Annotated in this window: 75 protein-coding genes (1 of these 75 running past the window's edge); 2 read left to right on the top strand and 73 right to left on the bottom strand. The window is 41.6% G+C overall.

Annotation, left to right across the window (positions count from 1 at the left end; genetic code table 11):
• From INF29_RS03570 to INF29_RS03260, 65 genes are all read right to left on the bottom strand, one after another.
• A protein-coding gene (locus INF29_RS03570) for a spondin (RefSeq protein WP_193484678.1) crosses the window boundary here: on the bottom strand, positions 1-821 show its 5' portion. It extends 55 nt beyond the left edge of the window; the window shows 821 of its 876 coding nt (coding positions 1-821); its start codon is at positions 819-821; its stop codon lies beyond the left edge, outside the window.
• A 23-nt stretch (positions 822-844) separates the two neighbouring features.
• Positions 845-1,624 carry a hypothetical protein gene (locus tag INF29_RS03565; RefSeq protein WP_193484676.1) on the bottom strand — a complete coding sequence of 260 codons (780 nt, stop codon included), beginning with the start codon at positions 1,622-1,624 and terminating at the stop codon, positions 845-847.
• A 72-nt stretch (positions 1,625-1,696) separates the two neighbouring features.
• Positions 1,697-1,996: a barstar family protein gene (locus INF29_RS03560; protein ID WP_330608260.1), complete on the bottom strand. Its 300-nt coding sequence runs from the start codon at positions 1,994-1,996 to the stop codon at positions 1,697-1,699.
• Positions 1,997-2,012: 16 nt separating this feature from the next.
• Positions 2,013-2,372, bottom strand: a complete 360-nt coding sequence (locus INF29_RS03555; protein WP_193484674.1) for a hypothetical protein — start codon at positions 2,370-2,372, stop codon at positions 2,013-2,015.
• 12 nt (positions 2,373-2,384) lie between these two features.
• Positions 2,385-2,735: a hypothetical protein gene (locus INF29_RS03550; protein ID WP_193484672.1), complete on the bottom strand. Its 351-nt coding sequence runs from the start codon at positions 2,733-2,735 to the stop codon at positions 2,385-2,387.
• A gap of 116 nt (positions 2,736-2,851) precedes the next feature.
• Complete coding sequence (locus tag INF29_RS03545; RefSeq protein WP_193484670.1) at positions 2,852-3,211, bottom strand: hypothetical protein; 360 nt, start codon at positions 3,209-3,211, stop codon at positions 2,852-2,854.
• Between the two features lie 20 nt (positions 3,212-3,231).
• Positions 3,232-3,810: a hypothetical protein gene (locus INF29_RS03540; protein ID WP_193484668.1), complete on the bottom strand. Its 579-nt coding sequence runs from the start codon at positions 3,808-3,810 to the stop codon at positions 3,232-3,234.
• 13 nt (positions 3,811-3,823) lie between these two features.
• Positions 3,824-4,030, bottom strand: coding sequence for a hypothetical protein (locus INF29_RS15470; protein WP_456298263.1), 207 nt, complete (start codon positions 4,028-4,030; stop codon positions 3,824-3,826).
• A complete protein-coding gene (locus INF29_RS03535; protein WP_330608259.1) occupies positions 3,936-4,337 on the bottom strand; it encodes an SF0329 family protein in 402 nt (133 codons plus the stop codon). Before INF29_RS03535 ends, INF29_RS15470 begins: the two co-directional genes overlap by 95 nt.
• A gap of 74 nt (positions 4,338-4,411) precedes the next feature.
• Complete coding sequence (locus INF29_RS03530) at positions 4,412-4,897, bottom strand: DUF2262 domain-containing protein (protein WP_207728111.1); 486 nt, start codon at positions 4,895-4,897, stop codon at positions 4,412-4,414.
• 125 nt (positions 4,898-5,022) lie between these two features.
• Positions 5,023-5,640: a DNA alkylation repair protein gene (locus INF29_RS03525; protein WP_193484666.1), complete on the bottom strand. Its 618-nt coding sequence runs from the start codon at positions 5,638-5,640 to the stop codon at positions 5,023-5,025.
• A 54-nt stretch (positions 5,641-5,694) separates the two neighbouring features.
• Positions 5,695-6,249: a DUF4304 domain-containing protein gene (locus INF29_RS03520; RefSeq protein WP_193484664.1), complete on the bottom strand. Its 555-nt coding sequence runs from the start codon at positions 6,247-6,249 to the stop codon at positions 5,695-5,697.
• 22 nt (positions 6,250-6,271) lie between these two features.
• Positions 6,272-6,973, bottom strand: coding sequence for a hypothetical protein (locus INF29_RS03515; protein WP_193484662.1), 702 nt, complete (start codon positions 6,971-6,973; stop codon positions 6,272-6,274).
• Positions 6,963-7,712, bottom strand: a complete 750-nt coding sequence (locus tag INF29_RS03510; protein ID WP_193484660.1) for an SMI1/KNR4 family protein — start codon at positions 7,710-7,712, stop codon at positions 6,963-6,965. Before INF29_RS03510 ends, INF29_RS03515 begins: the two co-directional genes overlap by 11 nt.
• Before the next feature lie 17 nt (positions 7,713-7,729).
• A complete protein-coding gene (locus INF29_RS03505; RefSeq protein ID WP_193484658.1) occupies positions 7,730-8,173 on the bottom strand; it encodes a hypothetical protein in 444 nt (147 codons plus the stop codon).
• A gap of 28 nt (positions 8,174-8,201) precedes the next feature.
• Positions 8,202-8,705 (bottom strand): glutathione reductase, encoded by a 504-nt coding sequence (locus INF29_RS03500; RefSeq protein WP_193484656.1) that lies wholly within the window; start codon positions 8,703-8,705, stop codon positions 8,202-8,204.
• A gap of 36 nt (positions 8,706-8,741) precedes the next feature.
• The gene (locus tag INF29_RS03495; protein WP_193484654.1) at positions 8,742-9,854 is read right to left on the bottom strand and encodes a hypothetical protein; all 1,113 of its coding nucleotides are present in this window, start codon (positions 9,852-9,854) and stop codon (positions 8,742-8,744) included.
• Positions 9,847-10,128, bottom strand: a complete 282-nt coding sequence (locus tag INF29_RS03490; protein ID WP_193484652.1) for an Imm32 family immunity protein — start codon at positions 10,126-10,128, stop codon at positions 9,847-9,849. Before INF29_RS03490 ends, INF29_RS03495 begins: the two co-directional genes overlap by 8 nt.
• A gap of 28 nt (positions 10,129-10,156) precedes the next feature.
• Positions 10,157-10,417, bottom strand: a complete 261-nt coding sequence (locus INF29_RS15465; RefSeq protein WP_330608263.1) for a CbrC family protein — start codon at positions 10,415-10,417, stop codon at positions 10,157-10,159.
• On the bottom strand, positions 10,330-11,019 hold the full coding sequence (locus INF29_RS14900) for a CbrC family protein (RefSeq protein WP_272872624.1): 690 nt from the start codon (positions 11,017-11,019) through the stop codon (positions 10,330-10,332). The genes INF29_RS15465 and INF29_RS14900 overlap by 88 nt, the downstream gene beginning before the upstream one ends.
• Positions 11,020-11,042: 23 nt before the next feature.
• Positions 11,043-11,624: a DUF4274 domain-containing protein gene (locus INF29_RS03480; protein ID WP_193484650.1), complete on the bottom strand. Its 582-nt coding sequence runs from the start codon at positions 11,622-11,624 to the stop codon at positions 11,043-11,045.
• Between the two features lie 13 nt (positions 11,625-11,637).
• Complete coding sequence (locus tag INF29_RS03475; protein WP_193484648.1) at positions 11,638-17,268, bottom strand: immunity protein Imm33 domain-containing protein; 5,631 nt, start codon at positions 17,266-17,268, stop codon at positions 11,638-11,640.
• 50 nt (positions 17,269-17,318) lie between these two features.
• Positions 17,319-17,669: a DUF6547 family protein gene (locus tag INF29_RS03470; protein ID WP_193484646.1), complete on the bottom strand. Its 351-nt coding sequence runs from the start codon at positions 17,667-17,669 to the stop codon at positions 17,319-17,321.
• Between the two features lie 133 nt (positions 17,670-17,802).
• A complete protein-coding gene (locus INF29_RS03465; protein ID WP_193484644.1) occupies positions 17,803-18,357 on the bottom strand; it encodes an RNA 2'-phosphotransferase in 555 nt (184 codons plus the stop codon).
• Between the two features lie 30 nt (positions 18,358-18,387).
• Entirely contained in the window at positions 18,388-20,019 is a 1,632-nt protein-coding gene (locus INF29_RS15460) for a hypothetical protein (protein ID WP_193484642.1), read from the bottom strand.
• 9 nt (positions 20,020-20,028) lie between these two features.
• Complete coding sequence (locus INF29_RS03455) at positions 20,029-20,409, bottom strand: DUF6966 domain-containing protein (RefSeq protein WP_243184081.1); 381 nt, start codon at positions 20,407-20,409, stop codon at positions 20,029-20,031.
• 44 nt (positions 20,410-20,453) lie between these two features.
• On the bottom strand, positions 20,454-21,140 hold the full coding sequence (locus tag INF29_RS03450) for a hypothetical protein (RefSeq protein ID WP_193484640.1): 687 nt from the start codon (positions 21,138-21,140) through the stop codon (positions 20,454-20,456).
• A complete protein-coding gene (locus INF29_RS03445) occupies positions 21,133-21,453 on the bottom strand; it encodes a DUF6881 domain-containing protein (RefSeq protein WP_193484638.1) in 321 nt (106 codons plus the stop codon). The genes INF29_RS03450 and INF29_RS03445 overlap by 8 nt, the downstream gene beginning before the upstream one ends.
• A gap of 10 nt (positions 21,454-21,463) precedes the next feature.
• Positions 21,464-22,150 carry an Imm51 family immunity protein gene (locus tag INF29_RS15290; RefSeq protein ID WP_243184080.1) on the bottom strand — a complete coding sequence of 229 codons (687 nt, stop codon included), beginning with the start codon at positions 22,148-22,150 and terminating at the stop codon, positions 21,464-21,466.
• Positions 22,147-22,290: a hypothetical protein gene (locus tag INF29_RS14665; protein WP_243184079.1), complete on the bottom strand. Its 144-nt coding sequence runs from the start codon at positions 22,288-22,290 to the stop codon at positions 22,147-22,149. The genes INF29_RS15290 and INF29_RS14665 overlap by 4 nt, the downstream gene beginning before the upstream one ends.
• Before the next feature lie 246 nt (positions 22,291-22,536).
• Complete coding sequence (locus INF29_RS03430) at positions 22,537-22,938, bottom strand: C-GCAxxG-C-C family protein (RefSeq protein ID WP_243184078.1); 402 nt, start codon at positions 22,936-22,938, stop codon at positions 22,537-22,539.
• Positions 22,926-23,795, bottom strand: coding sequence for an NADAR family protein (locus INF29_RS03425; RefSeq protein WP_193484636.1), 870 nt, complete (start codon positions 23,793-23,795; stop codon positions 22,926-22,928). The genes INF29_RS03430 and INF29_RS03425 overlap by 13 nt, the downstream gene beginning before the upstream one ends.
• Before the next feature lie 19 nt (positions 23,796-23,814).
• The gene (locus INF29_RS03420; protein ID WP_175055096.1) at positions 23,815-24,057 is read right to left on the bottom strand and encodes a hypothetical protein; all 243 of its coding nucleotides are present in this window, start codon (positions 24,055-24,057) and stop codon (positions 23,815-23,817) included.
• 2 nt (positions 24,058-24,059) lie between these two features.
• The gene (locus tag INF29_RS03415) at positions 24,060-24,659 is read right to left on the bottom strand and encodes a hypothetical protein (RefSeq protein ID WP_193484634.1); all 600 of its coding nucleotides are present in this window, start codon (positions 24,657-24,659) and stop codon (positions 24,060-24,062) included.
• 35 nt (positions 24,660-24,694) lie between these two features.
• Entirely contained in the window at positions 24,695-25,294 is a 600-nt protein-coding gene (locus INF29_RS03410) for a hypothetical protein (RefSeq protein WP_193484632.1), read from the bottom strand.
• A 42-nt stretch (positions 25,295-25,336) separates the two neighbouring features.
• Positions 25,337-25,888, bottom strand: coding sequence for a hypothetical protein (locus INF29_RS03405; protein ID WP_193484630.1), 552 nt, complete (start codon positions 25,886-25,888; stop codon positions 25,337-25,339).
• A 14-nt stretch (positions 25,889-25,902) separates the two neighbouring features.
• Positions 25,903-27,384, bottom strand: a complete 1,482-nt coding sequence (locus tag INF29_RS03400) for a hypothetical protein (RefSeq protein ID WP_193484628.1) — start codon at positions 27,382-27,384, stop codon at positions 25,903-25,905.
• 18 nt (positions 27,385-27,402) lie between these two features.
• Entirely contained in the window at positions 27,403-27,639 is a 237-nt protein-coding gene (locus INF29_RS03395; protein ID WP_193484626.1) for a hypothetical protein, read from the bottom strand.
• Between the two features lie 9 nt (positions 27,640-27,648).
• On the bottom strand, positions 27,649-28,611 hold the full coding sequence (locus INF29_RS03390; protein WP_193484624.1) for an NTF2 fold immunity protein: 963 nt from the start codon (positions 28,609-28,611) through the stop codon (positions 27,649-27,651).
• 25 nt (positions 28,612-28,636) lie between these two features.
• Positions 28,637-28,990 carry a hypothetical protein gene (locus INF29_RS03385; protein WP_193484622.1) on the bottom strand — a complete coding sequence of 118 codons (354 nt, stop codon included), beginning with the start codon at positions 28,988-28,990 and terminating at the stop codon, positions 28,637-28,639.
• 18 nt (positions 28,991-29,008) lie between these two features.
• On the bottom strand, positions 29,009-29,236 hold the full coding sequence (locus INF29_RS03380; RefSeq protein ID WP_207728110.1) for a hypothetical protein: 228 nt from the start codon (positions 29,234-29,236) through the stop codon (positions 29,009-29,011).
• Positions 29,236-29,562, bottom strand: coding sequence for a DUF5713 family protein (locus INF29_RS03375; RefSeq protein ID WP_193484620.1), 327 nt, complete (start codon positions 29,560-29,562; stop codon positions 29,236-29,238). Before INF29_RS03375 ends, INF29_RS03380 begins: the two co-directional genes overlap by 1 nt.
• Before the next feature lies 1 nt (position 29,563).
• Positions 29,564-29,854 (bottom strand): DUF3192 domain-containing protein, encoded by a 291-nt coding sequence (locus tag INF29_RS03370; RefSeq protein ID WP_207728109.1) that lies wholly within the window; start codon positions 29,852-29,854, stop codon positions 29,564-29,566.
• A gap of 14 nt (positions 29,855-29,868) precedes the next feature.
• The gene (locus INF29_RS03365) at positions 29,869-30,279 is read right to left on the bottom strand and encodes a hypothetical protein (protein ID WP_243184077.1); all 411 of its coding nucleotides are present in this window, start codon (positions 30,277-30,279) and stop codon (positions 29,869-29,871) included.
• Positions 30,280-30,482: 203 nt separating this feature from the next.
• Complete coding sequence (locus tag INF29_RS03360) at positions 30,483-31,208, bottom strand: DUF4241 domain-containing protein (protein WP_193484618.1); 726 nt, start codon at positions 31,206-31,208, stop codon at positions 30,483-30,485.
• 15 nt (positions 31,209-31,223) lie between these two features.
• Positions 31,224-31,961 carry a DKNYY domain-containing protein gene (locus INF29_RS03355; RefSeq protein WP_243184076.1) on the bottom strand — a complete coding sequence of 246 codons (738 nt, stop codon included), beginning with the start codon at positions 31,959-31,961 and terminating at the stop codon, positions 31,224-31,226.
• 12 nt (positions 31,962-31,973) lie between these two features.
• Entirely contained in the window at positions 31,974-32,828 is an 855-nt protein-coding gene (locus tag INF29_RS03350; protein WP_193484616.1) for a YwqG family protein, read from the bottom strand.
• Between the two features lie 19 nt (positions 32,829-32,847).
• Positions 32,848-33,402 carry an SUKH-3 domain-containing protein gene (locus INF29_RS03345; RefSeq protein ID WP_193484614.1) on the bottom strand — a complete coding sequence of 185 codons (555 nt, stop codon included), beginning with the start codon at positions 33,400-33,402 and terminating at the stop codon, positions 32,848-32,850.
• A 30-nt stretch (positions 33,403-33,432) separates the two neighbouring features.
• Entirely contained in the window at positions 33,433-34,188 is a 756-nt protein-coding gene (locus tag INF29_RS03340; RefSeq protein WP_193484612.1) for a hypothetical protein, read from the bottom strand.
• Between the two features lie 25 nt (positions 34,189-34,213).
• Positions 34,214-34,846: a hypothetical protein gene (locus INF29_RS03335; RefSeq protein ID WP_193484610.1), complete on the bottom strand. Its 633-nt coding sequence runs from the start codon at positions 34,844-34,846 to the stop codon at positions 34,214-34,216.
• 12 nt (positions 34,847-34,858) lie between these two features.
• Positions 34,859-35,365, bottom strand: coding sequence for a DUF2004 domain-containing protein (locus INF29_RS03330; protein ID WP_193484608.1), 507 nt, complete (start codon positions 35,363-35,365; stop codon positions 34,859-34,861).
• Positions 35,366-35,377: 12 nt separating this feature from the next.
• Positions 35,378-36,217 carry a DUF2262 domain-containing protein gene (locus INF29_RS03325; RefSeq protein ID WP_193484606.1) on the bottom strand — a complete coding sequence of 280 codons (840 nt, stop codon included), beginning with the start codon at positions 36,215-36,217 and terminating at the stop codon, positions 35,378-35,380.
• 14 nt (positions 36,218-36,231) lie between these two features.
• Entirely contained in the window at positions 36,232-36,825 is a 594-nt protein-coding gene (locus tag INF29_RS03320; RefSeq protein WP_193484604.1) for a hypothetical protein, read from the bottom strand.
• Complete coding sequence (locus tag INF29_RS03315; RefSeq protein WP_193484602.1) at positions 36,809-37,459, bottom strand: hypothetical protein; 651 nt, start codon at positions 37,457-37,459, stop codon at positions 36,809-36,811. The genes INF29_RS03320 and INF29_RS03315 overlap by 17 nt, the downstream gene beginning before the upstream one ends.
• An 11-nt stretch (positions 37,460-37,470) precedes the next feature.
• Complete coding sequence (locus INF29_RS03310; RefSeq protein ID WP_193484600.1) at positions 37,471-38,547, bottom strand: ankyrin repeat domain-containing protein; 1,077 nt, start codon at positions 38,545-38,547, stop codon at positions 37,471-37,473.
• A 99-nt stretch (positions 38,548-38,646) separates the two neighbouring features.
• Positions 38,647-39,234: a hypothetical protein gene (locus INF29_RS03305; RefSeq protein WP_193484598.1), complete on the bottom strand. Its 588-nt coding sequence runs from the start codon at positions 39,232-39,234 to the stop codon at positions 38,647-38,649.
• A complete protein-coding gene (locus tag INF29_RS03300) occupies positions 39,210-39,620 on the bottom strand; it encodes a hypothetical protein (protein WP_193484596.1) in 411 nt (136 codons plus the stop codon). Before INF29_RS03300 ends, INF29_RS03305 begins: the two co-directional genes overlap by 25 nt.
• Complete coding sequence (locus INF29_RS03295; protein ID WP_193484594.1) at positions 39,617-39,829, bottom strand: hypothetical protein; 213 nt, start codon at positions 39,827-39,829, stop codon at positions 39,617-39,619. Before INF29_RS03295 ends, INF29_RS03300 begins: the two co-directional genes overlap by 4 nt.
• A 40-nt stretch (positions 39,830-39,869) precedes the next feature.
• A complete protein-coding gene (locus INF29_RS03290; protein WP_243184075.1) occupies positions 39,870-40,700 on the bottom strand; it encodes a hypothetical protein in 831 nt (276 codons plus the stop codon).
• 12 nt (positions 40,701-40,712) lie between these two features.
• A complete protein-coding gene (locus tag INF29_RS03285) occupies positions 40,713-40,937 on the bottom strand; it encodes an Imm17 family immunity protein (RefSeq protein ID WP_193484592.1) in 225 nt (74 codons plus the stop codon).
• A gap of 66 nt (positions 40,938-41,003) precedes the next feature.
• The gene (locus INF29_RS03280) at positions 41,004-41,285 is read right to left on the bottom strand and encodes a hypothetical protein (protein WP_243184074.1); all 282 of its coding nucleotides are present in this window, start codon (positions 41,283-41,285) and stop codon (positions 41,004-41,006) included.
• Between the two features lie 17 nt (positions 41,286-41,302).
• Complete coding sequence (locus INF29_RS03275) at positions 41,303-42,145, bottom strand: DUF2262 domain-containing protein (protein ID WP_193484590.1); 843 nt, start codon at positions 42,143-42,145, stop codon at positions 41,303-41,305.
• Positions 42,146-42,157: 12 nt separating this feature from the next.
• Positions 42,158-43,540, bottom strand: coding sequence for a DUF6138 family protein (locus INF29_RS03270; protein ID WP_193484588.1), 1,383 nt, complete (start codon positions 43,538-43,540; stop codon positions 42,158-42,160).
• A 12-nt stretch (positions 43,541-43,552) separates the two neighbouring features.
• The gene (locus INF29_RS03265) at positions 43,553-44,596 is read right to left on the bottom strand and encodes a hypothetical protein (RefSeq protein ID WP_272872623.1); all 1,044 of its coding nucleotides are present in this window, start codon (positions 44,594-44,596) and stop codon (positions 43,553-43,555) included.
• Between the two features lie 427 nt (positions 44,597-45,023).
• Positions 45,024-45,446 (bottom strand): LOG family protein, encoded by a 423-nt coding sequence (locus INF29_RS03260; protein ID WP_193484584.1) that lies wholly within the window; start codon positions 45,444-45,446, stop codon positions 45,024-45,026.
• A 114-nt stretch (positions 45,447-45,560) separates the two neighbouring features.
• Between INF29_RS03260 and INF29_RS03255 the strand changes: the two genes are divergently transcribed.
• Entirely contained in the window at positions 45,561-45,800 is a 240-nt protein-coding gene (locus INF29_RS03255) for a helix-turn-helix domain-containing protein (RefSeq protein ID WP_193484582.1), read from the top strand.
• Between the two features lie 175 nt (positions 45,801-45,975).
• On the opposite strand, the gene INF29_RS03250 is transcribed toward INF29_RS03255, so the two are convergent.
• Genes INF29_RS03250 through INF29_RS03215 form a run of 8 tightly spaced genes read right to left on the bottom strand, consistent with a single transcriptional unit; the run spans position 45,976 to position 53,434 of the window.
• Complete coding sequence (locus tag INF29_RS03250) at positions 45,976-46,236, bottom strand: helix-turn-helix domain-containing protein (RefSeq protein WP_193484580.1); 261 nt, start codon at positions 46,234-46,236, stop codon at positions 45,976-45,978.
• Positions 46,229-48,205: a type IV secretory system conjugative DNA transfer family protein gene (locus INF29_RS03245; RefSeq protein WP_193484578.1), complete on the bottom strand. Its 1,977-nt coding sequence runs from the start codon at positions 48,203-48,205 to the stop codon at positions 46,229-46,231. Before INF29_RS03245 ends, INF29_RS03250 begins: the two co-directional genes overlap by 8 nt.
• A 4-nt stretch (positions 48,206-48,209) precedes the next feature.
• Entirely contained in the window at positions 48,210-49,823 is a 1,614-nt protein-coding gene (locus INF29_RS03240) for a DUF3991 and toprim domain-containing protein (protein WP_193484576.1), read from the bottom strand.
• On the bottom strand, positions 49,792-50,256 hold the full coding sequence (locus INF29_RS03235) for a hypothetical protein (protein WP_193484574.1): 465 nt from the start codon (positions 50,254-50,256) through the stop codon (positions 49,792-49,794). Before INF29_RS03235 ends, INF29_RS03240 begins: the two co-directional genes overlap by 32 nt.
• A 12-nt stretch (positions 50,257-50,268) precedes the next feature.
• Positions 50,269-51,081, bottom strand: coding sequence for an amidoligase family protein (locus tag INF29_RS03230; RefSeq protein ID WP_193484572.1), 813 nt, complete (start codon positions 51,079-51,081; stop codon positions 50,269-50,271).
• A 12-nt stretch (positions 51,082-51,093) separates the two neighbouring features.
• Complete coding sequence (mobP3, locus tag INF29_RS03225; protein WP_193484570.1) at positions 51,094-52,455, bottom strand: MobP3 family relaxase; 1,362 nt, start codon at positions 52,453-52,455, stop codon at positions 51,094-51,096.
• Positions 52,456-52,463: 8 nt separating this feature from the next.
• Positions 52,464-53,027 carry a hypothetical protein gene (locus INF29_RS03220; RefSeq protein WP_193484568.1) on the bottom strand — a complete coding sequence of 188 codons (564 nt, stop codon included), beginning with the start codon at positions 53,025-53,027 and terminating at the stop codon, positions 52,464-52,466.
• On the bottom strand, positions 53,024-53,434 hold the full coding sequence (locus INF29_RS03215; protein ID WP_193484566.1) for a hypothetical protein: 411 nt from the start codon (positions 53,432-53,434) through the stop codon (positions 53,024-53,026). Before INF29_RS03215 ends, INF29_RS03220 begins: the two co-directional genes overlap by 4 nt.
• 1,236 nt (positions 53,435-54,670) lie before the next feature.
• Between INF29_RS03215 and INF29_RS03210 the strand changes: the two genes are divergently transcribed.
• On the top strand, positions 54,671-55,291 hold the full coding sequence (locus INF29_RS03210) for a hypothetical protein (RefSeq protein ID WP_193484564.1): 621 nt from the start codon (positions 54,671-54,673) through the stop codon (positions 55,289-55,291).
• Positions 55,292-55,820: the final 529 nt, after the last annotated feature.

Here is a 55,820-nt window from a genome sequence, read left to right as displayed (position 1 = left end):
TGTTGAACGAACTCTTTCGGTAAATTACGAGGATTGGCAATCAAATACCATGTTCGATAGGTTCGTTTTTCTATATCCTGCTCCTGAAGATAAAGCTGATAAGCAGCCTCATCTTCTTCATTCCATGTATCATATCGTTTTTTTGCCATCATAAAACGCTCTACAATGGCATCCAATTTATCTACGGTACGACTTGCAGCCCAAGCATGGTTCACATCGCTGCCATGAGAGAAATAGAAGATTTGTTTTCCCATCCAATGGCGCACCTTTTGCTCCGGCGTTCCACGCAATTCCGTCTGACGGCGGTACTCTGCCAGCTGCTCAGCCATTCCATACCGTTCCACCATCTGCTCTCGCACATGGATGAACCAGCTGTAATCCTCCGCCTCAGTGAAGGGAGCGCAGACCAGCTGTAATGCCTCTGTGGGGTCTACTTCAAAGTGGTCAATAAAGTCGAGGTAGTGGGCTTTGATCAGAGGCAGAAAGGTGTCCAGTAGCCCAGTGTCCAGCCGCAGATCCTCTGTCAGCATCCGAAAGAACGAACCGCCTGTTGTTGGTTCTATTTTGAAAGAGTAGAGCCAATCATCTCCCTGCTTTATGATACAGGTGAAACCCACCTCCACATTTCCATGACCGATTTCATAGTCAATGTAGTTGTAGCGACTCCGATCAAACCATATATGATATGTCAGTCCATTTTTCATCCTCTTTTTGAAGTCGCCTTTTTTCAGACGCTTCCAGCCCTTTTCTTCCAGATCAAGGCCATTCCACAGGTAGTCTAAGGCTTCATGAAATATATCTACCGGACGTTTTTGTTCCACCCTATCCACCTCCAAACGAATCTTCAATAATCTAGCAAAATGGGTACCTGATACTTCTCCGCAAACTGTATTGCTTGCCAGAACATAGAAAAGGCAAACTTGGCAAGTGATTCTGTGCTATACTGGGTATATTCTGGAATATCCGCTTTGCTATATTGACCATCCAAATCGATCGAACCATCAACTGGATACCCCTCTGTATCAAGCCAACTTAGAATCGTGTTCTCATCAGCCTGCCACGCTAGAGCATTCAATCGTTCCAGCTCTTTTTTTAAGCCGCCCATAGTACCAATGGCAGCTACATTTTCTGTTGGCAAAGGTGCTTGAAATAGAAAAGCATCTGAGATAGGAATCCATAATGTTGCACCTCGAAACAAAGACCATATTCGTTCCTTGTCTTCTGAAAGGCGGGCAATGATGGGATGCTCCATGAAGTCCCAATCTTTCTCCACTTTATCAGGTACAGGTTCTTCGTATGAATGGCAAGCGGCTACCAACAACATAGCACCAAAAGCATCCCAGTCTGGTTTATCAGTATAATAAGGCTTTTCGTTATCTTCCGTCCATGGTGTATAAGGCTTATGTCCCGGTGCTGTAATTGCTGCCAGAATCTGATCACGCCAGTTCTCTACAATTTCCTGTACTTCAGCAGGACTCATTTCTTCCTCATCATCAACTTCCGCACCATCTGGTGTGATTTTTTGAAAGGCATAGCCGTTTTCTTCTGCCCATTGTTGAACAGTACTTTTCCAGTTATGCGCATAATATCGGGTCAATGTCCCTGCATAAATGTCTAATCCCATATTGCTCCCTCCTTACTTGCTTTGAATTCTTTTATAAAATTAAAACTACTTTTATAACTATTTCTCTACTTATCAAAGCAGCTCCAAAGTACAGTCATGCCCAGAATTATTTGTATCTAAAATGATTTCTGTAATTGCATTTACATTTTCACTTCCTAAATCATGCAGGCTCTTTTCATAAAACAGCCATTTTATGTGTATTGGTTCTCCATATGAATGTTGTCCAAATCCTCCTCGAAGTACATCATTAAAGGCGTTCAGATTTTGTCCGATCCTCCAATGCAGACCGCAAGTAAACACACGCTCCACCTCATCATAGAAGCCTCTCATAGTTGAAAATCGTCTACCATCAATGATAAATTCCTTTCGCACCTTCAGTAGCCTCCTCTTAAAGCTTCCCGTATGGTATGATTGCTTCTTTATAGCAGGAAATAACTTTTTCTAACCATTCATCAGAGTAATGCAACATAATACTGTCTGCAATCAACCCAAAGTCATCAGCAATGTATCCTGCTAAATCATCACACTCTGTTTTTTCGTAAACTGTAATATATGCTTTTTTCTCGATTTCTCTGGTATCTACCATTTCTTTTCCCTTTTTAAGTTCTTCTATGGCTTGGTACACTCTCACCCACTCACTGTCAAAGGGGTCACATTCTCTTTGGTCTAAAAAATCATCTATATCTATGGTTTCGTAATTGACTTTCTTCAATTTATCAAGCAGTTCAAACATTTGATTATCTAGCATGTCATTCACCTCTCAGTCCCATTCAAACGGTTCCTTTAAATCATATTTCTCCATAATTCTCTTTTCTAAAGCTTCATGGGCATCCATATCCTCTGGCTGTGCTGGAATACCCTTTAGCCAATAACCGTTCCCATAGTAGAAGAACATTGCCCAGTAATAAGGCAACTCGTGGCTGAATACCGCCGCCTCCATTACATTCGTCACTGGTGCTGTCAGAGAGGATAGTTCTACCCGCTTGGAGGCTTCCTCATAAGAGATTCCCACCAGTTCCACCATCAGGTGCTTCACCAATTCACAGAAGCTGTACTGATTAAATGTAACCTGAGTGTCCATATCTTTCAACACGATTCCATCTCTCACCATAGTTTTTCCTCCATTATTTCTCTTCGTCTTTGACTTTAGAATGATAAATTGGATATATGATTTTTGCTACCTCCTCTGTTGAATAGATGTTACTTTGGACAAAAGGTATAGCCCATTTAGGTCATTTCATATAGCAGAGCAGTATCGTCTCCTACTAGTTTCAGATTGGAGCAAAGTGTTTCCAAACCTCTTTGCACTGCCTCGAGAGTCAAATCCCAGTCTGGAGCAATTTCAGCAGCCAGTTTCGGGAGATTCTGATCCTGCAGAGCTTCCAACAAATCGGAAGCCAATTTTCCCGTCATCAGAGCACAGTCCAGAGTTTCCTCTGTCTGTGGAGCAGGAAAACGGACATCTATATCCAGTTCGCTCTCGCAGTAGTCCCAAATAGCCATATATACATCCGCAGAGCAGTTGCCATCAGATAACTCCTGCCGTTGGTTATTTTTTATCAGATAAAAGGATGCAATCTGTGACATGGTGGTTCCTCCTGTTCCTTTCATTCCACAATAGGTGGAGCGTTGTTTTTTACACTATCTTTTTGCAAGTGTTGAATCAAAGCAATACTTCCTGCGGGCATAATCTTCTTCAATTCTTCCACTGTAAAATCTTTCATAAATCTGATATCACTTCTCTTTTTTGTCCCTGGAGTAAGGAATGCATCAACATAATCTTCCCTACAAAATCCGTCCCATGGCAAAAAACCAAACCACGCATTTAGCAAATGATCGAAATCCGTTGACTTGTTTTTATATAAACCAAGCGTTGGGGATATATCACTTTTATAGTTTGGAATATTTGTGTATGAAACAGTTTTATTCCCTATAAGATGTAATCCATATCCTCTTTGCGGGTGACTATTCAGCGTTGTAATTATAATTGGTTTTGTTAAATCCAAGCCGTCAAGATTCTCTACCAATTCTGCCTCACTTGAAAACAGCACATCAAAGAACGCCATTGTATATTGTTTGTATTTTTGCCCTTCCAGCTCAAATCGGCAGCAAACTTGACCGATTGTCCATGCTGCTTCTTTCAGTTTAATACTTAGGATTGCGCCTTCAGTGAGAGTTTTTGACAAGCCATATTCCCCCTTAATTCTCCATCAACCCTTCAGCCTGCATTCGGATCACATAGAAGGCTCGTACCCAGTCCAATTCTTGCTCCATGGATTCCTCCAAAGCCAGCAGACGTCGCTTTCCAAGCCTACGATCCAAAAAAAGCAAAGATACGGACGATAGGATTATCGCTGACAAGGCTTTTATCAATGCTCTGGTTGTCAAAAATGTCAAACGCCTCATAGAATACCTTTTGGTCAAAGGTTCCCTGCTCCAGCGCATAGACATGAGCCTGGTCAATTGCTTCTTTTGCAGAATCACAGTCTTTCAGGGTTGTAGACCACAACTGATGAAATTTCATCCATACATTCTCAAAATAGGTGTAGTAGTTGCTCCGCAGCACTTCTACACCATCCATACGAATGGCTGCACGCCCCTCATGATCAGCGCTTTTGCTATAACTGGTGGCAAAATACTGGATGTGATCCCGGAGTGCTGGGCACAGATAGTCATTCTCCAGTTTCTTCCGAATTCCGCTCCAAGTTGACATAGGTACTTGTCTCCTTTCTGATGCCGTTGCGGACGTTGCCCCTTCCGCAGAATTTGCCTTTTGTGTTTGAAGTGTTATCCGTTGAATCCGCCGACTTCAATTTTATATTTGCAGTCGACCTCGATACAAAATAAATGTCCCATGAAATAGTCGGGTTCCGCATCCAAATCGATGTAAAAGCCAGTTTCACTTCCATTTACAAATACTGTTACATTGTTTACGAATAGTGCTTTTACAAACTCATCTTCTGAGATCTTCCCATCCGCTTCAAGCGTTCCATCTTCGATCATTTCATTCACGACACCTATGCAGTCATCGTTCTCATCCAAAAATGCTCGGATAATGGTATCTTTATGGTCATTGACCCAATTTACCTTTTCCAAAATGATATCGCCTATATTTCCCTCTGTGCTCTGAAACTCAAGGAGAATTTTGACCTTTCTATCCCATACGATTAATTCTCCAACATGAAAACCGAGTCTGCGTTCAAATATAAATTCTGTATTTTCCAAAATCATTTTATCCGGCATTTCGACCCTTTTCTTCAAAAATAGTCCCATAATACACCTCTATCATTTCCAATTTATTTCCGTTGGATTATGGCTTTTAAAATGCTTTCATAATACTGGATTACTTCCTGATCATGCTTTCTTGCATCAAATCATAAGTTTCTTATTAAAATCCACTACTTCATAAATTTCGTTGCTAATCTGTATACTTGATTGATTTCTTTATTCTCTAATTTCCACCTACTCAGTTCTGCTTCAATCAATTCTGGATATTTTTTGCTAATATCTCTTAAAGCATTACCTACAGACTTTCTTACATATTCACTCGGATCTTCTTTTAAATTGACTAACCGTTCAATAGCTGCTGTAGGATTTTCTTTGAAATACGGTCTGTTTGTCCAAATTTGCAGACCTTCTGTAACTGCCCTCCGAGTATTGGGATTGCTGCTTTTCATCCATTCATCAACCATTGGAAGAGCGTTTTGATATCCTTTGCGCTTACAGAACTCATCAAAAGACTTTGCCAATATCTCTTGAACTCTCCAATCATCATCTTTCGAGACTTCATCTCTCATGAATACTAAAATGTCATTATCTTCTGATAAGTACCCCAAAAGAAATACGCTATACATTCTTACTTGATATACTTCAGATTTGTACGCCAAATGTGCCAACTCTTTGATGTATTTACGATCATGAGTCTTATAATCATTTAAAGCCCTTTTTTCTTCAACCTTAAATCCATTTTCTATCAAAGAAAAATCGTGCTCTAAACTTTCAATGTATTCCTTCAAACGAACTCACCATCTTTCAAAATGAATTTTCTGTTTAATCTATATCACTTTCGATTACTGCTTTTGGAGATACTCTCGGAAGCATTCGATGAACTCCCGATTCCGTTTTGGGACATCGAATCCCTTCCGATGGGGAAAGAACCCCTCCCGTTCCACATCGTCCAGTAGCTTCGGCAAGTCAGAAAACCGCGCGAAGAACGGCAGGGCATAATCTTGGATCTGCCCTGAAATCTCTTGAATAGAGCGTTCCCGCTCTATCAGAGTGGCAACCTCGTAGCGTGGAAAGTCATTGTATCGGCGTGTCAGTCTGGCGATGGAGGTGCCCACGATACCATCATCATAAGCCTCCTCCTCACCTTCCTGCTCACTGCGCCACTGGGCAATCACCGGGGAACTTACGTGGAAGCTGGCAGTAAAAGTGGTGGAGCCAAAGCGGATGGAGGGCGAAAAATCAAAGGAGAATACAAATATTCCGTTCTTTTTATAAATGTCGTTTTTGCTCTTGCGGTATTTGTAACCCAACGGGATCAATGGTTCCGCAATCCTCTCACAGGTATATACAAATATTTCTCGTGGTTTTGTTCCCTTGGGGAAATCTTTTTTCTCCATATTTTTACATTCCTCCAGCCTTTTACAATGCAGCTCGCAGCTGTTCTGTCGATACTCGAACTTCTTTCCATTTTCCATCTTCTATGCTGCTGCCTTGGAGAATTATTGCACTGTCCTCCCATCGAACAAAGTCAATATCATCAAACAGAATATCGTTTGGATCAACATAATTTCGTAGATCCATCCATTGCTCTGGTAGCCGAGGATGGAGAGGTTTAGAAAAGTCAAGCACAATAGTGGAATAAGGACATGCCCAAATACAACCAGTTACAGCCAATAAATTACTTCTGGAATCATAGTCTGCACTTGTCCAGATGAACATTTCCTCTACAGATTCTCCTTCTTCTGGGTGGACACAGGCAGGAACATAATGCATTTCTGTCCTTATCTCTACCTCCAAAATGCTGTATCCATACAGCTCTATTCGAAAAACAAGATAATGCTTTCCATTGCTGTGACAGAACATCGTGCAGAATTCCCCATCTGCATCTAAATTACACCAGGTATAAATGATCTTTCCATTTTGATCTATCAGTTCATTTTCACTGCCATTTAAGTGAAAATCACCATGATAGAAATAAGCTTTTGAACAAACAGAATACCCGTCTATCAGCGAAAACTGCTCATCCTGCTGCGGAAACCGATTCTCTGGCGAAAATAAGTAATGTTGCTGTGTTCGCCAATCCTGATATCTTTTTTCATTTGCAATGTTTTCAATTCTCATTCAGATACCTCGCCAGTTTTTTCTCCAAGAGCTCCGTCATATCATTACAAAGTGGTTTTACCTTGTCCTGTTCATGGGCATAGTACCAGATAGTTTCATCTCCAGTACGAAGCAAAAGCTGATCTCCATCTGCTTCTTTCCAGAACTCTCCCAACACACAATATTGCTCTCCATGGATGGTCATACGAAACATCCCTGACAGCATAATGGTCACACCAGTAGATACATTGATTCCTGCACTTAAAAGAAAAAATTCTCGTACTTTGGCAGGAAAAAGAAATTTCAGCAATTCTTCCTGTTTGTCAATCTTTGCCTCAGTTGCAGCAGGCAGGATTTCATCTGAAGGTCCAAGTACATTTGCCAATGCTTTAGAAAACTTCGGATACTGCTTAAACCACGCGGGATGCCTATCTTTGAATTCTTTTTGTTTTTCTCTTTGCTGTCGTTTTTGTTCTTTGCAGAAAGCATCCAATTCCTCCAGATACTGTTCCTGATAAAAATGACTGGAGTTACACTTCACACCGTTCTTTTCAAGAATCGCAACAGCACCCTTTTGGCTGGTAAACACTGGAACCCATTTAAAACCGTGTTTGCATGGTTTCAGTTTCAGAAAATCTCCACGATTCAGGAGTGTCTCCAGTTCTGCCTCATGCTCATTCCACCATTCTTGCCAGCTTTCTGGGGTTTCTCGACCTTCAGCAAGATTCAGAAGTTTTGCTATCAATATTTCTTTGTCCATAGGCACACCGCTCTCTTTCATAAGTACATCTCAATTTTTGATTCCATAGTTTCCCCATAATCATTCACATATACATAATGAATAAAGTCCTCATGCACAAGCAACAGATACGGACTGAAAACTTCCCATTCATCATAATCACTCATGATGTCATCATATTTCCCGAATATATAAATTTGAAATAATGCTTCAGTTCCCATCAAAAAGCACAAGTAGACGTTCTCATGGGGATGCGTGCAAACTTTTTTAATTGCCAGTTGTCCAGGTCGTATAAAATTTAGTTTTGAGATAAATTCTTCGATTTTGAATGCTTCCGATTCATCAGCATATCTGTATTTTTGAGAAAAATGTTCTATGTTTTTCGCAAAATGGTCTTTGTATTGCTGTATTTCTGCTCTTTTTTGTTCTTCTTTAAGCTGTACCTTTTTTTGTGCTAAAACTAATTTTCTATCATCATTCATAATCGCACTCATGATATCCCGAAAAATATTACGATTCTCCTCTTTGTTTCATCAAATCAAATACTTCATCCATACCCATTTCAAACATAACACTGTCTTCCTTGATTGGTGCAAAATGATACGCTACTTTTTCTGCACCGAATTCTTCTTCTAACTGTTCCCACTGGGTAGAAGGACAAATACAAAATGCAAGAGTATCACTGCCAAGAGAACCCATAAACCAACGGATTTGATACTTTGGAGATACATATTCCTGTAAGTTTTTCAATGTGGTATCACGATCTGTATATTCTTCCGCATAAGGGATTGCTGTGGAAATACCGTTTTTTTCTAAAATAATATCTATGTCACGTTCTTTTTCAACTTCCACACAGGTAAACTTCACTTTATCTTCTTCCGGCAGCCTTTCATTGATGTATTTAATGATAGATTCATCATATTCACGCCAATCCACCCAGATTAAAGCATCACTTTCCCAGAATGTATCCAGATATTCTTCTGGTGACAATAAAAAATTTCTGATTTCATTCATAATCGTATCCTCCTAATTAGTCGTTTTGATTCTATTTTACATAGTACAGGAATAAATGCTCATGGCTCCGTAATCTGTATGCAAAACCAAATTATTCTTTGTAAAATAAAAATTGGTGTGTTTCACCACAAACGGATCATCAATAGATACCAACAAATCTCTGCTATTGTAATCCCAAAGTTCTATGACAGAATTGCCATGCTCCTGCTGAACTGCCATTAAATTACCACATATACGCACAGTACAGGTATCAGTATAACTCAGCCCTTGCCTTACTACAAACGGAAAAGGATTAACAGTTTCTTCTCCTGTTTGGCTTACGTAGCATTTGCCGCCTACAGAAAAATATTGGGCATCAGGAGAAAAGAATGGATGGAATCCATCATTTTTTATCACGATTTTCTTTCCGGACTGAAAATCAACGATGATATACTCTTCCTCCGTGGTTCGGTAAGCCATCTTCGTCTGCTCTGGCGAGAGAATACCAAAGCAGTAATAAACAAAATTGGGATCTTTCGATTTCTTGCATTTCACAACTTCACGCCAAACTTCAGTATTGCTGTCAAAGTCAAAGACAACGATTTCTTCTCCTGTATACCATAAAGCCAAGCCACCACTAACATCCAACATCGTCTTCATGCTATTTTTCTTATTAGCAAAGGATGTGATTTTATGTGTATCAAGGGTGAACAGCTCGATCAGATAGCTGTTATTCAACAACAGCGTATTATTTGAGCAAAGAATCTGCTCATAAGTCATTCTTTTTGCTCCAAGTGAAATTGTTTCAAGAATATCTCCATTCTCATCAAAATGATAGAGAAGCTCATCTTCAAAATCACCTACGACTCTAGTAAGGAAAAAATCATCTCTTGCAGAAGTAGCAGCAAGAGGCATAAAACCGTTGCTGTCTTTTCCAATATATCTGTGGCACTTAGCTTCGCCAAAAGCAGCGTTTGGCTTTTGATAGATAAATCCTTTCCGCATCTGCCCCATCATGGCACTTGCTGCTTTACTTTTTGCCTGAAAGCTGGAATCACAGAGTATTTCTTTGACCTTTCCACCATTTAAGCAGGTTCGTATGGTTAGATCGTCCATTTCGATTCGCCACTGTTTGGTCGTGGCAGGGTTGACAAAGGTTTTCTCAATCATAATTTTGATTTTCCTCCCTTCGAATCAGGATGCTCTTTCTGTCGGAATTGATACTATATAGGTCATCCAGATGGATGTGGAAACCATCCTTGCGAATAGTTTCCGCCATACCTAGAGCCGCTTTTGCCAGTAGGAGCAGCCCCGCTTTGTTACCCACCAGTTCTAACTCATTACCATTATTATGAATAGTGAAGGTAAGATGAGCGCCCGGCTCAGCTGGCAGGACGGGAAGTTGATCTTGATTCAGTTGAATGGTTAGTGTTTTGGTTTTCATCGCATGTATCCCACCTTTTGAATACTTATCAATCAAAATCCATCCAGACCAAGTGCTTTCCACAATGCAGGCATTGGAACAAATAGCACTGCAAATGACCGCCATTGACAGTGTTCTCGATCATTTCTTTCTGCTCATCATCCCACATGGGGTCATCCAGTACTTCATCCATGACATCTAATGCCTGCAATTCCATAGCACCTACTCTGCCCAAATAAGCACAGAAGTCCCCGCAATGGGCACGCCAGTATTCCTGCTGCCAGCCACAGTAACCAGGTGTACGATGAATGAGTTCGTCCAGTTTTTGGCATCCTTCACACCATCATCCACGGAATAATCATCCTGAAAGCTGCCATCAAACTTTTCAGCTGCTTTTCCGCTGGCGATACAAGCTGGACACAGATAATCAATGTCATCCACAGCATAGAATGGTGCTTCATAATAAATGTGTGTTACCTTTCCACAGCAGTCACAGACAACACCCTCCTCTGATATCTCAAATGCTCCAGTATTTAACGGATCGGGGTGGTATTTGAATGTTGGTATTCCCAGTTCTGCCAGCATTTCTTTTTCTTTCTGAATATCTTCTTCTGTTTTGGGTTTGGGAATTGCAAAATTGTTTCTCCAGTTTTCTGCATATTCTTTCATTTTTCCCAAGCGTTTTTTGATTTTGACATCTGAAAGATCACCAATACTGGATAATAAATCATAGGCATCTTTTTTATAGTTCAAAAGATCATATACATTTACCAGAACTTCTTTTGCAGCAATTGCTTCACTTTCTTCCAAACTTTCCTTGAAATCATAAAGAGCAGTCACACTGAAAGAATCGCCCTTTGATTGTTCAAACTGCTTTTTTAATGCGACATATTTTTCTTGATACTCATTCATACTTCCACCCCATTTCAAAGGAATCATTCTTCACAAACATCACAAAGCTTGTCCATAATATCAGAAATTTCTGTTGGTATACCTTCTTCCCATTGGGGATTTTCAATCCGTTCTCCTTCTAGAGCCAAAAACAATTCCTTTGGTATTTTTACTTTTGCTTCTTCTTCCTCGTACGCAGAAGTCCAATCATAATGATCACTATATTCATCGTTTGCAGGATCAAAAGCGTATTTTTGGTTTCTATAAAAACTAGAAAGGTAATTTTTTTCAATTGTTTGAATGATATCATAATCTTCCAATGCCCAAAAAGCTTCTGCTTCACATTCCTCTCTGTCAGCAAATTTCTTATAGAAACCAGGTTGCATATACCAATATAAGAGTAAAATCGTTCCTTTATCTGTATCTGGCTGATCTACAATCCATTGAATAACTTCTTTTGAATTATCAAAATTCCAGCACAATGCAAGCATTTGTCTTTCTTTTGGATTGTGCTTCTTCAGATAGTCAATCACCAGTTCCGTGCTTAATTCGTCAAATTCTTCTTCTGTAATTTCAATTCCATCCCAATCAAAGTCAGGGTCTAAAATGTCATTGATATGCAGCATATTTTATCTCCTTTCAATCCCACCAGAAATACCAGACCTTAGACTGTCGCAATACATCTGCCAATGAGCCTACCGTAGCATCTTCTGGTCCTTGATCCACTATATCTGGGCAAAAACCATATTGTTCCAAAGCCACTTCCATTGCACATTCTTTTGAAATAGCAGCCGGAAGATCAAATTCCAGTACGTCATGTGTCAGAACAGCAGGTACAGCTCCATACTGCTCAAACCAGTATTTCGCCACCGCCATAAGTTCTGGTGTATCTGAGCATTCATTCCAGTTTCCAAAAGGCAAGTATGCAAAGATTTCCCAAGGATGTTTTACTGGAATTTTAGCTAAAATCATAGGATATGTCATGTCTGTATCATATTCCCAGAAGCTAGAAAAACGGTTATTTTCGTATCCATTTTCCATTTTTCCTAGTATTTCTTCTTCCCAATCCATATCATCATCGTCAGCTTCTTCTTTTCGAAGTCCAATCATTTCCTCCAAAACTGCCTTTCCGTCTTTGATGGAGGTGGAGAGCATCTTCTTTCGATACTCCGTTACGGTTTTGAGGTCAAATTCGTAAAAGTCCGCATCATTCTCAGGATCGGCATTCATCACCATACACTCCAACAGCGTTTCGTCATCCGCCTTGATGAGTACCGGCACAAAGCCTTTCTGGGTGCTGTCTCGCTTAGCATAACTGTAAGCCGCCGTAATAGGATCATCATCTTTCATAGATGGGAAGTAAGTACATTCACAGTCCAGATATTCCATGATTGCCTGAGCCACTTCAGAAGGCTCCAATGTATCCTCGTTGAAGTCCTGTCCTTGCCAGTTCATAAAGCGTTTCTCAATCACCTTTGCCATAGCTTGATAATATTCCTCATCAAAAGGAATGAACAGATATGCTTCATCTTGAATTTCATCGGAATAGTTACATTCCTGGCCAATGATGCCAATAGCGTAGTTGTCGATATCACTTGGGAAATAAGGGCTGTCATTTTCACCGTAGTAGTAGGAAGCAAAAGCCAGGCCTTTTTGGTTGAACAATGACCCAAAGAGCTGTCCTTCCAGTTCATCTCGAATAAATACCCTCAGATCCACACTTTCAACATCATCTTTGACCTTCTGTACCACATCACCGTATTCCTCTATAAAGCCTTCGGCCATTAGATCATGCTCCATACACCAACGCAGATAAATTGCCATATGGTTGTAGGCGTTGATTTCATCCACCGGCAGTTCTTTTTCCTCTATAGTTTCCAGATGCCAAATGGCATCGTCCATCTCATCAACGCCGTCGCCATCCTCAACACTGCCCAATGTGCCTCTTGTAATGGCATTCTGACGATCAGGTTTTACTACAAAGCTGATGCCCTCCATTTTGTCCAACAAAGCGTCTGCTTCATTGGCAAGCTTGTACTCCAATTCATCACGATAGAGAGGAATTACCTGATAGAAGTTAACTTCTTCGCCACTAGGCAGGATGCAAACCTCGCTGCCATCCTCTGTACCCTGAGGAGCAGTCAGCATAGCGGCACAGAGATTTGTATTTTCTGCAAAATTCTCCTCATAATCCATGGTATGTCCAAATCCCAACCAGGTGTCACTGGCAATGGGCAGGCGAGCCAGTGTTTTCAGCAAACGTATCGGCCAGTACCACTTCTCATCTTCGAAATTCTCTTTTTTTATTTTCCAGTTTTTTGGCAATGCAATGGCAAGCTCTGCTCGCTCCAGCTTGTATTCCGTAAGTTCCTCTGGCACATTCATTCGGTGAGCACCCATACCCATAGTAACTAGTGTGTAGTAATCTCTTTCTTCAGAAGGAGGAACAACACAGATATCCACATGTATGTCAGGTGAAGCTAACTCATGGAACACATTTTCAAACTGACCGAAATACTGCTGGATATGATTTTCGATGACTTTCATCTCATCCTCAGTGTAGACTGCCGGTTCACTAAAAGATACATCTTTATCTGAATTGTCCTCACCGTCACCATCTGGGTCATTATCTGTTGATTTCCAAGAGATTTTCAGCGTCATCTGTTCTTCTGGCAAAGATACGCCTGGACTGCGGGTAATGGTACGTTTATCCCCAGCAGAAAAACCAATGGTTTCTCCATCATGAAGTTCCACATCATTCTCCAGAACATAAGACACAAGGCTTGCCAGGAAGTCTCGCAAATCACTCGGTTCAGCATCAGTACCCAGCACTTCCATCTCATCCTTGCCGAATACGTCCATTCCATAAGTGTAAGCGTTCATACCATTTTCATCACGGTACAGTCCAAACCAAATCCAGTTAAAGATTGGCAGTTCATCATTTTGCAGCATATCAGCAAAACCCTCATAGAAACGAGGTTCAAATACAACACCGCTGGTATAAACCCCTGTTGCGTATTTCTGGCGGCAGCAAGCAGCTACCAGTTTAGTGAACAACTTACCTTTTTCCAGCAAATCTTCCTCTTTTCCCAAAACTGCTACCATAATATGGGCACAATGTTCTTTTGCTATCTTTACTGCATCATCCCACATATAGTTGTTTTCCGCATTTATTTCCGCTTCGCCGTTGGGAATCGGATAGGTTGCAAGGCTAACAGCAGCAAGCATATCTCCCACTTCAAACACTAAGGCATCGTCACTCTTATCCTCGCTTGCGTCATGTTCATCCACGGTAATGTTCCATTTTTCCTTCATGTCCTGAATAAACTGCTGCTTGTCCCACTTTCCTTTAGACAAAAGGACAAAGCCAGTGAAAACACCTTTATGATCTCCGTCGTTTTCCTCATCCGCTTCTTCCTCGGTACATCTGGCAATTTCTTTCTGGCATTCCTGTATTACCAAAGGCGCATCCGTATCTTCTGGATCTAATTCTGCCCAGCGCTGTGCATAATGGATAGCTTTTTCTTCCTGTCCATAAAGATATTGATAAGCATAAGCCATACGCATATTCCATTCTGCTTTGTCTTGACCTTCTTCTCGAACAGATTCCAGCACATCAATGGCACGCAGCAGAGCCTTGTCTCCCTTGTAATTTGGTGTTCCCTCATCGTGATCTCCGATGATAGCGTAGTTTTCCAGTGCCCGTGCCATGGCATAGGCAATGCGGTAATTCCACCATTCCTCTGGAATGGCATTCAACGCCTGAATGCAACGAGTATACTCGTCCTCATCATTCCACTGCTCTAATTGCTGATAAAATGCTTCCGCATTTTCCGGTGTATAAGGGATATAATCCATTCCCGTCAATGTTTCTTCCAATTCTTCAACTCTCTCCTTGGAATCTAGATCATCATTTTCGGTCTGTTTCAGATACACATTGGATGCCTCTCTGCGGAATGTATGGAAACTTGCCCAAGGCAAATCTGTATCCACAAAAAATTCCTTTGCCATTTGCAGTGCGGTACGAATATCCCACGCAATAAAATCTACGTAACCGCAGTAAATACCTGTGGCGCCGCCAGTCAAAGTAAGCACTTCACTTCCTTCATCGGTAGTAAATACTCCCTCCAACTGATCTCGAAAATCAAAAATCTTCTGACTACCTTCTTCCTCACGAAGTGTATCCAGCGGATAGCAGAAAAAGCCTGCCACTGCACCATCAGCATGAAGATCGTCCATATAATCGTTATCATTGTTTAGGTAACTATTGATAAGTGCTGCACAGCAAGTAGAGCCGGCAATGGTATCCAGTCTCCAATCTGCCTCTGGATCTTCACTTGGTTCCATGCTGTATCCCATATAGGTTTCCAAATAGCTTTCCGGGTCTGTGGAAAGGTCTAAGCTTTTTTCTTTCAGTATGTCCGGCAGACGGGAAAGCAGTTCGGCAGGCTCCTCTTTTGGTTCCGTCAGTATATCAAAAGCTTCTATGTATCTCATATTTGGAATTTCACCCAACACCTGATCCGTCAGCGTAGTCAGCATCCACCATACACGACCTTCTTCTTCCGCAAGCATTGGCAGCAGTTTTTCACAATAGGTTTCCAAAGCAAAACGATTTTCACCAATCTCCTCTAACCAAATCTGCACATCATCGCCGGAAATATACCATTCACCTGTACGCAGACCAATGTTTTCCACGCTCTGGCGTCCCACCAGAATATTCCAATGCTCCAATATCTCTTTTGGTGCGTGTTTCTGGAAGTAGACCAGTTCAAATAGTTTTACCTTGTCGCCTTCCGGGGTTAGGATTAGTTCATGCTTTTCGCCATTGAAGCCCATCTCAAAGGAAATTTCGTCAAAAACCAGATTCAGGGTTTCCTGCATTTGAGCCACGAGTTCTGCGCCATGGATATGATCCTTGTCATCGTCTATCATCTGGCGCAACTGAGCTTCCATTTCGGCAAAGGTTTCCCACCAGATCTCTGTTCGCTCTCGGAAGCACTCACTAAACTGAGGCATAGAAATACGCTTTTGACACCAGTCGATCAATTCCTCAATGTCCTGTCGGGTGTTGAGCTTAGGATCATCACCTGGATGCAGTTCCAGAGCTTTTTCAAAATATCGCAGAGCACGACCTTCCTGTTCCAGATAAAAATAGGCATACCCCATGCGGAAGTTCCATGAATAAGTGTCTCCCAGTTCTTCCTCGTGGGACTGCATCAGTTCTAGTGCCTGATGAAGCAGCTTTCTGCCCTCCGGATTATCAGGATCGCCCAAATTGTTGTAAGCTCGTGCCAGCTCCATATCGATTTCCGGCGTACGCTCCTCGGCAGGGATGATCTCCAGTGCGTCAATAATCTTCTGGTGTTTGTCGCTTTCATGCCACTTCTGGCATTGTTCTAAAATATCCATATCCGAGTCCTCCTCGTCCTCATCAGGTTTCCAGTCTTCGATTTGCTGGAGCATACCGTTTTCATCTCTCTCGAAAGCAGAGTTATACGGTGATTTTAGTAAAGAAATGATATCTGGATCGTCATTACAAATGGTATTCAATCCGTAAATGCCGGAATTATTTGGATCATCCATATAGGCATCACTTTCATCACCGGCAGTAAAACGCCAACCGCTGTCCCAGTCGCCATCTGGCTTCTCTCGGTAGCAGTAACCAACCTTACAGCCTTCCACTGTAATACGGTTAGTGGCAATGCATCCATTGGCTCCATCCCAGTCAGGGAGTAAACTCTTCATGTCCTCTGCCTTCACATAGTAGTTGCGATTACGACCAGCAGACTCATAAAGTTCTTTACGCAGTGCCTCCACATCTCGAGCCATTTCTTGAATCTCCTCGTCATCCATCATTTCATGAAGGTCATAGGACAGAGGATTTTGGGCAAAGTCCGCAAGAGTTCTGTCCATGGCGTTGTGTTCTTCTGGTGTGGCAGTAATTCGTATACAGCGTGAAGGCGTATTGTACTCATCCAAATCGTGCAGGTTTACGCTGCCATTCACATAACATTCCAACAAAATGGCTGCCAGATCCGTGATGACATCAATGGCAAAATGAAAATCCATGTCTACGCCGTTGGAATGGGTAAACTCAAGATATTCTATTGTTTGTCGGAAATCCCAATTTTGCTTATCCAGACCAATCTTGGCAAAAATCTCGCTGAGAGAGATTTCCTCTTTCTTTTGGTCTTCTAAAAACACCACAAGGTTCAGACTGTCATCGGAACCTCCAATAAAGTTTCCCCAGTATTTGCTGATGTACATCTGCTGCACCTCCAATTCTGCTATCACAAGCTCCGTTCAAATCATAAAATTTATTCCGGCCATCGGTCTCCCTCGCATCTGCTGATAAAATCATAATGCAGGCTTTCAAAAGCATCATTGGGATAAGATTCTCCATCCTGATGAAGTTCTAATCCATCCAAATCCATCATTTCATTGATATACGCCAGCGTATCATGGATTCCAGCAATATGTTCTTCCTGAAGCATCTCTGCCAACATACTTTTTTGTTCAAGTGTCAAAGAAGAAAGGAATTTATTTTTTGCCTGATTGTCCTCTGTATGAGGAAAACTGCCTTCTAAAACCCATTTTGCTGTCACGCTATCCTTTTGTTCCACAAGACCATCAATAAATGCTTTATATAATTCTAATTCTTTACCCATACGCATCTTCCTCGTTTTACCATTATCTTTAAGAATTTATTTCGATTTTGTATTTTCAAAAGTTGCCTTCTATCATAATTAAATTTTTCAATCTCCAGACATAGATCAACTTGAAATACGAGTCGTATAATGTTTATTCTCCTAACCTTTTCAGATATTGTGCAGGAACCATCTTTGTCAGCCATACGCCATTGGCGGATAGAAGAAAAGTGTATCCCTCTTGTCGCATTTGCCCAGCATTGACCAGATAAATAACTGGTTTTCCATGTCTGCGTCCTACTTTTTCTGCTGTTTCCATATCAGGAGACAAATGAACATATAATCGGTTTCCGGGAAGTAACCCTTTTGCCTCAATGGAAGCAGAAAACCGTTCCGCTGTCCCATGATACAAGATTTCCGGCGGCTCCGTTACAGACAGCTCCACATCAACCTGAATGGAATGTCCTTGATTTGCTCGAATCTTGGTTTTGTCTTCATTAAAGGAATACCTCTGTTTGTTGTCTGTTCTTACAATTTCCTCCAAAACCTCAAAATCAATGGAATATTTTCTGCCAATACCTGCTAAAAGTTCTTCCACATTCGCCCAGCCGTTGGCATCCAGTTGAATTCCAATGACCTCTGGCTTATGCCGTAAAATCAAACTAATATATTTGCTGATTTTTGTTAAATCATAATTCTTCTCTTTCATCCCTATCCCTCACTGTTCACGCTCCGATTATCACTCCATCTCTATATGGACAACAGGTCTGTAAAAGTCGTAATCACCATTCAGTCTATGTTCCTCATGGACTTCTGGTTTACAATGTGGCGAACAAGGAAGAAACCCCAAGAACATCCCCAAACCACCACAGATATTACGTCCGCCATCACCGCCACAGGTAGTAAACGCATCAGCTTTCACCACTTCCCGCATATATGGATCATATGCAATGGATAGTCCAAAGAAGTTCGGTTCTTCCATATCGAAGGGTTTATCCTCCTCTTCCGGGCTTTCAAAATGGTGCAAGTGCATAGAGTAGTCCAGCCCATCTCCCCAAGGAAACAGGGTTCGACTTCCACCACCACATAAATAAGCCCATTCATCTGCTGTAGGCAGCGAGAGCCCCTGCTTTTCTAGTTGCTCCAGAAGAGAGTCATAATCCATTGGGTTATAAAGCCAAATCTGAAAGTCCTGTTCTGTTCGTTCCATGCGCACTGACTGATGTATGGTAAGACTGTCAAGGTCGCTCCATACAAAATCACGGAAATTTTTCAGCCAGTCAGGATGAGCGGTCAATCTGGGATCGTCCATTTTGACTGGCTCCCAGCATAATTCTTCCAGCTTCCGTCCAACCAACATGGGGCTAATGGTTACTTGCCGAACGAAAGCCATACTTCCCCGAATCATCTCATTCGGATCGCACTCCATCTCCCACTCCTGAAGCAAATAGTTCAGTTCTTCTTGGCTATCCTGATTCAGTCCTACGGCATACTGTTCCCACCCCAGTGTGACAGTATCACCGGGAACAAAAACAAACTCTCGGCTGTCTTTCTGGAATATTCCAGTGGTGCAGCTCTGACCCCATCGTTCAAATGTATGTAGACCAAGAAAAGTTATATCATAACGAGCAGCCAGACTCTCCATCAACGCCTGCTTCTCGGTAGTTTCCATTTGATCAAATTTGGCACGAAATAGTTTTTCATTCAAAGCAAGTCTTCTTTCTATTTCTTTTGCATATTCCATCAGATATCTTCGACCATCCTTTTTCGCCCATTCTAAATATTGCGGCAGCAAACTGGAATGAATAGAATCCAATGAGAAGAGAACTGCAATACGCTGGTATTGTTGCAGTTCAGCTGTATAACAATCTCGTTTCCAGAACAGCGTGGCAAATTTCTCCACACAATCAGGACGCAAACCTGGCATTGCCATAAGCGCTCGCCTGCTTACGTATTCATGAGGATCATTTGCAAAATCCAAGATGAAGTCTTTTACTTCTTGGCTACATTCACATTCAGGTAAGTAGGCGGCAAATTGCCATTTTGCCTCGTTCTCATTGGATGTTACAGCAAACCGACAAAGGCTTTCAAACCAGTTCGCATGCAGAGTAGTTTCGTATATAAGGCTTTCACCTTCGTTATCCCTTGCGATCAAGTAAAGCATCTCATTCAATAGAATGTCGTCTGCTGTTTCTGCATCCATTTTATTAAGCACATGACAAAAAGCATAGTAAGCGTCATTCCAGTCTGGATAATCGACTTCCCATTCGCCGCCAATCTCCTCAGTAGTTATTCCGGGATAAGTAGTTTCCTGCCATTTATGAAATTTTTTTGCCTGCTCCAGCAGACACTCTCGTACACCCTTTGGCATATACTCACCTCACATTTTATCCAAATTTTCTTGCAAATCTCCCTGCCGTAAATGGTTTATAATGGCTCGATTCAGTTCTTTATGGGGGTAGTAGACTGCCTGCCCAATATCATGGAGACACTCTTTCATCAATATCTCTGGAGAAATTCCTGCCCTTTTGCCATAAAGATGACCAAAAGCATAACAAAATGACTTGAGAAAACCGAAAATATAGTCGTGATCTCCACGCATACTGGGCAGGTCATCGAAAGATCCCATCCCTCCATATGCTCGAAGATGATGGGCTACCTCACGATGCTGAGTCCAGTCCTGAATATCTCGCTCCAGCCAGTCAATCCAATTTTTGAATTCCGGGTGGTCTGCCTGTAGAATTGACTTCAGACAAATCAAAGCCTCAGTATAAATATCTGTCTATTTCATCAGATTTCTCCTCACTATTCTCCAAAATGCTCCAAGTACAATTCTCGTACTGAATAAGGACCCACAAGAGTCGTTTCCTGTCTGCCATCCCAGGAATATACATGAATCTTGCCCTCGTCCCCAATATATTGCTGATCATCAAAAGATGCAGGAAAAGGGAAACTTTCCACAATGCTCCAGTCGATCTTGGATTTCAGCCCATCAAACTCTTCTCTTTTGAGCCTCTTGAAGTTAAATACCAATGCTGCCCCAATTCCATCAAACAGAAAATCTGCGTATTCTCTGGGGGTGATGTTCTCGCTCACATTAGCGGCATCAATATTGACATCCAGAACCTTATTGCCGCAGCTTGTCCAGATTTTGTCGGGAGAGAACCAGGTGGTGCGTTCCTCAGCGTCTGCAAAGTCCTCACGGAGATACCATCCGTTTGTGCTATTCGGCGTGACGTCTTCCCGAAGCTGCCCGTTATACGGGGAAAGCGGATAATATTTGTGCCGAACAGGATCAAATCGTTGAAAAGCAATTTTCAGCAGATACCTCTGCTTTTCGCTGCGCATGATCTTATGGGGTTTCACGATATTTTCTTCGATCAAACTCCAAATGTACTCATCCACATGGATGGATACACGGGGACGACCAAATAGTGTAATTTTGTTGTTGTCTGTATTCACATTGAGCCAGATACGATTGATCTCAGCCATTGTTATTCCACCTTTCTCTAAGTACTCCGTCATAAAAGCGTCTCTCCCAGATAGCCTCAAATTCAGCCTGCTCTATGATACAGGCATAGAACTCCTCGCCCCATATATGTGTATTAAATTCTTCCACGGTAGGAATGGGCATGATCTCTATCACACCGTCATAGAGATCAGCAATATTTTTCGTATGTCTGTCTGCAAAAATATCAATGGAACGGAGTGCCAGACGCTCGTTTTCTGTGTCAACTTCATAGAGAATGATAGGTGGTTCTCCCTCTGGTGCATCCTTCCAAAATAGTTTTATATACTCTGTCATAGTATTTCCCTCATTTAAACCAATGCCATCCAGTCATGGTGCCACTTTTTTCATCCAACTGTATAGCAATATCATAATTTCCCTGGCACCCAAGTAAGGCTACGGGCTGGTCATATTCCACAATCAAATCATAGAATGCGACTGCAGTAGAAGAAAATTCGGATGGAATCTTCAATACAGAAAAAGGAACCAATGATTGCATATCTAAAAATATAATTTCTGTTTTGCAGCATTTTATTATAATCCCAGTTTGCGTGACTAGTTCCTTTACCTCATTTATACCAAGATATATCTTCATAGTTCTTTCATCATCGCAGGCAGCTCGAATCATTTTAGCCAGCATCATTAAATCGTCAATATATTGGGAATACACGCAAAACACATCTTCGTCGGAATCGAAGTGAAACAAATCTACACCACTATTGTTTTCCTCAAACTCTCGAATCACACCTCTGACAAGCTGTTCCCAGTCCTTGCTACTACCTGTCAATCCCAACCGACTGAACTGTTCTATCCTAAATTTATCACTGATTTTTAGAAGAAGAGAAATCGCATAAGGGTGATGAGGTATGAGAAAGAATGGCTCAATCTGCTCTGGCTTCACCCATATTTTGAAAGGTGGGCGTGGATCAGGTATCCAGGGCAAAATTTCCCATTCTTCATTTCGACGATTTCCATATTGGTTAAGATCTTTCATGGTTTCACCACCTGTTCAAGTTTCTTTCTGCATTTCTCAATATGTGATTGTTTGGCAGCAATAATCTCTCGAACCATTTCCACATCGATATGAAGTAATAAAGCAATCTTCTCAATGGACATCCCATCCGCTGCCATCATACAGAGAATCTCCTTCTGGGCAGAAGCTTTGCCAGCAGCAAAACCGGTATCATAGTCGTGAGACATTAGGGCAAAGAATTGCTTTGGTGTAAGGGTGGAAATCAGTTCCTACTGATAGAAAGCATCTCGATTTTCATATCTACCTCTCTCCATAAAAACAACCTCATGAAAACCAGAATGGATAGATTTCCAGCAATTTTGTCAATTCACAAGCATCTGTGAATAGCCATGACCTCCTGACAGAATCTATTCCAGTTTCTTTGCGATTCCCTCCACGATGTAGTGACAAGGATTTTCATACCCCTGCACTTCCAATCCCTGCAGTTCTACACAATGCAGTGTACCAAAGGATGTCAAAACATAATCCGTTAATGCACAGATCATCTGATAGCCTTCCATATTATCTACATCTGTTTCTCCATCTTTTGCAGTCATCAAACCAATGATTCCAACAGCTACCGTAAACGCACCGCAACAAGACTGTTCTGTCTGCATACCCAGTCCCATCACAGAAAACATTCGTCTGGTTTCTTCACTAAGATTCAGACCGTAATACTCATTACATGCTTTGAACATTGCTTCGGCACAGGTTAGCTCTGTACCAATATGATATTGATTGACTAATTCATATAATTTCATCTTTCCCATACTGTCCCCCAATCACATAACATCTCATTTTTTCTAACTCTGTGCAGTTCATCTCGTACTTCCATCAGCGCAAATCCCAGAAGATTTTCACCACGCCACTGAGAAGGATTTTGCGCCTCTGGCATATCCGCAGACAGCTGAATCCCCCAGATACGATCATAAGGACTTGCTTCCACCAAAACGCTGTCTCTTGTAGAAAGAAGAAACTCACGTAGTTCTCGATTCTGGCTGAACTTGCACCAGTTCCCATTCAGCACAATGGAGTATTTAAACTTATCCCATACGGCTTGGTCGAAGCCTCTCACCTTACGTCCCAGTGTCTTGATTTGTTTAGGGTCGCTACATGCTAGGATCTCCTTACGCCTCTCCTCGTCGCCAAAAAGCTGGGCTTTGCCAGCCATCATATATTGTTCCATGTAGAGGTAAGAATCAACCATAGTATAGAAGTCCTCCATCCACCACTGACTGAGGCAGCTCTTTGTAATGCTGCCATCCTTCGAAGGCTGGTGCCCCCAAAACAAACAGAACTCTCGCTTTCTTCCATCTGCGACCTCCTGCTGGAGCCATTGCTTTGTGTATTTTGGCTGTCCTTTCGGTTGCCATACCTCTACAAAGAAATCTCCATGTTCCAGCACCTCACTGCTATCCTCGTTATCCCACCAGCCTTTCCATGTAATAGGTTCAGGAAACAATGTTTTATATTCTTTCAATTCTTCCGAAGAAAGAGTATCTAGCCAATCTCCAAATCGATATATGTAATCCTCCCCATACCCCATACGCCAGCCGATAGAATATCTCTCTATTTCTGGAAATGCCAGCCAGGGAGGAGGCATTATTTTCTTATCTTTCCATAACATGACACTTCATCCCTTCCAGTTAGATATTGTCCAGTTCTTTCATCACATCCAAAGGAAATCCATCCATGGATGTGATTTGTGCCAATTCTGTTTCAGTCAAATTTTTCAGGAAAATGCAGTATTCATCTGGATATCCGCCGACAAACTCCATTTTGGGCATTCCAATTTGCTGAGGGTCAGTAATCCATAGACAAGGTTCTCCTGTTGCCCAAAATCGTGTCAGTATAAGCACCTGACCTTTGTAAAGTACTTTCTGTTCCATCCTTATTCCTCCTGCATCTTTTCCAGCAGTTTTACAATACGTTCTCGATTCTTTGCGGTTTTCATGAAGGTAGGAAGATGGTCAGACTGGGTCTTTTTCCCTCTTCCCATCGGCTTTTCCCGCAGGTCGGCGCTAAGATAATCAATCAGATAGGTAAGATGCTCCCGGTTAATTGCCCAGATTGGCTTTCCTTGAAAAGATGTAAGAAACCACAATTCCAAACCAAACCACGGTTCCTTTCCCTTATTGATTTCAGCAGCATAGGAAAATGCTTCCACCGTCTTATGTACTTTCCCTGACATCATTGTTCCACAGTAAGGACATTTCACATGAAGAGCGGAAAAGTGCTGCTTTGCTGGATCTTCAATATCCACCCGATAGTATCGCCCACAGTTCTTGCATTGGTTATGAACATCATAACGATGCACGGTTCGTTCTTTCTCTGCTTGATAACCACAGTTGGTACATTTAAAATAAGCACTTTCCTCGTCAGCAGTTACCATACCCATACCATGACATTTTGGACACTTTACCTGTATACCTGTGGTAAAAGCACTATATACGCTATGGGTAAAATAAGGTTCGTCTTTGATTCGTTTCATGGGTTCTTACACCCCCTCTCTGTTTTTCGTATATGTTATAACTTGAACTTAATCTGTTTCAAATCCTTAGCTTTGATTGTGAGATCAAAAACTCTTTTTTCTATTTCTGATATAGTGTTGATATACTCTTGCGATGCTTGTATCCGTGTAAGATATTTCAGGTATCGATCCAACTGACTTAATGCTCGAGTTCTGTACTTCGCAATTTCACCAAGCTGCCAATAATCTTGACCTGCCATGTAATCATTTACATTTATCTTTTGTACGGTTTTCACATCCAAAGCACTATGTTCTTCTTTTTCTATTTTGATGCAGAAGAGCATATCCTCAATAGAAAAACGTATGCCACGTTCACAAAGAAAACGCAGTTCATCAAACAAGTGATTTTCAACAAAATGCTCTGCTAAGGGTTCAAAAATTACATCATCTGTATACCAACCTCCATGGGCACAGGAAATGAGTTCTCGATATCGTTTTTCTGCAATCCACTGCTGCAACATATGTTTCAAGCCTACCATCCAAGCATCTAATCTTGCTTTTGTTTCTTCAGGACTGTCATAGGCAGTTCCATAGCAGGGCAGATCATTGGCTTTCAGCCACTTGGTTACTTCCTTGCTAAATTTTGTATAGCTCAATGTATTGCCCTCCATTCATATTTTTTCAACTTCTGTCTGCTGTTACGGATCAACAGATAGTGTTTTCTTCATGTCCGCCAAATCCTTTTCATCTAGACCGTATGCCTGTTCAATCAAATTCCCGTACCGAGCAATATACTGTAAAAATTGTGACTCACACTGTAAATCATACAGCAGTAAGCATCCGTTGTGGAATACAACCGGATCAGGTTCTGCCTTTTCTTCCTCGACCACTGCCATACGAAGCACCTCATCAGCAATGGCAAGCCGCTCCGGTTGGCATTTGAGTTTTAACAGTGCCATTCGTGCACATGCAGCAACCTCATCCTTTTCCTGCAGGGCAATCGCTGTTAGTTCTTTCTTGAGTAAGATGATGGCTTTTTTATCCCACATCTCAGTGCTGTGCAGAAAATCTACCACCAGCAATCTTCTATGAAGATCTCGATTTTTCCAAGAGCCAAGTTCCATCAACAAATCCTTTTGCTTCACCTGATCCGGTTCATTAACCCAATCAAACAGCTTGGCTCGAAAAACCTGATATGCCGACATCATTTCTATCCATGTCGAGCTATGATCTTTGTCGAACTCTATCATACATCTCCATCTCCTCAAAAATCCCGCAGTTCTTCAAACTTTTCAATCAGGGTAGCTTTTTGGAGTATACCGTCTGGCAGCACATCCAAAATGCCACACAAAGCCATATAAATTTCATCTCGTTCTTCTGTTTCGATAAAACCCATTTTATTAAAAGTCTGTGTATAAGAAGTCACCGCCTCCAGCGCCTGATTCTGTGCGTTTGCGTCAGACTCAGCAGCCAGTTTCAAGAGCTGAGAACGAGTCTTACGGTACTGATTTGCTGCCTTTTTTGCGGCAGATGCAGGAATATGTTCCGCACCATCCCAGTTTCGGAAAGGGTTATCCAAATTTTGTGCCAGCCATTCTGGTTTTCGAGCTTTTGTAATCCGCAGACTCATTCCTTTTTTGCCTTTCCAAAGTTTTTTTGCCATTTTCGCTGCATCCTCCGGCAAACTGGTCATCCAAAACCATATAAGCGCAGGCATCTGTTCCGGAGTAGGAATATCATCTGCTGTAAAGCCAAACAGATCGTACGTCGAAAAATCTGTCAGTTCCCGAAACTCTCGCACGGCGGAAAAGTTCCTCAGATTTCCCGGTGCACCCCAGAGCCGTAATTCCTTCAAATGAGGATGAACAGAAGATATGCCGTTTAAATCAAAATCCTTCAGGCGAATTCCGTGAAGTCCCGATAGATTCGGCAGTTCTGGATGAGGACGGTATTCGCCAATAAATTGAAGTGTCAGTCGCCTGCCATCACCATAGGCGTGAATAATGCAATCGTCCAGAGCCTCGTTCTGAAACAGAAGCTGCTCCGCTTCCTCACCCAGCCATAATTCTTTCAGACCGGTCATATCCAACATTAGCTTTCTGATGTTGGTGCCTCGTAAATCAAGTGTCCTCTGACCGTGGTTCAGCAAAGTCAGTTCATCAAGGAATGGGTTTTCCCGCAAAAACTTAAGCAGATCAGGATGCCACCGCTCACAGATGAGATCCGAAAGACAGGGCAGCACCTTTAGTTCCATCGCAGAATCAAATGGTGCGTACCGGTCCATCACCCGATGGCTGCTGACCTTCACCGGGGTACCGCCTATTTCAGTTATCCTGTCGCTTTCCGTGGCATCCTTGAAGGCTCGCCTCCGTTCCTCTGGGATGGTTTGCCATCTAATCTGAAGGTACACATCATAGCCGTCATTCCAGCAGCCGTAAGAGCGACAAGGCTCGTTGGTGAAGGAAGTAAGTGTGCCCACTAACGTATACTGAGATGGAACTTCTATGGGCACCCGTAACAGGTGCAGTTTACGGGACCAGTACATGAAATCCATATAGAGGGGACGAAGAAGAGGTAGTTCCTCCGCTGTCAGAGGGACGTTACCTACCCAATCCAGAGAGAGGATCACCGCCCATGACTGATCACTCACCGTGTCCGGCGGTGCAATATATACCACCTGACAGGCGGTGTAGCGTTCAAGGTATTTGTTATAAACTGTATAAACATCTCCAGCTTTTGCCTTCATAGTCATTCCTCCCTTTGTTTATGGATGAGTTTCCAGATAGAATCCCCACACGCAGTTGGAAAACTCACCAGCGGCAAAACATCGAATCTGTCCCCCAATTTCTGTCTGCCAAATCTCAAAGATATGATCCTGACCATAAATAGGATCTTGTACTTTTACCCGCTTGCCGGTACTTTTCCAATCATAATCAAATATGTTCACATCAAACAATTTACATTGTCCATTCAGACCTGTTGTTTCAAATTTCCAAGACATTTTATTTCCTCACAATCCGCTCCTCTGCCAGCCATCCAACCGTTCCTGCAAAGCATCGATTTTCCATCTTTCATCCACTCGTTTCATGAGGAAACGACGTTCAAACCCTGTGTTTTTCGTTTTTGTGTAAATATAAATCTTATTCTTTGTCAGCTGTTCCGCATCTATAAACACTTCTTGGCTGTAAGTCCCTGTGGGGCTGTAAGAAAGCGCCAAAGGACGATATCCCAGTCGTGGCTTTTCGCTGACGTACTGTTCCCAAATATTCAGCAGACTTGAGTTTACTTCTTCATCCTCAAACCCTTTTTCGGATACATATTTTTCCCACGCAGTCATGGCTTCAAAAAAGTCTTTCAATATCTTCTGACATTCTTCCGCAGCCTGCTCATCCAACTTCACCGATTTTTTTGCCTTTTCTCTCTGTAATTTTGAGAAGGTTTCCATTTGTTCCTGGGTAAACTGTTCCTTAGAAACTGGCTCTATCCTTGTATGCTCCGCAATATTAATAAGTCCCTCATAAGTAACTGCCGTATGGTCAATCTGGATATGTGTAAGTTTTGGAATAGAAGCCGCCTGCATCAAACCATCGTCATTCAGTCCTGTGTGATTAAGTGTCAGCAAATCAATTTTACATTCCCCCATCACAGATAATCCGCTTCCAGTGATTTGACTGTTGCCGTCAAGGAGTAAATAACGCAGCTTTGGCATCGTTGCAAACACAGAAAAACAGGCATCTGTTAATTGACCATATTCCACACCGAAATTCACCATATTTTTAGAGCCAGTAAAAGGCATCAGCAATTTGTCTGTTACAGGATTGTTTTTCACATAAAATCCTACTGGCTTATACCCTGCCAGTTTCTCCATGATTTCCGTGGTCAGTTCCGGAAGCTCCATGGTTTTTTCTCCATCGAATGTTAAAATACCATTTTCCCACCGTATGGTTCGTGCACGCTTTGGAAATTCTGTCATTATGATTCTTCCTTTCGTAGAGAGGTCAGCTTTGCTCCACAAAGCGCACCTGTTTTCCTCCAATTTCAAACTCCAGCTTTACTGCATAGTCATCTGCCCAAGAGTAGCACTTGTTGAGCAGTGCTAAAATGAGTTGGTCTGGTTCTTCATCAAAAGTCACTCGCAAAATCACAGACCAATCTGCATATTCTGCTTGGAATACTTCACTTTGTGTGTGATTCAGGTATCCCTCCATCTTATCCAGCAGCGCTTTTTGCGTTTGAGGAGAACCATCAATAAAGCCATTGCAGACCAAAACCATTAAAACTTCTTTGGTTTCGCTCTTCTCCGCCAAAATGTCGATTTTTTTTAAATCACCGAACATGTCTTCTATGGTCATCGTTCTCACCAATTCCTTTCACGGTTCGTTTTCTCTCATATTTTTTAAGTGTGTTATGTAGTCACTTTCAGAGCCGTCCCAATAGCAATGGATACATCTGCCATTTTGAAAATGATGAGGGCAATTTGGATAACCATAGAGAATATGAGCACATTCTGGGCAAAGCGCCATCATTTGAGAACTTCCTTTGATAAACAGGCTGCCACACTCATCACAAACAGCAAATTCCTTTTTCTGAATCTCCATTACCAGTCCCTTTCTCGGATAGCCTCCTCTATATCAATGGGAATATCAAACCATTCCAAAATATAAGCCACAGTTACTCCAATACAGTCTCGTGCTACTGTTTCAATCTCACTGTCATTCTCGTCAAATTCCTCCTGTAAATCATTGATGCCACAAACTGCTTCGTCCAGTTTTTCCTGTACAACTTCTATATCTGTTTCACCGCTTTCCAGCAAGTCAATGACTTTCTGGAGTTCATCTTTTACTTTATCTACCAAAAAAGTGGGATAGTAATCATCATTGTACATCTCGTCCAAAAGTTTATAGTTGGTGTCAAATGGTTTCATTTTACTTTCCTCCTTCTTTATCGTCTGGCGTTATACTCAAATCAATTTCTTCATCGCTATAAATCAAATAGAGTCCATGACGGTTTTTCCCATCAAAATGCAGTTCAATATCTCGATATTTGAGGATCAAAGGTTTTCCGCCACTTTTCATGGTTGAAACATCATCTGGTTCACCAAATATATCCATAACCTCATCCTGCGACATTTTGAATTTGAGTGGTGTGATATCTTGCGAATTCTGCAATATTTGATTCCGCCATATATTTATTTTTTCTTGTTTTTCCTTTGCCAATGGAAACTCCTTTTCTATTCAAACATCAGACCGTATGACTCAGTAAGACTTCCATCATCCTCATGGAAAACACACTGGTACAAGGGTTGTCGCTGTGTCGCTTTGCGGAATCTTTCCGAAATGGGAACCAGTTCCTTATCCGTAGCAATGCCAAACGCATCGGAAATCTGCCGCAAACTATCTACATCAATGTCTTCCAAATTAACGCTGCGCTGCTTCTGCCCATATCCTTCCAATGTTTTGGAATCCACATACTGGTTTGCATCACAGTAATCCTTCCAGCAAATACAGCTCACTAGCAGAGAAAAGAAATCATCCATGTTCTCAGCCAGGTGCCCTGCCTCCCCTTCACTACTGTAATAGCCAATGGAACCATCCTCCAACAGGTGATATTCTCCACCAGAGCCATCTCTGGCAAAAGCCATACCGGGCAGGGTGAAGGTTGCTCGATCGTCTGCATCATCCCTTTAGGACAACTCATCCAGTAGGAAAAAATCAAAAAGAGAGTCAAATTTTTCTGCCAACTCAGGATCTTCGTGCAGTATTTTCAAATAATCCATAAAATGCACCCCTATTCACAGCATTGAAGTATCTTCAAACAAGATAAAAAACTTGTTTCTCTCACAATTTATTCATCGTACTCTTCTGCAACATCAATAAAATGAACATACACACCGCAAACATTTCCTTCCGCATCATAGCCAAAATAGGACGGATATACGCCATCTCCCCAACCGGATGCAAAAATAGGCAGATTACAGTCTGTATTTGGGATGTTCCAGTTTAGCCAGTCCCCATATTCACTTTGATACTTCGGATATTTTTCTGCATTTTCCTCTAACAAATCACAAAACAAATCGTTGTAAGGGTCAATGTCTGGATCTTCTTTCAGACGTTGTTCCCAATATGACCTGAATGCTTCTTGTGCTTTCACATCCGCAATACATCCCATTCCTGCATCCACACCAAAACCAAAAAAGGAATCTTCTTCCAGTTCTTCATCCAAATTTTCAGTTCCCATCATTCCCAATTCATAACGTACGGGTTTCTGCTGACTGATTTCTACTTTTACACAAGCATAGCGATCCCCATATTTTTCACTTGGTACTACACAGATTTTTACTGGATAAGTCCCTGTTGGAATGGTCTGCATAAAAGGGTCCATATCCTCCAGCTCAATCAATGGATCACAGGCGAACATCGTGCCTGTAGGAAAAGATACATCCCCAATTTCCAGTACATCAACGGTAGTTTTTCCGATTTTCTTTTCTGTGAAATAGGCATCTAAATCTATTTTACAGGTCAATTTTTCTTTCACTGCTTCATATTTTTCCATCCACTCTTTTGTAGGCATTGTATTTCCTCCTTTTTATTGTCCTTGCATTATTTTATGCAGCCTTTCCAGCCATATGGTTTCTTCTATGATCTCATCATTCTGGTAAAAATGGTATTTATCACGTGCCAGATGGTCAGCAAGGGGAGCAACTTCCAACGGGGTACATACAGTGAAGCTTTCTCTGTCAGCCCCTTTCATCTCTCGATTGAGGTAATACACACGCTTGTCATCGTAAGAATACCAATGAGGAAGCAATTTCCATGAAGTCAAATCTGCTTTGGGAAGCTGTTTTCCGTAAGCATAAATCCGTTTGCTATCTACGGCAAAAAAAGTATCTCCTAATGAGCGAAAAGTGGAAACTTCTACTCCCTTGATAATTTTCACCTTGCCATCTCCGTTGTGAAAGTAGACCTGCTGGCTGTCCTTTGCATATCCCTGCGGCGCACCTGATTCACACTGACCGTTGTCCAACACCTGAAAGGTTTCTAAATTTACACCGAAAATTCTTCCGCTAGTGGTATAGACTGCCGTTTTATCTATTGCATAAGCATAGTTTAACACTCGAAAAGATGCGGGATCTGCTCCACGCAGACGAACTCCTCCCATAAAACATGCTGTAGAGGATTTACCCCAGTAATGCCAGCAATGAAAGTCTTCGGGTACTACACCTTTCAATATCGTGTTTTCGTATAGACCTGAAAAATAAACATATCCATCCCGAAGAAAGAACTCGTTTTCAATCGGTTCTGTGTTCACAATAGGCTGTATCATTTTGATTTTCCCTTAACAACACTGAAGAATCAGCCAAATGTTATCAAAACGGCGTGCTTTTAAATCTTCTTTGGTAATGTAGAAATAGATGTGACCGCAATCTCCAAACATCAATTCAAAATCATCACACTCCACTGTATCCAATTGAAGCAAAAGCATCCAACGATCTTTGGCGGTTTGCTCTGCTTCCTGACGAATGTCCTTTGGAATTTTTCTCCATCCTTCCGGATTGCCCAGATAGTACCCTTTTGCGGCAATATCACATTCTTCAAACATACTGTTCTGGATCACATCTGGCCAGCCCAATAACTGAGAACGATCCGGCAAATCCTCCTCATCTTCTCCCGTCAATTCTTCCCACGCAGTATTGAAAGCTTCATCATCGTCATCATCTGGAAACGCTTCTGTGAAATCCTGCCAAGATGGATAAGAAGGTTTTTGTGATAATGCTATTTTTACCATAGGCAAGATAAAATCCTCCTCCATATCTGCCGGAAACTCTGCTGCTGACAGTGTGGAAATATCTTCAAACCAGTACACACGAGCACAACCCCTATCTTTTGGATCAAATCCCCAACACATGGAATCCAATTCATAGAAAAAAGAAAGTAATCCATGATCCGGCAGAAGGTGTTCGGCATCATATTTTGCGAAATCCGCACAGTTAAACTGCGCCAGAAAAGAAAGCGGACGCTCTTTGACTACATGATCATAGCTCTCTCCCATGTAAGTAGGCCAAATGAAATCTGACGGTACATCAGGCTGACCTCCAAAGCGAGTTGCGCCCAATTCATATACCGCATTGTCTTGTATTTTTAGTTCAATGCTGTTTTTTGCCATTGACTCTAATTTTTCTTTGATATTCATATTCGTTCCCCCTTCTTTTTCAAATCTTTCCATCCAATGCCTCAACCGTTTTCATGGCAGCGGAATCAAATTTACACTGTCGCAGTTCTCTCTCAATCAAAGCAAATACATCAGGAAAACACTCGATTTCATCCTGATACTCATATTTCGCATATAGTTTTCCATGCTCCGAAATCCAGACTTCTGCAGGATAATAGTAGCCGATATGTCCGATGGGCTGACAACACTCACCTGCCACTTGTTCGATTTCTGCCAGCCTATCCCCCGTCATGTCCCGAAAATAGGCATCCTCCAAATGATTTTTGATACCGTTGACAAGATAAGGAAACAAAGCAAATTCAAAATCCGCAGCCCAATTCATCTTTTTCTGTTCCAAATACCACTGACAGCACAGACCAAAATACTTGCGGTAAAATCTCTGGGTGGTTTTCATCATTGGAACACCATGTGCAGCGTAATACTGCTCCGCAATGGAGATATCAACTTTTCTCCCTTCCTGCCACCCGGCATATTCCATGAGTTGGTTGACTTTGCTTTTGAGGTCGCCGGAGACTGAAATACGTTCTTTGATCATGGCAAAATCCTCCTTTTTCTTTGCATTTCATCACAAAGACAGCCATGTGGTTAAATTACTGATTTCTTCACAGAGCAACGCTGATTTCCCTGCGTCAGAAAATGCCTTTTGGATTTGACCATATCGCCGTCCAGAACGATCTACCCGTTCTAAAGCTGCCCCTTTCAAATTCGGAATCGCCATTACAGCTTCTGCCAATCTTCCAGCTGACAGCTTATCCGCAATCAAGGAAGCGGCGAAGTAATGCAGATTGCTGTGAGAAAGTGCCGTCAAATCATTTAGTTTATGTAATTCATAAAGTTTCATAGCATAGAGGTTTTGAAACTGCCCCAGATTAGGCAGGGTTTGCACTGCCGGAAGGGATTGGAGATATAACTTTTGCAAATGGTCCGCAGGCATCAATAAAGGCGAAATATCTTCTATTTTGCGCATTTCTTCCAAATGGAGAAATGTAATGCCAGAAAGCAGCGGCGTGACGTCCCCGTTCTTTTCTCCCCGCAGATGAAGATATCGCAATTTCGGGAGGTGAATGTTTTCCCAGAAAACAGGTGCAGAAAGCCAAAGCGTCAGATGACGCAGCTGTTTCAGCTCTGAAAGAACCTCCACACCTTCACATTTTTCCATTAGAAGCAATTCTTCCAGATTGGGATACGCCTGTAAAAAGGATACATCCACCTTCCGTTCTCCGGTAACAGAAAGACATCTTACCGCTTCTGGTTCCAATCCATGCAGGTCGATTTTTTCACCGCCGTGCCAGAAAACAGCGGTACAAAAATTTTGATCCATATTGCTTCCTCCTCACCTCCACAAATCATAGATCATTGGGATACCCAATTCTATCCAGTCCAGCTTTGATTTCATCCCATTCACTACGTTTCGGATTCAGAGCTAAAATCATCTCTTTTGTTAAGGGTACTCCTTCACAAAGCTGACCTACAACTTCCAGAGGCAAGTCAGCGGAATGCCATTTGCCATACTCCACATAAGTCTGTGGATTGCCATCAATCATGGAAAGCAAATCTTCAGAAGCATCCTTACCATTTATGGGATTACATTTCCAAGTAGCTCCATCTTCTGTCCAGACACAAAAAGTGCTTTTCATCTTCTTGACTTCGCGGCTATGCATCAGTTTTTTCAAAACAGGCGGTATCCCCTCTGTCAATTCATCAATGTTTGGAAGTTTTTCCTCCCAGTCATAAAGCTCCGAATCCACGCCATTGATGACACAGCCTTCAGGTGCAAACATGACAATCATACTCTGGTCACTGCCATCGGTGGCAAAAAAGGCTTCTTTACCCTTTCTCCATGTGGGATTGTATGTATAATGGCGAATGAAGCTCCATTCTTCTTCCAGCATGATGATATCCAGTGCCGCCAGTCCTTTGCAGAAATTCTTTAATCTTCCTACGTCAGGTAATATTGACAAATCTTTTGTTGAAAGCATCATTTACTCCTCTCAACTTTCATGGGTAATTTCAACAACTTCTTTCTCCAAATTAAAATAAACCACCAGCAGTTCATCTGTAAGTTCCGGGTTAAAAGAAAAATCCAGAATAAAAACTTGTTGATCCATTTCATCATCGATACAGCTTCCAAATCGTTTTAACTGTAAATCATCCACCATATCCACAAAGGACAAAGTTGACAGATCTTTACCCGGAAACAGCGCCGCTGCTGTTTCTGGATCCACCTCATCCCGATGGAATTCCATAAAGAACGACACCATACCATACTTTTGGTGGTTTTCATCAGATAAAATTTGTTTCAATGTTTCTTTCGCTTTCTCCGCAAGGGATTCCGCTTCGTCCAGCATCTGCCCTACAACATCCATGGCTTCGATATTTTCTGTCAATTCCTCGTCCAACACATCAAAAATAAATGGCAGTCCCGTATCTTCTGGAAATGTAAAGATCTCTTCACCTGGCTGATATTCAAAGTTCACTCGTTTACTGTTCAGTCTCATAGCCGTGCCTCCTTATCCTTCTATGTTAGTGCCTATAATTCCCTTCTTCAAAGAACCATAGATTGTCACAGCATGATCGGCAAACATCTCATCACAATCGAAAAAGGCAGTAAAACTACCGCCAGATGTAACGGTCAATTCAGTCATAGATATGCGTCGTGCAAATTCCTCCTCCGTAATTGGATTCATTTTCGCATCACGTGAGTTTTCCTCATCTTGGGTAAGCCAATCGTTTGCCAATTGTGTAAGTTCATTCGCCGCAAACTCCCGCATTGACTTATTCCAATTTTCCATATCAACAACCAACTTTTTGGCAGCTGTACGTGCTCGGCTCCAAGAAGATTTGCTTTCCGGATTCACTTCAAGGGATAATATCACTTCCGTACCACACCATGAAACAGCACCTTCAAAAATGTCAAAATCCCGATTCAACTGAAGAATACCCAGAACCTTATCTTCTATGATGACAGGCTTATTCCTCTCGTCCAGAATAGCCTGAAGCTCAGGACAGTCCTCATGGGCTTTGACTACTTCAGAGATACACCAAGGACGCACCACCAGACTCTTTGCCCATTCTTCTTTCATTCGACGAATCTTCAGGCGGCAGATCTGCTCGTTTCGAAAGCGTCCCCAGCCCTTTTCACCGTTCCGATCCTCGTCAGTAACCGGCCAATCCAAACGTACCTCTTTAGTGCTGACCTCACCGGTGTCACAGAACATTATCCCCAGTGTCACAACGGTCATTTCCCAAAATTTGCCTTTCCAGTCATATCCGCCTCCTATGCAGCGATTGATCAGAGCAACTACTTCCTGCTCCTCGGACTCGTACATTTCATAAAATTCTTCAAACATATAGAAATCCTCCTTTATAACACAGCCAAAATAGCAGTGATTTTAGGGGCAAATTTTTCTGATACTTCTTTTTCTAAAGCACTGCGATAAGCCAGTATCGCCTGCCAAGAATAGTAATAGAAGCTGTAAAAGAGGTCATCAGGGAACACCTCATCCTCCTCGTATCGCATCTCATCCTCTTCTTCGTCGTACTCCTCTGACCACAAATATTCTTCTTTCAGCATATCAGAAAAGAATGGCAATGGATCAGCGTGTTCCATCTCATCCCCATCGTGATAGCACTGGAGAATACAGTTGAAAAAGTCTAAAAGCTCGTCTGCAAGGAAATTGGCAATGGGGTTCTGTTCGCTCTTATTCAAAGCTTCTATTAAAATACGGCTCATAAATATCATTCCAAAAGGTGTTCCATGCCAAAAGGTGCTTTGATGCTCCATATTTGTGGTAAGCGCATAAAGAGCACTTTTCACTGCATTCAAGTCATTCATTTCCCATAGAGTCTTAAAATGTGTCGGAAAATCTGTGCCTCGTCCATAAGCAGTCGTCAATCTGTGCCACGGAACATCAGCAACTGTTATGTTCAGAATATAAGTTTTATTTTCTTCTGTCATGACACTCCCCTCCTGATTCTGTCATCAAACTTTGATATTCCTTCTCCAATGCGTTGTACCATCTTTTTAGCATCGTTTCCAAACTGGTTTTCCCATTTCGATCTGTAAAAACAAGAAATTTTTGCAGAAGTCTTGGAAATAGATATTTGCCAGCTTCTGTCAAATCCTGATTGATATAGACCATCCGAAGGATGCGATTTTGTCGATCTAAAGGATTCTTTTTCAACAGTTTCTTTTCAAAGCAAAAGCGCAAGAGCACTACATTTTCATCGTAAAAGTCCTCCACTACAGCCGCACCAATGCTGGTATAGGTGATGTCATACACTAGGCGTTTCCAGTCAAATTTCTCCGCATAGAGCAGTTTCAGTGCCTTCTCCCAGTGTTCCTCCGGAATCACCAGCATTCTGTGTTGTGCAGTGCTGGAATAGCCTCGATATACGGGTTCAGGGTATCCCAACAATTCGCTCACACCATCGGTGTAAACGAAACACAGTTCCTCATCGAACAGACCGCCAATAAAGTTGCCGTTGCAGTATAGCATATAATTCTTGGACTTCGCCGGAGAATAGGAAAGGTTGCATTCCTGCGAATCCAGGTTTTTATGTACCTTGTTCAGAAAGTCTATCGATGTCATATCAATTCTCCTTATTCTTCAAACTCACCCTCGATCATTCCATTCAAATACCTACCGGGATTGGTGATGAAGTCATCCCATTTTGCCAGAGGATGAAATTCTTCGTGTTCGATGTCCAGATACCACAGCTTTTTGTCCCTTGGGTTCCACAGTAGGAGATAGTCGCTGTAGTTATCCATCTGCACCATCAGGGAGAGTAGCTTCTTCCGTTTCCAGGTTATCTCTTGCACATCCATGTAGGAATACAACTCTGCCCATTTCACCCATTTTTGTTCCGGGAACTCTAGCCGCAGGGGACCAGTTTTCAAGTATTCCACTAGCTTGGCAGGCAGTTTGTATGGCATGAGCTGTCGGATCTTTTCCTGCTCGTTGTGCCATTCCTCTGGTTCCAGGGTCTTCAGGTAATCGGCTAGCTCCTGATTTTTGTTCTGCACCGCCACGGTGTAAGGTCGGTCACCGTATTTGTCTGCAATGGTGATGTCTGCTCCTTGCTCAATGAGCCAGCGCACCATGGGGAGATTTTTGTGTCGGACAGCTTCGGTAACAGCGGTGGAGGCGTTTGGAAACACCATGTTTGGCTTGTGGTAATTGATGTCCGCACCTTTTTTCAAAAGCAGCTCTGCCAGTTTTCGATCACCATCTGACACAGCAGCACGAAAAGCTTCTCCACCGTACTGTGCAACTAGAATACCTGCATTTTCTAAAACAGAGATATTTTCTAATCGTTTTCCCCATCGAATTTCCTGAAACAAACGAGACTTTTCTTTCTGATTCATTTTCTTCGCCTGTCCAAGAAAAAGTTCTACAATTTCAGGTCCACACATTCTCACAGCTGTATGTAAAATCAAGTTTTCAGCAGCATCTGGGTTTGCACCATGTTCCAGCAAAAACTGAATCATAGACAAATCGTTTTGATATACAGCTATTTCTAAAGGGACTACTTTAATGTATTGACTCAACGCAATGGGATCATTGATGTTCCAACCATTCTGGAGCAATTTTTTCAATTTCGGTATATCTTTATCATAAACTGCCGCTGCTTCTTCTGGAATATGTTCCCAGCGACCAAGAGTTCCTATTTCGTACATATCATACCTACTTTCTTTTTTGTTTTATGGAATGAGGAATAATTCTTCCCAATACCAAACCCTCTCCAACAGCTGCTGCATCGTCCTAATACTTTTCTCCTATCCTACAATTGTGGTTTCCTCCACAATCAAATTTTCAAAATCCATAGCAATTAGCTTTTTAGCAGCTTCCGAGGTACACATGAACCAAGTGCTTATCCCCCAAGAGTCCCTCCTTGTTACAGTAAAGAAATCCGTTTCAGGTGGCATAGGATTTCTTGCATCAATATAATAATCAGAATAGAGATATACCAAATCTACTTCACAATCTGGCAGCCACTTGGCACGGCGTACACGAGGTCTTCCATTTTTCAGTGTCTTTTCTCTGGGGTTCTCAAACCATTCCAGCTCTTTGATTTTCAGACCAGTGAAAATATTCATGAGTTTCTGGGCAATCTGACGGTGAGTAAATACACCACAATTCCAAGACCCCATCAGCCATGTCATGATGAAATCACCCACTTTACTGCCTGGAGCAGGTGGTCCATAGACGCTTTCATCCGCCCACATAACCTCCATTTTTTCACACTGATCTGGTCTGGGACAAGTTTTCTTATTGCCATAGCGGTACATAATATTCACATAGCCAAAGTCCTTGCCTGCTCTGTCATGTCCGTTGGCTTCTACTTTAAAAGCAGTGATTGACATTGTATTTCCACCTCCTGTGCCAGTACAAATCCACATAATCCAAGTGAGGCGTCAATAACGAACACACGAATCTTCTCCTGGTTCATTCGCTCCTTTAGTTCTTGGAGGCTGCAACAAGCAGGAAAACCATAAGAAATGGTTCTATCCAACAGTTCTTTATACAATTCAAAAAATCCGTCCACACTGATTTCATCCATTCCAAAGAGAATATTGTCCTGAATCATATTCTCAAACCAGTGTGCAAACAAACCCGAAAAGCAAATGGATACCCTTTCTCCATCCTCATTCTGCGTATCTATATGCATGGTATTGGATGCAAAGTCTGCACAGTAACGCAGAATTCTGTTGTCGTGCAGACAATCAAAAGAACAAATTAACGTATTCACAGGGATTCCTCCTCGTCTATCAGTTGTTCCTGCACTTCTTTCGGCAGTTCATTCCACAAAATATCGTATGTAAACTCCCGAATCTCTGGATAACACTCTTGTGCTGTCTGTTCTGCAATCTCTCTGTCCAAGTAGTGCATCTCTTGATGGAAAAACCAGTTTAGCTTTTCCATAAGTCGGTAAAGGCGGATTTTTTCTTCTTCGGTCATAGAGTACCTCCCTGGATTGTCTGGTAATACAATGGCAGACTCATGCTAATTCATTATCCAAAATTTGGACTTGTTTTCCTTCCTCGTTCACATAGTAAAGCGCAATGTAGTCAATACCGTCTCTCTTAACTTGCTCCCATGGCATACGCTCACCATTTATCAACGCAACCATACCATCTTCATTTACCTGAAAATCTTCTTTTTCATCTTCATAGTCAATACTATAACCTAATTCCAGTATCAGCTTTGAAGCAGGAATTTCATACCGCTTGAGGGTGCGGCGTTCCAATTCATCCAAATCATGTTCATCGCAGAACATATTATCATAACCATGCCGCCCACCGTCAAAAACAACGAACTCCTCTCCGCTCTCCGGATCACGTGCTGTCACAAGTTCTGGAGCAAAATAACTGGGAACAATATATAGCTGTGGTTCTCCGTTTATGGTCAACAAGTCACCGTAGTACCACACTTCCAACCATTCGTTACCACTGGTAGAACACAGTGTCACAGTGGTCAGACGTTTCTGTTTCCACTCCTTAATATGTCCTTCCAACCAACTGGGAGCTTGAAAACATGGTGCTTGTTTCTTCTTTTTGGATGCCTCTTGCATATCATTCCACGGCTCCAGGTCCAAACTGATAATCCAGCCGGTAAAGTCGCTGTATTCCATTGTAGTGTTTGCACGAATGTAATCTTCACCCCAGAGAGCAACATCTTCTTTGCTGTACCAAGTAGTATTCGTTATGCCGTCCTCATTTGTAACTTCACAGCAAAGGTAATCTTCCACATTCGCCTTCCGTAACTCAATCATATGTAAAATATCTGTATCTGCCGAAGAAATTTCCCGAAATATAAATTGAAGTGACATTTTGTCGCCTCCTTACAATAACCAAGACATAATACTAACAACAATCAATACAATCCCCAGCAGGAAGAAAATGACTCTCCTTGAGCCACGACCATAACGATGGGAATCTGGTTTACCGGTTGGATCACAGAGCCAATTCCAATTCATAATTGCCCCAATCAGCAAGACAATGCCTATAATCAGTGTGACAGCATTATGATTTTCCTGCAAAAAAGCAGTTATTTTTTCGGCGTTCATTTACATTCCCTCCTTCCTTTCATCAGGAATTTGCTGACAGAAGATATTCTCACGTTCATTTGCATTTTAGCCTTTACCTTTTTTGAAGTGACCACTTCCTCGATAAGTATTGACCACACAGGTGAAGGGCTGTCCGCAGTGTTTACATCGTATCATGTGAACCATGATCTCGTCCGCCCAGCCATCTTCTGTCTTTATTCTTTCTAATGGACAGGTGGATTCCTCCGAAATAAATTCAAACTCATTTTTCTCCACCAGTTGCTGAATATAAGCAATACAAGCCAGATAGTCCTTTGGAGCGTCGAATTTTCTCCATGTTTGAATGTTTCGACAATGTTCGCACATCATGAGCACATCCCCCCTTGTTATCCCTGTATATCAGCAAATATGGGACCTTTTTTCAGTGTGGCTTCTACAATAACCACATGACCCCAGAACATATCGTCATCCTCGTACCAAACGGTAAAGCGACCACCTGGAGAAACAGAAAATTCTGTTAAAATCAAGCGCTTTCCAAACTCATCCTCCGTAATAGGTTCTTTTTCAGGATTTCGGTCTGTTTGATCGTTATCCGCCAGCCAGTCATTGGCGAGACTTGTATGCTTTTGGGCTGCAAAATCTCGCAATGATTTATCCCAAGTTTCCTGATCCTCTATCAACTTCTTCATCACATTTCGAACTCGTGTCCAAGATGCTTTCTTTTCCATATCAACATCCAGAGAAATGTGGACTTCTTTTCCCATCCAGCGACAGGTTCCAGCGAAAAAACTCATTTCCCTATCCAAAGTCAGCGTTCCCAACAGCTCATCTTCCATCACAATGGGTTTGATGTACTCTGCCCAGATTTCTTCCAGAGCCGGACAAGAAACATTCTCCTCTACGATTTCGGTGACATACCACTGTGTTTCACTAAGTGCTGTGCCTTTCCATTCTCGAACCTTGATCCGATAAATCAACCCTTTTGCAAATCGTTTGGAATACTCACCTGCTTCTCTCTCTTTCTCTGTCAATGGAGAATTTAGGCAGCAGCGATCAGAAATTACTTGACCAGTCTGCACGTCAGCCATAGCTAGAGCATAGGTATGAGCCGTCCAGAAATTATCCATAAATGTTTTATCTGCACTGGTACCACTTTGAATCAGCACCAGCTTTTCCTCATCTTCTGCATGATACAGGGCAATAAAGTCCTTCACTGTTCTTTTTTTCATATGGTACCCCCCTTAGTGAAAGATCTGTTCATATATCTCTCGCAAATGTGCAGGAGCCGCTTTCATGATCTTTTTGCCGCCATTCTCGGAATCCTTTCCCCAGATCCCCCATATCACATCACGCCAAAGATAGACAGTTGCATTTTTACTCCTCTTGGCTTCCTCAGGCAGATAATCCTCCAAATGTTCTTTGATTTTCAACAACGCATTCAGACTCTCCTCGTTTGCAATCAAGGTACGGAACTCCTTGGCAGGCTTAAATCCCTGCATGGACTGCACCCCACTGACCAACACAGGCATTGTCTGGTCAGTAAATCCAAACTTTTTGAAATATACATGGAGAAATTTCTCCTGCACCGAGGAATGTTCATCATCACACAGTTCCAGATAATCACACACAAGCTGCTGCCATTCCAATCCTTCCAATCCAAGTGCAAATACAGCAAAAGTACCTGGCATAGCACACTGTTCATCACTGATATTGTTATAAAATTCGAATTCTTTCATTGCCAATCTTGCATAGCGTTCTATCGTCATATGCAGCTTTGGATACCGCACCGCACAGGCAAATAACTGGTTGATTCCTTTTTTCGGCAAACCGGTAATGGGCAAATATATCTTTTCCACACCACGAAATTCCACAGAATAGCTGTCAGGGAATGCTTCTTGCTCCAGTACCTCACATAGATAGTCCAGCACTTCCTCATAACATTCCTGTGTACCTTCTTTGGCTGTAATACGGATGGTAGCAAAAGCATCATTTGCAGATGCAGTCATTCTTTCTGTTTTTCGCTTCCGAATCTCAGGTGGCAGTTTTCCGCTGCCATTGGCTTTCAACTCCTTTACCATATCGGGGCGGATCTTGGAAACTAAGCCCAAAATATGCTCGGTGGTAAGAGATTCAAAACTTTGTCCATACACGGTATGGCAAACGGCTACATAGCAGGCAAATCGAAGCAGGTTATCGTCCACATCTTCTTCTCGCAGCTCTGGACACACCGTACAGGGTGGAAAGACGGTAAAGCCATCATCTCGCTCTCCAACGATGAAGTACCGTTCCTGCACCTGCTTTTCTATATACTTCTCCAGCTCATAACGAACTTCTACCCACCCTACTAACTGACGCATAGCATCGCAGAAAACAACCGCATCCTCATATGGAAATTCTTTTAGCGGCAATTGATATAAATAACGTTCTAAAATCTGGTTTGGAAGAAAAGGTGTCCCCTTTTCATTTCTTATAACAACGGGATAATCCGCATGGTTTTCTCTTGCTGTACCATTCAGCACATCCTGGATGCACTGATCTGCATGTTCCAGAACCTCTGCATCCGTATCCGGTTTATGTATCAGATAATAACGCCCATTTACGCCGTCTCTTTTTGGCAAACGCATCTATATCACCTCTCAGGTCTGCTGGTGCTGCATAGAAACCACTTTACAATCCGAACAAACTTCAATATAAAGTGTTCCTTCTGTTCCCTCCATAATGGTATCCCATTGGATTTGAGCTAAATATTTCATAGGTTTTCCGCACACAGGACAAGTGGTATATTCCCAGTCCTGTACCCAATTAGCAAAACCACCAACTGTATTAACATCCTCATAGAAAGCTCCATAAAACAAAGGAACTGAATTTTTTGCCAGCACAAATGGATTTTCTGCCATAGATCTATAATCTTCCGGTCTCATGTAGCATTCCATTTCCTCTTCGTCATCATAAAGTTTGGAAGGAAAAACTTCTGTACCACCATCTAAAGTAAAACGATTGTAGGCAGGACCTTCCAAAAATCCGACACAGTTTGGACAGCAAGTAGCGGTCAAAATTCCATCTATGCCTAAAAACTTCAGTCGCTCATCTCTGCCATCCAGAACAAAAATATCTACCATTTTTCCACCGCAGTGCGGGCAGGAATCTTCTCGTATGCGACCGATTTTGACTGGTGTTTCTTCATCTGCTGTCCCCTTTACCATGGGATAACAAGTATCAAAATTGAGCTGAATGCGATGACCCTCTTTATCAAAAGTCCACCCGCCACACTGGGCATAAATGGATGGATCAACATATAGACGCTTTCTCCAAGGACGAGGAGCACGTTCCAGTTCAAGCAGCGTTTCCAGCGCCTGATCATCCCCTTGCATCGCAAGGCAGCTCATCAGATTGGATGCTTTATTAGCGTCTTTTGACTCCAATAGTGCCGCTTTCAATCCATCTCTCACATCTTCTGGCGCATGGTAGTAGATCTCGCAGGGATAGAATACGTTTGCTTCCAAAGCGGCTCTCTGAATTTCTGGTGTAATGGCATCCAAATAACTAAGCAATTTCCAGAAATCTGTAAATGCTGGTTCCTGATAATCTTCCAGACCTTTTATATTCTCCATCAGGTTTTGCTGCTTTTGTGCAATCTGTTCCGGTGTCCATGCAAGCGCATCCTGACGTTCTTTTTCCATTTGACATTTCCAACATAAACCTTCATAACCTAAAGAAGTTCCGCAACTAGGGCAACGATATTTCAAACTCATACTCCCCGCTCCTTTCCATCAATACAAAAAAAGCCCTGCATCCATACTGTCAAAAGGACAGCATAATGCAAGGCATGAAAAATTTAGGAGAAAAATCATACTTTTTATCAGATACGATTTCTTTCCATGTCATCACTAAGTGATTCTTTTCTTTTCGATGATGATAGTGTTTCTGCTTCATACGATGTTACCTCATCAAAAATAGTGTAAACTTCTTACTTTTTTCTATATTTTTTAATAAATATGCACAAAATTAGCTTATAAAAATTATAAAAGAAAAACTTCAAAATTACAAGCAAATCAACAGTATAAGATATCTTAATTCTACCAATTATTTTATTTGAAATCGTTCTCTTTATTTGAAAAAAATAATTTTTTTATTCTTTCGCTGGGCATATTCCAGCGTTTTTGCAGCTCCACCCCAGCTATGCAGCACATAACTGACCACAACATCCGACTGCTCTACCATCCACCGATTTCTTTGGACAATCGCAAACTTCTTTGGAACTGATTCCAGCGGCGGATACAGGGAACTATCACAAGGCGATATATCTTTTCGCCTGTTCAGATAGGGCAAAATCAAAACTAGTTCGATATGAGGATATCGCTTTTTTTGTTCCGCCAATACCGAAGCTGCCAGTCTGTCAAAGGCGCCGTATCCGCCAAGGTAAAACGTTTCAGCTCCCTTTACAATCAAATTCTCTGTTACTCTTTCCAGCCAAGCCCTTACTTCTTTCTTGTCATAAAGCTCTTTATGCCCACAAAATGTAATAATCATGGAACATCCCCCCTTGTATCTATCATACCGCAAATGGTTAGAATAGTACAGTCACAGGGACTATTTTTATTTTCTCTGACCATATAATCATATAAAAAACAGGAGGTGAGTGATTTGAAATTAAACGAAGCAGTAAGCAAACGCCTTAAGGAATTGCTGGACGAAAAGAATATGACGCAATATCAGCTATATGTGAAAAGCGGTGTGCCGAAATCCACCATCGGAAATATCATGCATTGCTCTTATGACTCCGTGAAGCTTCGTGTCATTCATGAACTCTGCCAAGGACTTGACATCAGCATTCCTGATTTTTTCAACTCACCGCTCTTCCTTGAAGACTCTCTGGAACCATAAATTCATATAATCGAGCCTATTTCTTTTTTTCTCTGTATACTATGTAACTGTTAAAGTGAACAGTTCACATTCTCGGCTCACATTGAGCCATACCATAGCTCACGCAAAAGATAGACCTCCCCCTTGGCGTTTTTTCATCGTTTTTTGAGGGGAATTTTTTTATTCTTTTTCAAATTCATTCAATAAAATAGAGATTGCTGCTTTTTCCACCATTGTCACGAAACCGATTTTCTTTTTTGATGTATGCGCTTCTTTCCAATTCATGAATGGAACGCTTTACTGACGCCAAAGAAAGATGCAGATCTTTGGCTATGGTTTTCATGGAGGGATAGCAGCTTTTTGTTTCTTTACTTGCACGTTCACAAAGATATAAATAAACAGATACGGCTTTGCTGGAAAGCTCTGTATCCTGATAGACCTTCATTTTGTCAATCATCACTTTTTTCCACCCCTTTCATAGTTTTCGATATATTGCGCAACGGTTTGTCTTGTTCCTGCATTGGACGTTTGACAGTCTGCTGGATAGGATTTTGAGTCAGACCATATTTTTTTGCAATGGCTTCCTCAATGGTCTTTTTATTTGCGTAATGCACCTTTCTCACCACTTCTTGACGCATTGGATATGTTTCATTCAATTCGATCCCCCACTCAAAAAACAGCCTCAGCTTTGTTTTCATTGGCTTTACGCCTGTTCTTGTGACGATGAACGTATCTTTTGGCATGATCTTAAGCTCATCTGGTGTCATCAGCGGTCTGCCCGTCATTTGAAGTGACTTAGATTTATCTCTGCCCTGCGAGATACTTCCTGTCATAACTGTCCTATCCCCCAATGTTTTGGATAATACATTTGCTGCTTCGGAGTTTGGTGCAAAGCCGCCATATATGCAGAGCTGGCAGTTATCTATGATGATGTCCGCACCTTCTTTGCCATAGTTCTTTTCTAGCTGTGCCAATGATTGTATGATAGGCACAAAGCTGATTCGTCTGGAACGGCTGGCGGAAAACATCATTTCCGCAGACTGTATGACAGGCAGTGTACCAAACTCATCTAGGAAGAACATGACTCTATTTGGCAGCTTTCCGCCCATTTCATCGGCAATGGAAAGCATTTCTCGATATAACTGCTGTACGATCAAAGAAATGAGGAAATATTTGCTGTTATCTTCCTCTGGCATGATCAAAAACACCGCCGACTTGTTCCTACAAAATTTTTCCGTATTGATTTTCGTTTCAAAGCATAATAACTGTTCAATTTCAGAATCTAGGAATGCATTCAGCCTGGACAATGCTGTTGAGAGTACAGATGCCATTGCCTGGTCTGAAGTATTCAATGCGGCACCAGAAAGCCATCTTGCTTTATGTTCTTCAGGCAGTTTTTCCATAAGTAATTTAAACTGACTTTTGCCTTTCACTTCCGATGGTCCCAATAAATCTTGAATCAATTTGAATACACTGATGATATGTCTTTCTTCGCCTTTTTCTTCTGTTTCATTTTTCTCTGGTTGAAATAAAATCACTGCTTCCACTTCTCGACTATTTACTTCCTGCGCTTTTGGCAAAAAATCTATGTTTTTTTCAATACATTTTTTTCTCATTTGTTCTATTTCTTTTTTACGTTCTTCCAGTGCTTTCTGTTTTCTCTTTTCCTGTTCCAATGTAAGAGCGTAGGGCGAACAGAATTCCGCAATCACTAATATCACAGCGGTGATCAAGCCTTCTGCCGAATCATAGAAAAAGGCATTTTGTCCTGCGTTGGCAGAATCAAATCCACCAGAATTCATAACCGTTTTGGATATTATCTTTGCATACTTCTCCGCTTTTGCCTTTGCCACAAGGGAGTCTGTCTGCAAATATTCATCCATGTAGTGGTTCACCATATGAAGCATATTGAAACCATCGCTTTGGGTTGGATTTCTCAAATCCAGCACCGAAATATCATAGCCATAATACTTTTTTGCAATGGGTGCATAGCTACGTAGCAAATCGCCCTTTGTATCGGTCGTGACGAAGCTCATACCAGACGCACAGCAATATTCCAGATTTGGATATAAAAACTTAGCTGTTTTGCCCACACCAGCAGCACCGATCATCAGTGCGTGAACATCTCCTTCCTCCACGATTGCTGTGACTGTTTTCTTTTTTCCGAACTTCATCATATTGCATCCAATGATAATGCCTTGGGGCAGGTCGCAAGGAGGCTTTCGCCTCCAGACCTGTGGTTCATATCTCACTCTTTGAAATGCCGCATCAATTTCCTTTGGTGTGGCAAAACTGGCAGAACCATGTTGTCCATCGCCTACGGTCTTACTTTTGATGTTCAAAGACTTCCTGTCGATCAATAACATACAGACCATAAAGGCACCGAAAATCAATAGCAACGGCATCAACTTCCATAAGTTCTCCATTTATTCAGTCTCCCATCATAAGCTCCATTTGTTCTTGCTGCCCCTCTGGTTCCTCCTGTTCCAGATTTTTTGAATACGAAGCAGCTCTATGTTCTTCCACTTTCTGTGTTGCAAAAGTATTCCTTCGTTCCAGCTCCTGTGAATACTCCGTTTCCACATAGATGATGGCTCTCATTGCCATGTCCGCCATGTTTTTTACCCATACAAAAAGAGATGGCTGTTCTTGAACCGAAAGGGTTTTCAAGTGTTCCATCTCTTCTTTCATTTCCTGTATGCGTCGATCCATTCTCGCTTTATCCAGATATGGTTTATATGCATTTTCCAATTCCTGTATAGTGGTTTGGTACATGGTCAGTTCCGGCAAGTTGTCATCTCGTTTCATTTCACACATCAAGCAGACGGACAAATCTGCCATACGCAAAATGCTGGCAAGCAGTGGTTTCGTGTCCGCTTCTCCTTTTTTCACCGATTTTTCTGCTTGCTTGAAATCTCTTTTGATCTGTTCCAGATAAAAAGAGAAACCTGATTTTTCGTATTCCTGTTTACGCCATCTCATATATTGGCTTTCTGTGTTGGCGTTCATGATACCCAGCTTTCTGACTGCAACATGGTATGCTGTTTTCTTCGGATGTGACTGCGGAAAGATAGCTTCCACGCCATGTTCCGCTTTCAGCTGCTCGTTCCAGTCTTTATAAAGAGGGTATTTCCTTTTGATTTTTTCTGCCTCATAACCCTTTTCAATGAGGATATCATTTAATTTATCACAAGCTTCCATGCCTGCTGCATCATAATCCAGACAGAGAAAAATCTCATAGATATTTTTTTGGTCTTCCAAAAATTGCAGTAATGGTTTTGCTGAAAGTCCATCCAGTGCCAAAAAGCTGTCTGCTTTCCATTCATCATTTCTCAACGTAATAAACGACATCAAATCGATAGCAGCTTCAAACACATAGAGCTTGCTACTATCCCCTCGCCAGCAAAAACCATACCTGCAATCAGAACCGGCAACAGTCATTCGGAATCCTTTTGACTGCTCCGCTGTGGATTTTTTGCAGGCTGACTTTGCTACTCCGTCTTTATCTGTTCCCACAAAAACCACGTTGCCGTGTTCCTTTTCCTGATAAAGTATATTCTGTTCCACAAAACTTCTCACCACATCTTTGTCCAGAAATCTTGTCTTTAAAAGATAGGCGAATACTCGTTTCATATTATTGTCTTTTTCAGGAAGTTTGAACTCTGATTTTTTAGTACCGTCTTCGCATTTAGCTGTATTACCATTGACTTTGGTTTCCTCACTAACTTTTGGCTTTTCCTGTTCTGTGTTTTTCTTCCTGCCAAGCTCTGGTTCTTCTCCATGCAGAAGCTCTTTCATAGCAGTACGAAAGTTCATACCATAAAACTCCTGCATAAATTTCAACGGATAGCCGCCTTGCATTTTTTTATGGTCATACCATCGGTTCCTTCTGATGGAAATACTGTCATGCTCTCCTGTGGAGTCTTTATAGATCAGCACTGACTCGCTTCCTGTTTTTTTCAAGCGTTCCCCTTTTTGCTGAAGGAATTCCTCCAGATTGGTCTGATTTGCCTTATCGATCTGTTCCTGGGTATAAAGTGCCATATGTTTCCTCCCTATCCTTTGCCCTATCAAGAGCGTTTTCCACACAGCTGTAATCAAAGCTGTGTTCCTCATACGCTTCTTCCATTGCTTCCACTTCTTTTTCTTTTGGGAATGCAAATGGTGTTTCTCTCATCAGAAAAACCATTACATCCAAAACACCTTTTTCTGTTTTTAGGTTCCAGTTTGTCTTTTGATAGATTTCATTGGGATAAATTGCTTCCATGTTCTGTAAATCAGATTCTTCCAACTTCCAAATAACTGCTGGCACGATTTCATCTCCAACCTCTAGTGTAGGCATAGCAGTTTCATAAAACCTGCGGAATTCCAATGCACAGTCTTTCAGACCGCATTGCATAAAAAGTATTGCTGATGGGCAAATCTCCTCTAGATATCCTTCCCTCATATATCCATCATAAGTTAACAAATAAACCATGTTTCTTCCTCCTTATAAATCCATTTTCATAGATGCAGTATTTTCTGTTTGTTCTTCCGTCTGAATCTCTTCTGGTTCCATCATCTTCTGCCATGCGGAGTTTCCTTCCAGATTTTTTGTCAGCATTTTTCTTGCAAATTTATATTCCTCACCAACCATGCCAGCTCGCACCAACCAGGTACGCATCATGAATTTATCATTTTGATTCTCACTTTTCTTTTGGCTGACAGTACGGTTATTTTCCGCAAAGCCGCTGACAATCTGTGCGAACTGAATATCACTGAGCAGTTCTTTTTGATGGAGTGTGCTTTTGAAATAAGGAAATGAAATAATGCCGTTCTCTTTTCCTTGACTGGTATCTGCCACTTGTGAAAAGGGAATGTCTAACGCTTTTTGAAATAATTCCCCTTTGCTCTCATAAAGATTTTCCAGATTGATTTGGTACTTCTCCCAGTTCTCAATACAACTTACATCCAAAAGTAAATTTATTTTTGTAGAGTCATTGACGATGGCACCTTTCAGTTCCAACTGTTCCAAGGCTTTTTCCAGCACTGGAAACTCATTTTCATATAAAAATGGTGATAGCAGTTTCACTTGGTACATATAGTTTGCTCCCACCACTTTTTCTCCCTTATATTTTTCTGCCTTGATTCTGTCAGAAGAATAAATACGCCATGTTTTCTCTGTGCTGTCTTTTACTTCATAGTAGTTTTCATCTGATTGAAAGTTATAGTCGGTTTGAAATATATCTGCCAGTATCTCTGCCGCGGCTTTCCTTGTAATCCCCGTCATATCCATCTCAACACCATATTTTTTCCATCTCATACGCTTCCCTCCTTACATTTTCTGTCCATGGGCTTCTTTCTTTTCCATGATTTTACGCATCAGCTTCTTATCCACATGAATCTGCTGTTTCTTTCTGTCATAATCTTCCTGAATCATGTGGCTAATGTGTTTCATGAGAAGCAGGAACTGTTTTTGCGCCTGCATTTGATGAAACTTTTTCGTTCGTTCTTCCCAGCTTTCTTGACGATTTACTTTTTTATGATTTCGTTCTTCTGGTTCTGCTGCTATGACTTCATTCATTTCCAACAGTATCAATGCAGATTTCAAAACCATGTTTTTGATATTGCGGAACTCTGGTTCTTCCGCAAGTGTTTTTCTGGCACGTTCCTGATTCTGATATGTAGAAAGGATATCATCTTTCAATCCCAGCCAGCTTTCATAGGCTTGTGAAATCTTTTTGTCCTTGCTGATTTCTTTGACTATCTCATCCACAAGCACTTTATTTTCTTTTTCCAGCCTGCCATAAACCTTTTTGTGTTTTGCTGTTTTCAGTTTTTGAGATAACTCCCAAAGCAATGCTTCCGCTTTTGGATTATCTGTATATTCCATTGCCATTGCCTGTTTCAGTTTCCTGTCAAAGTAATTTTTCACTTCGTCCCTGACTTCATCTTTCTGCTCATAGATATGATACAATTCATCATGGAATATCTCGTTGGCAAAGGAACTTCTTAACTTCATCAAGTTCTGTCTGCCCAAATATCCTTCTCTTGGATTTTTGGAATAGCACATCAGATGGATATGAGGATGATGCCCTTCATTATGAAAAGCACCATACCATACAAAATGCTCCAAAGGAATTCCCATTGCCTTTGCAATCTCTGGTGATTTCCCTCGCACCAGTTCTCGCCATGTGTTGGCATGATCATATCCCAGACGAGCTGCATCCTCTCGTTTTAAGGAAAGCACGAATGTCCAGATGTTGCCGTTATGTTCCGATGCTTCTTTTGCCACTTGATTCAGATTGATTTCTTTATCCGAGCCATTCCAAAGTGCGTGTCCATGTTTTCCTCGTTCTGCTCTTGGTCTTTTAGCAAGGTAGCCCACATAGTTTTCCATACTGCCTTCCCTTGCCAAACCTTCTTCGGCAATTTTATTGATCAGTTCCGCAGCGTTTTCTCTTGTTGGATTTTGCAAATAGTCTTCATACTCCTGTTCACAACTTTCTTTCAATTCTTTATGGGCTTTCAGTTCTTTTTCGATCCATTTCTTTTGATGTTCAGTAGCTTCTGTTTGGGACTGATTCACCTCAAACTTTTCTGCATTTGGTCTTGTGGCAACATACTTCACATAATTTTTTACTTTTGACGGCTTTTGCATTTTTAGATATCTTGGTGTAAAAACAAGTCTTGGCATATCATCACCTACATTTCAAATTGCATCTCATTGTCTTGTTTCGATTCCAAGCGGTCTTTCAACTCGTCCTCTGTTTCCATATGGAAGTCATCGGGCCAGAAATCCAGATAGACCACGCCATGTTGCGTTTCTATCCCTCTTTGTGCAAAGCCTTCACCCCAACCATCACTGTACTGTCCGTTAAAATAATCTTTCAGGATTTCGATCTCTTGATCTGTCAAGGGTTTTTCGATATCACATACCATAACGCCATATGCTTTATCCTCTACGGTTTCGACCCTGGGATATGCCGCCGTTACTTTTTTCAGCAGATCTTTATGGATTTCTCTGCTTCCATAAGCAAAGTAATGCATCAGCCCCATATCTTCATCTGTTTCATGATCCCATTCCTTACGGATGGCTTGATTGATTTCTTCCTGATAGGCTGTCAGGTCTTCTGCTGTCAGAAAATCGAAATCTACTTCTCCCAGTTCCTCCATAGCTTCTTCATCAAAATACGAATCGTAATCCATATCTTTGTTGAAGTCATAATCTATGATGCCCTGCACAGGACTATAAAATCTGTATTTCATTCCTCATCACTCCTTTGATATCTTACGGCTTCTTCCATGGTAAGAATGCCGTTGATCTTTTTTACTTCATTGACGCATCGGATATGAAGTCTTCGCATAGTTGCCTCATCCATATCGTTAATAGCGGCAAGCATACTTTCCAACTTTGCCATCTCCACCGCAATTTTGAAAAGCATACGTGCCAAATGGTTTTCTGATGTTTTGACGATCCCTGCCATGGACTCCAATATCACATCAGATAAAAAATCCGTATGTGTTTGCGATGAAACATATCCGGAATAAAACTCGATGGCTCTTTCGATAAAATCATTTCGTACTTTGCAGTCTGATATACGCATACCTTCCTCGCATTTTCTCAATGTTTCATCGGATATTCGAATGGTTATTTTATTCTTTTTATCATCCATTGATAACTCTCTCCTTTTCTGTAAAAATCGGTTTAATGTCAGTCTTGATGTCAGCCAAAGCAAGGTGAAAATCCCATTTTGTCTAAGGCTTCTGGTTTATCTCTTCTGAGAAAAACGTTTTTATTGAGGTCAGCCTTCTGATTTTGATGTCAGCTCTGAGAGCCAAAAAATCCCCGCACTGCGGGTGATTTGAGGAAACGCCAGCCCATTTGATGGCTGGCTTTCACCTGCAAACATTTTTCGCATCTGTCAAAGTCCCCTTTGGCAGATATTGATTCCCAATATCCCCTTTTTTCCTTTGTCCAAAATCGGGGCAAATTCGCTCCAAACTGCCTTGCCCTGCAACTACTCCACTTGCTCCGCAAAGCGGCACACAAGGGCAAACAGGGCGCAAAAAAAAGGCGAAACCTTTTGGCTCACCTACTCTTGCGTATTTTTATTCTATTTTTCGTATCTGGCAAAGTCACCTCTGGCAAATGTTTGCTCTCAAAACCTCCTTTTTTTCTTTGCCCAAAATTGGGGCAAATTCGCTCCAAACTGCCTTGCCCTGCAACTGTTCCACCTGTTCCGCAAAGCGGCACACAAGGGCAAACAGGGTGCAAAAAAGGCGAACCATTTAACGGCTCGTCTTGTCATGTTGTTTTCTGCTCTGTGTACTCCTATTCTCTTTTGATAAAAACTACTCCCAATCTGATAGGATTTTTTCAAGAAATTTTGTCCTTTGTGTTTGCATGATAACGTTGCATATCAAATCAAGGTCACTGAAACCTTGTCTTCATTTTCCATTCAGAAAATCTAAAACAACCATTTTTTTGTCTGTTTCCTTATGACTTTAATTCCAATCTGCTCTGCACAATTCAGATAAAATTCATGATTTTGGAAATCATTTTATTTCTTTCTACCCTACATGTTATAGTTATGAGATAGAAAATCTTTCACCAACCTGAAAAAAATTGCTCTATACATGGATTTCTACAGTGCAAAAACCTTCCGTCTTTGGTAAAAATACTTCGGTTCATTCTCTTTTTCATTTTTCTTTCACCTCACTTTCCAAAACAAAATCTAGCATCTGATTATCAAAAGCTTTCACGATTTTCATATTTTCCAGCACTATTTCAAATCAAAAAGCCAATCCAGAAACATAATTGTTTTCATTTTTTTACTTGACACATGTTTTCACCAGAGTTTATATACCACAAGCGGCTTTGCCGACTTTTTGAAAAGGTGGTTTTACTTATGGATATTTTTCAACATTTTCTTTCGCATCATGATGAAAACGTGTCAGCGTTCTCAGATGTTTTTCGTACTGCAAAAGAATTTCATCAGCTTCTTGGACGAAAAAGTTACCTGCTGGATCACTATTTATCTATGCTTTTTCGCCTGATTACGGAAATGGATTTCTGCATTTTGGAAGATAAAATTTATCAAACCATTTCGGAATTGCAGAAGAAAATGCTGGATGATTTAGAAAACAATGCCGACTCCATTCCTATGTTTAATTGTCAGGAGCCTGCCACCCAGCAGGAACTTTGCTGGACTGCATTGGCAGATACGCTGCTGGAACAGGCACTCATTGACTTTCTCAAGCAAAATACTTTGATTTATCATACAGCTATCGACCTTGTGGATTTGAAGCAGACAGAACAAAAACTCATCGAACTCCTCAGGAAAGATGTCTGGGAACAGTTCCAGCAGAAGCTGATTCATTGTTTTCTTCCCTGCTCCTTGATGCAATTATTTCGTCAGGGTATCATCATAGAGATCACAAAACGTTTTTTGTCACGAGATTTGGAAACGGATCAGGAAACCTTTCGATTGTATCTCAAGCGTTTTTTCTCAGAAGATTGCAGCCAATAAACGGTTGCTTTTTTCTGATTTTTCTTACTTCACATTCTCATAAGCATCACTTCATTTCATATTTTTATAGTAAAAATGAGATAAAACTTGTAACAGGGGCAGCAGGGGCAGTTATTTTAGCAGTACCAGAAAAACCGTCACTACCGTCACTGTTTGCATCATAACTGGAAATAAAACTCCGAGTTTTTCTTGATTTCAAAGGCTTTTCTGCATATTGGTTTTTTATCATAACAGGGGCAGTAGAAATATTTTTCCATATATAACTGTCACTGTATATCTTGCCCCTACCCTGCTTCTGGTTTAATTGCCTTTGTTCTTCTGAGATTCCTTATTGCAATTTCTCTTTTACATTTGATTTATTTTCCTTTTCAACCTCCTCACTTTGTTCCATATACCAATAGACATCACCCCCTCGTATTATAAAGTAGTAGTGTTTATAGACTCTCTCCAAGGTCTGTATGCTATACTGTTGGAGATACTGTGGATTGTTTATCACCCCCTACCACTTGATGGTTTATGAAAGGCTACA

Origin of the sequence: Anaerotignum lactatifermentans (assembly GCF_014982935.1) — a bacterium.
Taxonomy (GTDB): domain Bacteria; phylum Bacillota; class Clostridia; order Lachnospirales; family Anaerotignaceae; genus Anaerotignum; species Anaerotignum lactatifermentans.
Note: the sequence above shows the minus strand (reverse complement) of the source record. Positions and strands in the feature narration are given on the sequence as shown.

Coding starts and splice junctions, on each gene's coding strand:
- INF29_RS03210 (WP_193484564.1), top strand. CDS start 54,671: ATGGATATTTTTCAACATTTTCTTTCGCATCATGATGAAAACGTGTCA.
- INF29_RS03520 (WP_193484664.1), bottom strand. CDS start 6,249: ATGGAGAAAAAAGATTTCCCCAAGGGAACAAAACCACGAGAAATATTT.
- INF29_RS03420 (WP_175055096.1), bottom strand. CDS start 24,057: ATGGAACAGAAAGTACTTTACAAAGGTCAGGTGCTTATACTGACACGA.
- INF29_RS03265 (WP_272872623.1), bottom strand. CDS start 44,596: ATGGAAAAAGAACGTCAGGATGCGCTTGCATGGACACCGGAACAGATT.
- INF29_RS03325 (WP_193484606.1), bottom strand. CDS start 36,217: ATGTTTGAAGAATTTTATGAAATGTACGAGTCCGAGGAGCAGGAAGTA.
- INF29_RS03350 (WP_193484616.1), bottom strand. CDS start 32,828: ATGAATATCAAAGAAAAATTAGAGTCAATGGCAAAAAACAGCATTGAA.
- INF29_RS03250 (WP_193484580.1), bottom strand. CDS start 46,236: ATGATTGACAAAATGAAGGTCTATCAGGATACAGAGCTTTCCAGCAAA.
- INF29_RS03340 (WP_193484612.1), bottom strand. CDS start 34,188: ATGGATCAAAATTTTTGTACCGCTGTTTTCTGGCACGGCGGTGAAAAA.
- INF29_RS03215 (WP_193484566.1), bottom strand. CDS start 53,434: ATGGATGATAAAAAGAATAAAATAACCATTCGAATATCCGATGAAACA.
- INF29_RS03510 (WP_193484660.1), bottom strand. CDS start 7,712: ATGGACAAAGAAATATTGATAGCAAAACTTCTGAATCTTGCTGAAGGT.
- INF29_RS03530 (WP_207728111.1), bottom strand. CDS start 4,897: ATGGGACTATTTTTGAAGAAAAGGGTCGAAATGCCGGATAAAATGATT.
- INF29_RS03310 (WP_193484600.1), bottom strand. CDS start 38,547: ATGTACGAAATAGGAACTCTTGGTCGCTGGGAACATATTCCAGAAGAA.
- INF29_RS03235 (WP_193484574.1), bottom strand. CDS start 50,256: ATGGTTTATTTGTTAACTTATGATGGATATATGAGGGAAGGATATCTA.
- INF29_RS03285 (WP_193484592.1), bottom strand. CDS start 40,937: ATGAACGCCGAAAAAATAACTGCTTTTTTGCAGGAAAATCATAATGCT.
- INF29_RS03245 (WP_193484578.1), bottom strand. CDS start 48,205: ATGGAGAACTTATGGAAGTTGATGCCGTTGCTATTGATTTTCGGTGCC.
- INF29_RS03565 (WP_193484676.1), bottom strand. CDS start 1,624: ATGGGATTAGACATTTATGCAGGGACATTGACCCGATATTATGCGCAT.
- INF29_RS03375 (WP_193484620.1), bottom strand. CDS start 29,562: ATGAAACCATTTGACACCAACTATAAACTTTTGGACGAGATGTACAAT.
- INF29_RS03260 (WP_193484584.1), bottom strand. CDS start 45,446: ATGATTATTACATTTTGTGGGCATAAAGAGCTTTATGACAAGAAAGAA.
- INF29_RS03555 (WP_193484674.1), bottom strand. CDS start 2,372: ATGCTAGATAATCAAATGTTTGAACTGCTTGATAAATTGAAGAAAGTC.
- INF29_RS03345 (WP_193484614.1), bottom strand. CDS start 33,402: ATGATCAAAGAACGTATTTCAGTCTCCGGCGACCTCAAAAGCAAAGTC.
- INF29_RS03515 (WP_193484662.1), bottom strand. CDS start 6,973: ATGAGAATTGAAAACATTGCAAATGAAAAAAGATATCAGGATTGGCGA.
- INF29_RS14900 (WP_272872624.1), bottom strand. CDS start 11,019: ATGAATGAGTATCAAGAAAAATATGTCGCATTAAAAAAGCAGTTTGAA.
- INF29_RS03405 (WP_193484630.1), bottom strand. CDS start 25,888: ATGATAGAGTTCGACAAAGATCATAGCTCGACATGGATAGAAATGATG.
- INF29_RS03335 (WP_193484610.1), bottom strand. CDS start 34,846: ATGCTTTCAACAAAAGATTTGTCAATATTACCTGACGTAGGAAGATTA.
- INF29_RS03390 (WP_193484624.1), bottom strand. CDS start 28,611: ATGACAGAATTTCCAAAGCGTGCACGAACCATACGGTGGGAAAATGGT.
- INF29_RS03430 (WP_243184078.1), bottom strand. CDS start 22,938: ATGGGAAAGATGAAATTATATGAATTAGTCAATCAATATCATATTGGT.
- INF29_RS03240 (WP_193484576.1), bottom strand. CDS start 49,823: ATGGCACTTTATACCCAGGAACAGATCGATAAGGCAAATCAGACCAAT.
- INF29_RS03220 (WP_193484568.1), bottom strand. CDS start 53,027: ATGAAATACAGATTTTATAGTCCTGTGCAGGGCATCATAGATTATGAC.
- INF29_RS03295 (WP_193484594.1), bottom strand. CDS start 39,829: ATGACCGAAGAAGAAAAAATCCGCCTTTACCGACTTATGGAAAAGCTA.
- INF29_RS03320 (WP_193484604.1), bottom strand. CDS start 36,825: ATGACAGAAGAAAATAAAACTTATATTCTGAACATAACAGTTGCTGAT.
- INF29_RS03315 (WP_193484602.1), bottom strand. CDS start 37,459: ATGACATCGATAGACTTTCTGAACAAGGTACATAAAAACCTGGATTCG.
- INF29_RS03500 (WP_193484656.1), bottom strand. CDS start 8,705: ATGAATGAAATCAGAAATTTTTTATTGTCACCAGAAGAATATCTGGAT.
- INF29_RS03415 (WP_193484634.1), bottom strand. CDS start 24,659: ATGAAACGAATCAAAGACGAACCTTATTTTACCCATAGCGTATATAGT.
- INF29_RS03535 (WP_330608259.1), bottom strand. CDS start 4,337: ATGTCAACTTGGAGCGGAATTCGGAAGAAACTGGAGAATGACTATCTG.
- INF29_RS03490 (WP_193484652.1), bottom strand. CDS start 10,128: ATGAAAACCAAAACACTAACCATTCAACTGAATCAAGATCAACTTCCC.
- INF29_RS03395 (WP_193484626.1), bottom strand. CDS start 27,639: ATGTCTTGGAAATTTGAAACAACAGGTCTGAATGGACAATGTAAATTG.
- INF29_RS03465 (WP_193484644.1), bottom strand. CDS start 18,357: ATGAAAGAGAAGAATTATGATTTAACAAAAATCAGCAAATATATTAGT.
- INF29_RS03365 (WP_243184077.1), bottom strand. CDS start 30,279: ATGGCTTTTGCCAGAGATGGCTCTGGTGGAGAATATCACCTGTTGGAG.
- INF29_RS03445 (WP_193484638.1), bottom strand. CDS start 21,453: ATGACAGAGTATATAAAACTATTTTGGAAGGATGCACCAGAGGGAGAA.
- INF29_RS15470 (WP_456298263.1), bottom strand. CDS start 4,030: ATGAGGCGTTTGACATTTTTGACAACCAGAGCATTGATAAAAGCCTTG.
- INF29_RS03425 (WP_193484636.1), bottom strand. CDS start 23,795: ATGTTATGGAAAGATAAGAAAATAATGCCTCCTCCCTGGCTGGCATTT.
- INF29_RS03290 (WP_243184075.1), bottom strand. CDS start 40,700: ATGTCACTTCAATTTATATTTCGGGAAATTTCTTCGGCAGATACAGAT.
- INF29_RS15460 (WP_193484642.1), bottom strand. CDS start 20,019: ATGCCAAAGGGTGTACGAGAGTGTCTGCTGGAGCAGGCAAAAAAATTT.
- INF29_RS14665 (WP_243184079.1), bottom strand. CDS start 22,290: ATGATGGCAGCGGATGGGATGTCCATTGAGAAGATTGCTTTATTACTT.
- INF29_RS03380 (WP_207728110.1), bottom strand. CDS start 29,236: ATGGAGATTCAGAAAAAGGAATTTGCTGTTTGTGATGAGTGTGGCAGC.
- INF29_RS03385 (WP_193484622.1), bottom strand. CDS start 28,990: ATGACCATAGAAGACATGTTCGGTGATTTAAAAAAAATCGACATTTTG.
- INF29_RS03360 (WP_193484618.1), bottom strand. CDS start 31,208: ATGCCTACAAAAGAGTGGATGGAAAAATATGAAGCAGTGAAAGAAAAA.
- INF29_RS03280 (WP_243184074.1), bottom strand. CDS start 41,285: ATGATGTGCGAACATTGTCGAAACATTCAAACATGGAGAAAATTCGAC.
- INF29_RS03505 (WP_193484658.1), bottom strand. CDS start 8,173: ATGAATGATGATAGAAAATTAGTTTTAGCACAAAAAAAGGTACAGCTT.
- INF29_RS03355 (WP_243184076.1), bottom strand. CDS start 31,961: ATGATACAGCCTATTGTGAACACAGAACCGATTGAAAACGAGTTCTTT.
- INF29_RS15290 (WP_243184080.1), bottom strand. CDS start 22,150: ATGAAAGATCTTAACCAATATGGAAATCGTCGAAATGAAGAATGGGAA.
- INF29_RS03550 (WP_193484672.1), bottom strand. CDS start 2,735: ATGGTGAGAGATGGAATCGTGTTGAAAGATATGGACACTCAGGTTACA.
- INF29_RS03545 (WP_193484670.1), bottom strand. CDS start 3,211: ATGTCACAGATTGCATCCTTTTATCTGATAAAAAATAACCAACGGCAG.
- INF29_RS03470 (WP_193484646.1), bottom strand. CDS start 17,669: ATGGGTAAAGAATTAGAATTATATAAAGCATTTATTGATGGTCTTGTG.
- INF29_RS03475 (WP_193484648.1), bottom strand. CDS start 17,268: ATGTACATCAGCAAATACTGGGGAAACTTTATTGGAGGTTCCGATGAC.
- INF29_RS03270 (WP_193484588.1), bottom strand. CDS start 43,540: ATGCGTTTGCCAAAAAGAGACGGCGTAAATGGGCGTTATTATCTGATA.
- INF29_RS03495 (WP_193484654.1), bottom strand. CDS start 9,854: ATGATTGAGAAAACCTTTGTCAACCCTGCCACGACCAAACAGTGGCGA.
- mobP3 (WP_193484570.1), bottom strand. CDS start 52,455: ATGCCAAGACTTGTTTTTACACCAAGATATCTAAAAATGCAAAAGCCG.
- INF29_RS03450 (WP_193484640.1), bottom strand. CDS start 21,140: ATGGCTGAGATCAATCGTATCTGGCTCAATGTGAATACAGACAACAAC.
- INF29_RS03400 (WP_193484628.1), bottom strand. CDS start 27,384: ATGAAGGCAAAAGCTGGAGATGTTTATACAGTTTATAACAAATACCTT.
- INF29_RS03275 (WP_193484590.1), bottom strand. CDS start 42,145: ATGAAAAAAAGAACAGTGAAGGACTTTATTGCCCTGTATCATGCAGAA.
- INF29_RS03305 (WP_193484598.1), bottom strand. CDS start 39,234: ATGTCAATCACTGCTTTTAAAGTAGAAGCCAACGGACATGACAGAGCA.
- INF29_RS03230 (WP_193484572.1), bottom strand. CDS start 51,081: ATGAGATGGAAAAAATATGGTGTTGAGATGGATATGACGGGGATTACA.
- INF29_RS03330 (WP_193484608.1), bottom strand. CDS start 35,365: ATGAGACTGAACAGTAAACGAGTGAACTTTGAATATCAGCCAGGTGAA.
- INF29_RS03480 (WP_193484650.1), bottom strand. CDS start 11,624: ATGCTGCATATCAATGACATTTTAGACCCTGACTTTGATTGGGATGGA.